This is a genomic window from Halofilum ochraceum, from assembly GCF_001614315.2.
GTDB classification, from domain to species: Bacteria; Pseudomonadota; Gammaproteobacteria; order XJ16; family Halofilaceae; genus Halofilum; species Halofilum ochraceum.
The window spans coordinates 1-57,671 of record NZ_LVEG02000008.1 but is presented as its reverse complement, the minus strand read 5'-3'; the positions used below and the strand labels follow the sequence as shown (position 1 = coordinate 57,671).

The following is a 57,671-nucleotide window of genomic DNA, read 5'->3' as shown; positions in this document are numbered from 1 at the left end:
GTCGACGTGGCATAGAGCGCATCGAACACGGCCGCCTCGGTCGCACACAGTTCCTCGGCTCCACCCGCCACCATTACCGTCTGGGCGCCGCTGCGGATCGCCTCGAACGCGTAACCGATCCCCTGGCTCCCGGAAGTGCAGGCGCTGCTGGTCGTGTAGACACGCCCGCGCAGGCCGAAGAACACACCGATGTTCACCGCCGTGGTGTGGGCCATCATGCGGATGTAGGTGGTGGCGCTGAGGCCCGCGGTGGTCTGATCCAGCAGCATGCCGGCGAATTCGGCGGTCGCGGCGGTACTCCCGGTCGAGGACCCGTAGGACACGCCCGCGCGCCCGCTTTTGAGTATCGGGTCATCGAGCAGGCCGGCCTCGCCCAGCGCGAGTTCGGCCGCACGCGTCGCCATCAACGCCACCCGGCCCATGCTCCGCGTCGCCTTGCGGGGATAATGCGCCGGGAACTCGAAGTCGGGCAGCGGCGCGCCGAGGCCGGTCAGAAGCCCCTCGAAGCGCGACCACTCCGGCATACGCTGGATTCCGGTCCGGCCGGCGCGCAGGTTATCGCGTACCGTATCCCAGTCCTGGCCGATCGACGACAGGCCACTCATGCCGGTGACCACGACCCGCTTCATCAGCAGAGTCCCCCGTTCACGGAGATCACCTGCCGCGTGATGTAACCAGCGTCCTCCGCCATGAGGAAGCTGACCGCCGCGGCCACTTCCTCCGGTTGACCGGCGCGGCGCGCGGGGATCATCGACAGCATCTCCTCCACCGGCAGGTCTTCGGTCATATCGGTCTCGATCAATCCGGGCGCGACACAGTTGACGGTGATCCGCCGGGTGGCCAGCTCCAGCGCCAGGGCCTTGGTGGCCCCGATGATACCGGCCTTGGCCGCGGAATAGTTCACCTGGCCGCGATTCCCCATGAGCCCGGAGACCGATGCCAGGGTGACGATCCGTCCCGGCCGGCGCCGGCGGATCATGGGCATGACCAGCGGATTGAGGACGTTGTAGAAGCCGTCGAGATTGGTATGGACCACGCCATCCCAATCCTCGCCGGTGAGCGCCGGGAAGGCCCCGTCACGCGAGACGCCGGCGTTGCAGACGACGCCGTAATACGCCCCGTGCGCCTCGACATCACCCTCGAGGACCGAGCGCGCGGAATCGCGATCGCTGATATCGAACTGCAGAATCCAGGCCGTGCGACCGAGTGCGCGGATTTCCGCGGCGACCGCCTCCGCCTCTTCCATGCGCGATCGGCAGTGCAATGCGATATCGAACCCGTCGCGCGCGAGCCGCAGTGCCATGGCGCGCCCCAGGCCGCGGCTCGAACCGGTTACCAGCACGCGTTCCGTCATTGATCGTTTCCCTGCGTTGGCTGCCCCGCCCAGTATCGATCCGGGTCCACGGGCAGGTACACCTTGAGCCGGACGGTCTGTTCGACCCCGACTCCCGTAACGCGCCCGTCGAATACGCTGATGCCGTCACCATCCTCCATCAGGCGCTCGGCTTCGAGCGTCAATACGACACCATAAGGGATCGCCCCGACGGAACTGTGGAATGACCGGGCACCGACCAGGAACCCCGGGTGCACGGAGCGGCCCCGGGCGCGTTCATGGAATCCCGACCAGGCCGCGATAGCCTGAGCGAGATATTCCATGCCCACCCACGCCGGCACACCGGCCTCATGGGGCCCCGCGAAGAGACCGTCGCGGCGAACGGTGGCAAGCGCGCGCACGGTCTCGTCTCCGATCGCGAGGACCTCATCGAGCAGGACCATCGGGCCGGCGTGCGCCAGCAACGCGTCCAGCGACCGGTCGGACATCGTCATTCGCCGGTCGCGGGCGCGCCATCCCGCGGGCGCCGATCGTGCGATAGCGTCTTCACTTCCAGGCGGTACCCGTATCGCAGATGCTCGAGCGTGACCGGCTCGCCCCAGGGGCGATCACCATACGCGACGCGAACCCGTGGATCGCCCCGGTACGACAGAATCCGTTGCCGTGCGTGCTCGGTCAGATCCCAGCGGCCATCCCACGCAGTCCGCAGGGCCGACACCGGCCAGTGAATCAACTGGAAGTCCGCGACAACGGCGCGCGGCGTCATCCCCGGCGGCAGATCACGCTCGCGCCGGACGTCCAGCCCGGCGGCGTCCTGGCGCAAGCGCAGCAGCTCCACCCCCTCGGGCGTCAGCAGGGCCAGGACCAGCACGCCATCGCGGACCTGGCCGGCCGCGATCAGCCGTCGCTCGCTCCCATCGGTGCGCACGGTCAATACCTGCTGGAAGGAGCGGTCCCCGACCGCCGCGGGCGGCGCAAGCGCCCGCTCCGGCGGGTGCCCCACACCGGTCAGGGTGCAGGCGGTCAGCAGCAGCAGGGACAGCGCGGTAAGCGGGCGGCGCGCGCTCACACGCGCTGGCATACGCTCGCGAGCACCTTCAGGCGACGACGACTCTCGCGCACATACGGATTATCCGTATCCCAGGCATAGCCGGCCAGAATCGAACAGATCTGCGCCTTGATCTCCGCCGGCTTCTCCTCGTGGAAGATCACGTCCTGGAACGTCCCTTCGTACCAGGCCTCCACGTAGGTCCGGAAGGTATCGACGCCCTGCTGGAGCGGCTCCGCGAAATCCTTCTGCCAGTCCACCGCCTCACCGCTCAATTGGCGACCGAGCGTGTCGGCCGCCAGGCTCGCCGATTTCATGGCAACCGTCACCCCGGAGGAGAAGACCGGATCCAGGAATTCGCCGGCGTTGCCGAGCAGCGCGTAACCCGGGCCCCAGAGCGATTTCACGTTCGCGCTGTAGCCGGTGATATGACTGGCGGGCGTGTCGTACTCCGCCTGTGCGAGGTGGCGGCTGAGATCGGGGCAATCCGCGACCAGCTTCCGCAGTTTATCTTTCGGTTCGCCCGGCACGCCGTCGAGGAATTCCTGGGAAGCCACGACGCCGAGGGAACTGCGGCCATCGCTGAAGGGGATCAGCCAGAACCAGACGTGATAATGGTCCGGATGGACCGTGATCAGGATCTTGTCGCGGTCGAAATCATCGCTGGCGATGCGGTCCTCGACGTGCGTGAAGATGGCCTGGCGGACCGGGAAGTCGGAGGGCCGGTCGAGGTCGAGCAGCCGTGGCAGCACGCGCGCGAAGCCGCTGGCGTCGAGCACGAAACTGCAGGTCCACGAGTGCAGCGAGTCGTCATTCAGATCTCGGGCGGTCACCCGCGGCTGGTCGCCGCCGAAATCGACATCCACGATCTCATGGCGATAGCGGATATCGGCCCCCGCCGCCGCCGCTTCGTCGGCCAGCACCTTGTCGAACTCGGCGCGCCGTACCTGGTACGTGGTGCCGTGGCCCGGGGAGAACTTGTCCTCGAAGTGGAAACTCTCGTGCAGCTCCCCCCAGTCGAAAGCGGCGCCATCCTTGTACTGGAACCCGCACTCCGGCGCCGCGGCCCGGACCGCATCCAGCATGCCGGCCTCCTCGATGAATTCCATGCACTGCGGCAGCAGGCTTTCACCGATGGAGAAACGCGGGAACTGCGCCCGCTCCAGCACCAAAGGGTGGTAGCCGCGCTTGATCAACAGGGCCGCGGCGATCGCCCCCGACGGGCCCGCGCCGATGATGACGACATCGTGATCCGCACTCATGCAGTTACTCCTTCCATGCCTCGGACCCGGTGACGAGAGCCAGTAGCCATGCCGCCGTCAGGCCGGGTAACAGCGTCATACCGAATGCGCTGATGACGGGCGTGTCCGAGAAGACCAGCAACCCGAACGCGAGAATCGTCGTCAGCGCCGCCATGCCGATGCCGAGGGCCGCGGTCGGTCGCCCTTCGGTCGGCGCACAGTGATAAAACAGAGCGTAATCGATGCCGACACCCAACACCAGGAGCAGCGCCATCAGATTGAACACGCTGAAAAGCGCACCGCTGTAGCCGACCGCGGCAAGGCTCACCGCCAGTGCTAGCGCGGGTACGGCCACCACGCGCAGGCCGCGCGCGACCCCGAGCGTCAGCGACAGCACCAGCGCCACGAGTACCAGGGCGAGCGCGAGCAGGCCCAGACTCAGGTGACGGTGTTCCCGCATCCCTTCGTTGACCGCCGCGATCCGGTTTACCCAGCGCACGCCATCCCGGTCCGCCGCCAGGCGTCCGAGCGCCGCGCCCTCGCCGGCCCCGATCACCACTATCGCCGTGGCGCACTCGCCGTCGGCACAGCCGAGCCATTGCACGCGCTGGCGCTCCAGCGCGATATCGACAGCGACGGCTGGCTCCAGATACGGCCCCGGCTCGCGGATGGCCGCCTCCCGGCGGTCGATCCCGGCCTCACCGAAACCGAGCCTGCGCAGATAGCCGCCGAGTCGCCCACTGTCGACCAGTCCACGCAGCAGGCGCTCATTGGCACGTTGACGCTGGAGCGATGGCAGCCAATCGGTGACGGCCCGAAAGCCGTCGAGCGCACCCGCCTGCATGAGTCGCTCGAGTTCGGGCCGGAGTGCCTCCTCGCGCTCCAGCACCGCCTGCTCCGAATCCGCGGTCACCAGCAGAAAGCGATTGGCGTCCGGGCGCGGCAGCAACTCGCCGATCCGTTCATCATCGGCGCTCAGGCGCTCGGGCGTCGCGTACAGCAGCCGGATGTCGTCTTCCGGTTCCAGCAGGAGAATCCCCGGCAGGGACAGGACCAGCACGATGGGGACCAGCACTACGAAACGCGGTGCGAATCGAAGCGGCCAATGCCGCGGTGGGGGCGCGGAGGCCGGCGGCCGCACGAGCATGGGCAACAGGAGAACCACCGTGGTCCAGCTCGCCAGCAGGCCGGAGACGGTGAAGACCGCCACCTCGCGCAGGGCCGGGAACGGCGCCAGCGCCAGCGACAGGAACGCGATTGCACTCGTCGCGAGTGCCAGCCGCAACGCCGGCAGGACATGGCGCAGCCCCGCCTCCGGGGTCCAGTCAGGCCGCAGGCTGTCGCTGAAATAGTGAAACGCGTAATCCACCGATACGCCGATCACCGTCGCGCCGAACACGAGCGTGATCAGGTGCATGCCGCCGAAGGTCAGCACCGTACCGGCGAAGCCACCCCCCACCCCGGCCGCGATCACGATCACCGCGATCGCCAGCGGTCGCGGCGAGCGGAAACGACCGATCAGCAGGAGCGCGATCGCCAGCAGCGAGACCCCGCCGATGAGGCTGATCTCGCCGTGCGCGCTCATCGCCGCCCAAGCACTGTACAGCGGCGCCCCGGTCGCGTGCAGGGTCAGGGATTCGGCATCGGCCCAGGCGAGCGAATCGCGCCAGACGCCGATCAGTGGCGGCTCGGCACGGGCCTCGAAACCCGCCTGCCGTGCATCCGCGGTGACGATCGCATAGTGGCGCCCATGGCCCTCGACGATCGCGACCCCGTCGACCGTGGTTACAGCCTGCGCGGGCCCCGCCAGCGCCTCCTGCAGGAATCCGTTGTAGAGGCCCAGCGGGTCCTTCACGAGCGATCCACCGGCGGCACCCGCGACGCTGTACTGCCGGGCCAGGCGCTCCTGCAGGAAGGCCTTCGGGGCCTGTTCCAGTCGCCGCGCCGTATGCGGCGCGATCAGGCCGTGGCGGTAGGAATAGAGTTCGCGCGCGACCCGCTCGTAGGCGGTACGGTCGACTACCGCATCAACCCCCTCGAACACGCCGGTCGCGCCCAGCCGTGAAGCCAGCGCCCGGCCGGCGTCGGCGGCCCGCTCGCCGCTGTCGGCGCCGACGAGCCAGACGGTACGCTGCTCGAATGGCGCCGCGAGGCTCCGCGCGGCCTCGGCCACCCGGGCACCGCCACCGGGATCCGGCAGCAGTGCACGCACATCGGTCCGCAACCAGCCCGCCCCGGGCCATGCGGCAACCGTGACTGCCACCACGGCAACCACGGCGAACAGCCAGAGAACCGCCCGAAGCCGGCGCGCGGCGGGATTGCCGTCAGCGGGCACGATCGAAGGCCTGGATCAGGGCTTCGTCGAGTCGTTCCGGGTGGGTGACGTCCGCGAACTCCATCTCGGTCCGGCTGCCGTCACTGGCCTCGATCACGAGTCGCCGGGGTGTGTCGGCACCCTCGATGATGATCCGGTCCAGGGCCCCCGCGAGTCGCTCACCGCGTGGATTCAGCAACAACCGCCAGCCCGCTTCCCCGGCTTCCCGGGTGACCCCGAAATCGCGCTCAAGCGGCGCCAGGTCGCCGCTGAACAGGCTTTCGAACAACGGCCGGATCGCGCCGAAGGCACCACTGCCGCGGATCGGCTCTCCGTCCTGATAGACGCCTTCCGAGTCGATCACCAGACGCGACTCGACCGGGTCTTCGATCAGCCACAGGAGCCCGCGCCCGGCGCTGTAGGCGAAGCGGCCGCGCGAGACGATCGGGCGCTCGAGTTCCGGCAGCTGACGCCGCTGAATAAAACGCCCGACCGCGGTCTCGCGCTGCACGAGCTCGGGCAACTCCCCGGGAGCGCTGACCGCCGGCGCGGGGCCGAACAGCACCAGCAGCGCGATCAGGATCACGCCCCGCATCAGTCTGCTACCCCGAGTTTCTCGAGCAGCACCGGCGGCGAGGCGTAACACATCTCGCCGCTCTCCATATCGAGCGCGACCTGGTCGGTATGGGCCCGCGTCAGGCGCCGGCCCGAACCGGCGTCCCGGATTTCGTAGGCGATCCGCAGCCGCGACTCGTATTCGACGATACTCGCCCGGACCACGACGCGCTGCTCAAACCGCATGGGCTGCGCATACCGGATCCGCATCTCGATCACCGGCCAGGCATAGCCCGATGCCTTCATCTGCCGGTAGTCGTAGTCGAGCCCCCCGAGCAGTTTCGATCGTGCGAACTCGAAGTACTTGGCATAGTGGCCATGCCACACGATCCCCATGAGGTCCACGTCGTGGAACGGGATGTCGAAAGTGACTTCCGCGGTCCAGTCACTCATACAGCGTGAATTCCCGGCGCCCGATACGTCCGAGCAGATCGCGGAGGGTCGTCTCCAGGGGGCGGTCCTCGATCAGCATCGGGAACACCGCCGCGACTTCTTCGAGCGTGGTGCGGACGCCGGCCGTCGCGGTCACGTCGATCTCTTCCGAACGTTCACGCAGCCACACGCCCTGACTCGTGCCGATCAGGGTCGCCGCCGCGACCTGCTCGGTGAGCGTCAGCACCCGCAGGCAATCACGGGCCCCGATCGTGCCCATGCTCACCTTGTCCTGGTTGTGACTCTCGGTCGAGCGCGAGAAGACGCTGGCCGGCATGGTCAGCTTCAGCGCCTCCGCCGCCCAAGCGGAGGTCCCGATCTGCACCGCCTTGAAGCCATGGTTCAGCGGCCGCCGCGCGCCCTGCGCGCCGGACAGGTTCGCCGGCAGACCGTGATTGAATTTCGGATCGACGAGCTGCGCCAGCTGGCGATCGAGCAGATCGGCCACGTTCGCTACGGCGGTCTTGAGCGAGTCCATCGCGAACGTGATATGGCCTCCGTAGAAGTGCCCGCCGTGGAGCACCCGTTCCTGCTCGGGATCGATGATCGGGTTATCGTTGGCACTGTTGAGTTCGGTCTCGATGAACTGCGTGAGCCACGGCAGCGAATCCTCGAGTACCCCGACCACGTGCGGTGCACAGCGCAGCGAGTAGCGGTCCTGCAGACGCGAACTCTGGCGGCGGTGATCACCGCCGCCCAGATCGTCATGGATACGCCGTGCGACCTCGCCCTGGCCGGGATGCGGCTTGACCGAGAACAGGCGCGGGTCGAAATGATTGGCGTTGCCCTGCAGGGCCAGCACGGAGAGCGATGTAATCCGACTCGCGAGTCGGCACAGGTAGCGGGCCCGCTCGAGCGCGAGACAGGCCAGCGCCGTCATGACGGCCGTGCCGTTCATGATGGCGAGCGTTTCCTTGGGCCGCAGCACGATCGGCTCGATGCCGAGTTCGCCGAACACCTCCGCGGTCGGACGCCGGCGGCCCGCATGGATCACTTCGCGCTCCCCCGCGAGCACGGCCGCCACGTACGACAATGGCGTGAGATCGCCGCTGGCGCCTACCGAGCCCTCTTTCGGGATCACGGGCAGGACGTCGTGCTCGATCAGGAGGTGGATCTGTGCGAGCAGCGTGTACCGCACGCCCGAGAATCCCTGCGCCAGACTCGCGAGGCGCGCCGCGAGGATGGCCCGCGTTTCGGATTCATCGAAAATATCGCCGAGCCCGCAGCCATGGAAGGTATACAGATGCTGCGGCAGTTCCTCCACGAGCCCAGGCGGGATCGACACGCTGCACGAATCGCCGTAGCCGGTCGTGACCCCGTATACGACCCCCTCCTCCTGCCAGACGCGGTCGATGAACTCGGCCCCGCGGTCGATCCGCTCGACGAAGGCGGGTTCGCCACTGAGTACGGACGGCTGGCGCCGTTCGGCGATCGCGGTGATCGCGGCGGCGCTCAGGGGCGTCCCATCGAACACCACCTGCGGCATTTCCTGCATGCGTATGCTCCGGATAACGTAAACGGGTACTGAAATCGGTATTGCCCGACCCGCGGACCCTGCGGGCAGGTGCGGCGCTCAGGGCCCCGGCGCATCGGCGAACACCAGGCGCCCGGATGCGAACTCCTCGACGCCCCCCGCGGAGCGGAAACGGTAACCGATGCAGTGACGAACGTCATCGTGCACCAGCCGCAGGACCAGTTCGTGCCCGGGCTGGACCGGCCGGCTGAACTTGATGCGCTCGACATCCCGCACTTCGCCCGTAACCGCGAAATGGTGTCGCGCGACGTGTTCGGCCCACCCGATCAGGACGACGCCCGGCACCACGGGGCGGCCGGGGAAATGGCCTTCGAAACAGCCGAGATCGTCCGGCACGCGCAGGCGGGCCTCGCACGAGTGTCCGTCGCCATCGATCGCCAGGGTCTGCGGCAGGCGGCGCGGCGCAGCGGTTTCAAAAAGATCGCGCAGCTCGCGTTCGCTGACCTTGCCCTGCGCATTCACCGGCAGCGCATCCGGGAATCGCCACAGACGCGGCACCGTGACCGGCTCGAAGCGCGCGAGCAGCGCCTCGCGCAGCCGGCGCGTGAACGGGTGTCGACCGACCCGCTCCAGTTCCGCGGCCCCTTCGGCGGTCGGCACGGCGACCGCGGCGATCGACTCGCGGCGCCGGCGCAACAGCAGCGCACGGGCCTCGGCGATCCAGGGGTGTTCCTGCAGCGCGGTCTCGAGCTGCGACAGGGACAGGCGCTTGCCCTCGACCTTGACGATCCGGTCGAGCCGCTCCCCGAGCCGGAAACCGCCATCGGGCGCGCATTCGATCGAATCACTGAGGGTGAGCGGCCCACCATCCGCCAGGTGCGGAGACCGCAGTTCCAGTGCACCGTCCGCCGCGGCGCGGACATCGACGCCCGGCAGGGGCCGCCACCAGGCGTTCCCGTCGGCCTGCGTGCGCCAGGCGATGCCGCCGCTCTCCGAACTGCCATAGATCTCGGTCGGCCAGAGCCCCGAGAATCGGGCGCACTCACCCGCCGCCTCCGCCGGCAGCGGTCCGCCGGAGGAGAAAATCATCCGCAGATGGCCGTCGGCGCGGTCCCACGGGAGATCCTGCTGGAGTCGGCGCAGATGGGCCGGGCTGGCGACCCATGCCGCAGTCGGCGCGTCCGCCGCCGCGGCCAGTACATCGCGTGCCTCGAAGAAGCGCTCACTGCAGGACGTGCGCCCCACCGCGAGGGGCCACCACACCCGGAACAGCAGACCGTAGATATGCTGATGGCTGACCGTGCCCAGAATCCGTGCGTCACCGAGCGTTCCACCCCACAGACGCTCCAGCGCCTCGACCTCGCAATCGAACTGCGCCAGCGTCCTGGAAATGGGCTGCGGTTCGCCGGTCGAGCCCGAAGTGAATACGACGATCCGTCCGCTCAGCGCGGGCAGTGGCGAGGGCCCGGCATCCGTTGCCACCGGGATCGGGCGCCCGGTGGACCAGTCAGGCCCGAGCCAGCCGTCGCAATACGCCCGCAGGCTCTCCTCGGTGCCCGCCGTCGCGTTGGCCGGCAACCAGGCACGGCCACCCGTCGCCAGGATCGCCAGCAGCGCAACCGTGAACGGATACGCATCTTCGTGGTGCAGCGCCCAGTCGCGCGCACCCCGTGTCTGCAGATCGGATGCCAGCGCAGCGACATCGGCCTGGAGCGTGGCGTGATCGATCATCCGGCCGCGATGGATGAACGCCGGGCGCGCAGGGTCGCGATCAGCGGCATGGAGCCGCGCGAGCGGGACCACGGGGATGCTCACGAGGTTGCGCCCAGCAGCCTCTGCCGGACCGCATATTCGCCCACGAACAGCAGCCCCATCAGCATGTAGGAAATGAACCCGTTGTAGAGCGTCCAGACCGCCCAGCTGCCGGCCACGGCGGTCCACAGCGCGATCAGCCCATTGATCAGGAAGAATGCACACCATACGGCCGTCACGCGACGCGCGTAGACGGCCGCCTCGGGGGGGAATTCGCGGTAAATGATCCGGGCGAAGCGCTCGACGATCGACTGCGGCTGTCTCAACGACCAGCCGAACAGGCACAGCATCGCCGCACTCATCAGCACCGGGTAGAAGCGCAGCCCCTCGCTGCTGCTGCTGATGAGCGTGTAGATCCCCGCCGCGGCCATCGCGATCACCCCGGCCGCTACCAGCAGCGGTTCACCCGGGGCTCGCCCCAGCAGCACCAGGCGACCGAGCGCGAGCGCGAGCAGGAGCAGCCCGAGGAATGCGACGGGCAGCGTATCGAGCGAGAACCAGACAATGAACGGGTAGATCGCGGCGATCGCCGCGATCGCCCGCGCGAGCCAGCGATTCATCAGGCGGTTGCCAGTAGTCTGGCGGTCGTGTCGACAACATCCTGGACCGTGCGCACGGACCGGAAATCCTCGGGGTCGACCCGCGTGCCGGTCAGCTCGCGGAGACGGATGACGAGATCGACCGCGTCGATGCTGTCGATATCGAGATCCTCATACAGACGGGCCCCGGGCACGACATCAGCCGCATCGAGCTCGAACATTTCCACGAGGATCGTGCGCAGTTCGTCGAACAGTTCTTCGCGATTGCTGACCATTGTCGCCACCCCGCACGCCAGACCGCCGCTGGCCATCCCGCGCGCACATTCCCCCGATACTCCGGCGAGCCAGGCTCGCCCCGTTCCGTCGACGATCCCGGGCAACCCGGCCCGGCGGCGCGTCACCGGACCGCACCTCACTTTATGGCGCCGTTGCTGTACACACCGACGGCGATTTAATAATCTGTCACACTTTAGCGGATTCCGCCCGGCGTTGAGAACCTTCGTCGCCGTATTCGAGCCCCCATGGCGGCACCAGCCCTTGCGGCCCGGGGCCATTTCGCGGCGAACGTGAACGAGTGGTTACGCGCCCCGCGAACGCAGGCCGGAAAGCGGTCCTTCCCGGGATGGTAATGGTGGCCCTATGCCGGAAGTCGTCATCGGTTCCGATCACCCCGCACTTCCCGGGCATTTCCCCGGGCAGCCGGTCGTGCCGGCGGCGGTTATTCTGTCGCGGGTAATCGACGCCGTACGGGATTCGTGGCCGGATACCCGGGTCACCGGGATCCGCAAGGCCAAGTTCGTGCAGCGGGTGGCGCCTGACGAGCCATTCCGTATCGAACTCGACGCACCCACCGGGGATTCCCTGAAATTCGTCTGCCGCACCGCGGACACCATCGTGGTTCAGGGACGGCTGACGCTCGGGCAGGAATCGGTGGACGGCTGACAGCGCCGCTCGCCGCGCTCCCCCGCCCAGCGCGCGACCGGCACCCGCGGAAACCGGGTTTCGCCGGGAGCCGACTGTGGCACGATGATGGCATGCATTCGAATACGGAAAAGGACACGGCCGGCTACTCGCCGCGCATGGCGTGTGGCAATGGAGACGGGATGACTGAAGTGAAGCGCGTGCTGGCGATCGGGTTTTCCCAGACGGGACAATCACGCTCGGTGCTGGACTCCATTCTCGGTCCGCTGCGGGCATCCAGCGAAATCGAAGTCACGGAACTCGAACTGGAGCCGGTCGAGGCGTTTCCGTTCCCGTGGCCATTCTGGCGGTTCTTCGACACATTCCCCGAATGCGTCTATGAGGAACCCGCGCCAATCCGCGAGCCGAATATCCGGGGCGACGAGGACTTCGACCTGATCATTTTTTCGTGGCAGGTCTGGTTCCTGTCACCGGCGATGCCGGCGATGGCCTTCCTGCAGCACCCGAAGGCCCGACGCGTGCTTGCCGGCAAACCGATCGTTTCGGTCATCGCCTGCCGCAACATGTGGCTCAGCGCCTACGAGACCTTCAAGCGGCACATCGAGTACATCGGCGGGCACCTCGTCGACAACGTGGTCCTCACGGACCGCGCCCACAGCGCGGCGACCTTCGTTTCGACACCGGTCTGGGTGCTCACGGGTCATCGTGGCCCGTTTCTCGGTGGCCTGATCCCCGCCGCCGGCGTGTCCCGAGAGGACATCGATGCGGCCGCCCGCTTCGGCGAGGCGATCGCCCGCCAGCTGCCCGGCCGCGCGCGCGATGATTTGACGCCGATGCTGAAGGGACTGGGCGCGGTCCACGTGAACGAGCGCATGATCGCTTCGGAGCGCATCGCCCATCGCAGTTTCCGGATCTGGGGGGCGCTGCTGCGCGCGCTCGGTCCACCGAACACGCCACTGCGGCGCGCGGTGCTGGCCGTTTATTTCCTGTTCCTGTTCACACTGATCATCACGGTCGTGCCGCTCAGCGCCGTCATCAAGCGCCTGATCGCGCCGCTCACGCGCAAGCGTACCGCCCGCCAACGGCGGTATTATGCGGCCCCATCGGGTGAATCGACCGAACTCCTGGATCACACTGCATGACCACCAATCCCGTATACATCACCAATCTCGCGTCGTTCCTGCCCAATGATCCGGTCGGCAACGACGAGATGGAATCCGTGCTCGGGCAGGTCGGGCCGCGGCCGTCGCGCGTGCGCCGTACGATCCTGCGCAACAACGGCATCAAATCGCGGCATTACGCCATCGATCCGCAGACCGGCGAGTACACCCACACGAATGCCGCAATGACCGCCGAGGCCATCCGTGGCCTGGCCCGCGACGGCCAGCCGATCGACGCCGTCGACTGCCTCGCCGCCGGAACCACGGTCGCGGATCAGGTCGCCCCGAGTCACGGGCTCATGGTGCAGGGCGAACTCGGACTGCCGCCCTGCGAGGTCGTCGGCACCTCCGGGATCTGCCTGTCCGGCATCAGCGCGCTCAAATACGCCTGCATGGGTATCGCCACCGGGGAGCACCGGCGCAGTGTGGCCACCGGTTCCGAACTGGTCTCGCCGCTGTTGCGCTCGGAGAACTTCAGCGCCGAGGCGCAGCATCAGCTCGAAGCACTGGAGGCGCGCCCCGAACTGGCCTTCGAGAAGGACTTCCTGCGCTGGATGCTGTCCGACGGTGCCGGTGCCATGCTGCTCGAACCGCAGCCCGGCCCCGGTCCCGTCAACCTCCGCGTCGACTGGATCGAGGTGATCTCGTTCGCCGGCCAGATGGAAACCTGCATGTACATCGGCGCGGTAAAGAACGAGGACGGATCACTGCGGGGCTGGCCCCTCATGAGTCAGGAGGAACGGGCGAACACATCGGCGATGGCGGTCAAGCAGGACGTCAAACTGCTGAACGAACACGTCATGGACTACACCGTGTACCACGCGATGACACGGATCCGTGAAAAGCATGGCGTCCAGCCGCAGGACTACGACTGGTTCCTGCCGCACTACTCCTCACAGTACTTCCGCGATCAGGTATACGACCGTATGCAGCGGGCCGGCATGGAAATCCCCTCGGAGCGCTGGTTCACGAACCTGTCCACCAAGGGCAATACCGGCTCGGCATCGATCTACATCATGCTGTCGGACCTGTTCAATTCGGGGGATCTCAAGCGCGGCCAGCGGATCCTGTGTTACATCCCCGAGAGTGGCCGGTTCTCGACGGCATTCATTTCCCTTACGGTGGAGTAAATGGATCGCCGGGAAACGCCGCAGGACGAAGACAGCACGCACGCGGGCGTCCGCAAGCTGCTGTACGCCGTTGACGAGCAGGGCCGTTACACGAGCGTCCGCTCGGCGGGCTGGGAGGTCGAGGCGACCGCCACGCGCACCGCGCTCGAAGAGATCGCGCGCCAGCGCGACGACGCCTGGCAGCGGGCACACGCCGGTCAGACCTCGCCGCTGGAGGTTCACATGCACGACTGCCGCATGGATCTGCCGCTGCTCGCCGGTGCCGCGGGTCTCTGGCGCTGGCGCGTGCGGCGCCACTTCGACCCCGGGCGCTTCGCCCGACTGCCGCGGCGCGTCCTGGACCGTTACTGCGAGGCCCTTGGTCTCGACATCGAGCGCCTGCAGCGCGTACCACCCCGCGAGGGACCGGAAGAATGAATACCGTAAACGACTTCCGGCATCTGCAATCGGCCCACTGCGAGAGCGGCGTGGTGTCGAGCATGCTTACGCACCATGGCCTGCCCATCAGCGAACCGATGGCGTTCGGCCTCGCCAACGCACTGACGTTCGCCTATCTCCCGATCATCAAGATCGGCGGCATGCCACTGATCGCCTATCGCATGCCGCCGCGCTGGATCATTTCGAAGGCGAGCCGCCGCATCGGCGCCCGCTTCGTCTTCCGCAAATTCCGCGACGCGGACAAGGGCATGGCGGCGCTCGACGAACTGCTCGACGCCGGCCGGATCGTCGGCGTACAGGCTTCGGTCTACTGGCTGCCCTTCTTCCCCGAGGAAATGCGTTTCCACTTCAATGCGCACAACCTCATTGTCTACGGGCGCGACGGCGACGATTACCTGATCAGTGATCCGGTATTCGAGGAGCCCGTGCGCTGCCCGAGGGCGGACCTGCGCAAGGCCCGCTTCACCCGCGGTGCGATGGCGGCCAACGGCCTGCTGTATTACCCGGAGCGGATCCCCGAAGCGATCGATTACGAACGCGTGATCCCGAAGGCGATCAAGGCGAACGAGCGCATCATGAATCGCTCGCCGCTGCCCATCATCGGCATCCGCGGGATCCGCTATCTCGCCAATAATCTGGTCAAGAGCACGCGCACCCACGACGGCCGCCGGCGGCTGCCGCTATATCTGGCGCACATCGTGCGCATGCAGGAAGAGATCGGCACCGGCGGGGCGGGTTTCCGGTTCGTCTACGCCTCGTTCCTGCAGGAGGCCGCGGACACCCTGGGCGACGACCGCCTCGCCGAGGCCGCACAGTCGCTCACGGCGGCAGGCGACGGCTGGCGCGAGTTCGCCGTGCATGCGACCAAGGTGTCGCGCCGCAAGAGCGAAATGGAGGTCGCCGGCCTCGCCGACGTCCTCCGCGACTGCGCCGAACGCGAGGCCGACGTCTGGAAACTCCTCCGCGACTACGGCACCCACCCCGCCCGGACGGCTACCGCTTCCTGATACCCGGACGGGTTCCTGTCGCCGAAAGTCAAAGGCGGCTCACGCAGAGCCGCAGAGCGCGCGGAGAGAACGTCAAAATCGTTTTCTCGCCAAGACGCCAAGCGCGCCAAGAAAGCAAAAAAATGAAAATGACAGCGCTGATGCGAGTGTAGGTCGGACTTCCAGTCCGACAGTCGAAGCCTTCGACGTGTCGGACTGGAAGTCCGACCTACGCCTGTAGATGCGTTGATGCAGTTCGGTAAAAGCGCGAGCCCGGGGATGCCGACATCGCCGCCTACCGCTTAGCCTCCGTCCGAGCTAATCGGCAATGCGGCCAATCCCTCGTTACACCATTCAATTTCGATGATTCAGGCCCTTTATGAATTTTCCTTGGCGCGCTTGGCGTCTTGGCGAGAAAACGATTTTGACGTTCTCTCCGCGCGCTCTGCGGCTCTGCGTGAGGCGCCTTTGACTTTCAGGGTTCAGGCCGCCCGATCCAGGCGTCGGACGATCGTGGCCGTGCAGCGGGCGCCGTCGATTTCGCCGTTGATGTGGACGAGCCAACGCTGGCGGCCCTGGTGCAGGAAGGCGTTGATGGTGCCGCCGCTCTGGCTGTCGTAGAAGCCCGGGGATTTCGGCGGTTCGAAGCGGCGTTCGATGCCGGTCGCCTCGCGCACGGTGGCGATGTCCTCGCGGGCGGCGAACTGGCCCGCAGCCATGCAGGTATCCGGGATCGGCAACGGCTGCGCGGTCAGCCACTCGATCAGTTCGTCGCGATCGCCGAATTCACGCGCGGCCACCAGTTCGCCGATCGCGTCTTCCGGGCATTCGCCCGCATACAGCCAAATCCAGTGACTGCCCTCGGCGATCGGTTCGTCGCGGCCGATCTGCAGACGGCGCCGATGGTCCGAAACGGGGCTGGTCGCGATATCCACCGACCCCACCAGGGCCGAATCCATGTACCCCGATTCGATATCCAGAAGGGCCAGATCGAGCACGGACTCGAAGGCGAAGCTGCGGCTGCAGACGAAGTTGCTGCGCCCGGCGAGGTCGAAGTGGCGGGCGACGTAATAGCACGGCGCGTTGCTGACCGTGTTGACGAAACTGAGCGGCATCGGCGGCATGCCGTGCCGGAACAGGGTCTCCACCACATCGAGCGTCGTCTCCAGGTCGCCACGCGCCGAACTCATATAAACGGCGGTGTCGGAGCCCGGCGTGCGATCGCCCGCGCAGCGTCCCGCGCCGATCAGCGCGAGCTGGATGAAACGCCCGATCCGACGGACCGGCACGCCCAGCGATTCCTGGACCAGCGTCTTCAGCGGCGCCGGCGTATCCCCTTCGACGGCCTCGCGATAATCGCCGGTGCCCCGTATCCAGACCTGGTGTCGCGGGCTTTCAATCGACATTGGAAACGATCAGCGACGTATTGTTGCCGCCGAACCCGAAGTAATTGAGCATGAAGTGGCCGGGGTCGATCGCGCGGTTGCGCTGATTGAGGGCGAGACCCGAATCGCTGCGCTCCGGCGAGGCGATCCCCGGCGTGCCCGGCAGGACGCCCTGCGCGGCGGCCGCGCGGAACAGGAGCAATTCATTCAGACCACAGGCGCCGAGCGTATGGCCGATATGCGGCTTGAGCGCGAAGATCGGCGGTACCCGATCGAACACGGCCTGCATGCCCGCGGCCTCGGCCTCATCCGAGTGCAGGCTCGCCGTGCCATGCACCTTGATCGCGGCGATCTCCGAGGATGGCACGCAGGCGCGTTCGATCGCGCGTTCGATCACCGTCGCGACGGTCGAGCCGTCGGGGTTGGTGGTCGACATGCTGTAGGTGTCGCAGAGTGTGGCCGCACCGCGGAGATACAGGTCGTCGGGCGAGCGCTGGCGGGCCGACAGGACCAGCGCGGAGCAGCCCTCGCCGGGCGTGAGCCCATCACGGTCGCGGTCGAACGGCCGCATGTTCCCCGGTGCCAGCAGTCCCAGGCTCTGGAAACCGGCGGCGGTCACCACGTTGAACAGCTCCACGCCGACCACCAGCGCGTTATCGAGCCGGCCCCGGGCGATCATGTCCGACGCCGTCACGAGCGCATTGGCGCTCGCCGTGCATGCGGTATTGAAGCTGTAGTCGGGGCCCCGCAGACCGAAACGCCGCCGCAGATGCAGCGCGAGATTGGCGATACTGTTGCTCGCGATCAGCGCGATCGCATCGTCGGTTTCCGCGAGTTCACGCCGGAATCGGGCCTCGGACACGGACACATCGGCCGACGAACTGCCCAGGAAGAGCCCCATGCGCAGCCGCTCATCGGCGCTGATCGCAGCCTCGTCGAGCGCGCGCTCGATCACGCCGGCCAGGACCTCGTACAGGCGCTCCTCGAGCCGCTCCAGCGGGCGATCCGCCAGCAGGCGATAGGGAATCTCGTCGGTGGCATCACCGTACTGCAGCGGCACGCGTACGGGCTCGCTCAACTGATCGAACGCGCCGACCGCGGCGGCCAGGTCCGTGCCCAGGGCCGTATGCGCGCCACCGCCGACGAACCACGCACGCCTCATCGGCAGCCCCCTGCGGCCACCGCGCGATCGATCCCGAGCAAGTGGGTCCGGCGACACGCGCGCATCAGGCGGCCGGCTGGCGCTCGCGGATAGTCCGGGCGAGCGTGTTGACGCTCTCCAGCGCTCGCCGCGCCTCGGGACCCGCCTTGATCCGCACACCGTAGCGATTCTGCACAGCGATACAAATCTGCAATGCGTCGAGCGAATCCAGATCCAGGGCGCCACCGATCAGGACGTCGTCGTCCCCGATGCTCTCCGGCGGCACATCCTTGTCACATTCCTCGACGATCAATGCCTTGAGCGCGGCATTCAGATCTTCCGTCTCCGTCCCGGTCATCGCGTCATCCCGTCGTTCACTCACTGCGGCGCGCCTGGCGCCAGCCGGCCAGTGCGACACCGGCCAATCCGAAGGCGATCAGCGCGCCCGCGTAGCCGAGGACTTCGGCGGGTCCGGCGCGCTCGAGAAAAGCCAGAAGGAATCCGTCGAGGCCCCAGGCCATCGGTGACAGCCGGGTCACGGCCTGGAGGGCCGGCGGCATGACGAATTCCGGCACCATGATGCCACCGATGGCCGCCAGTATAATATTGCCGCCACCGCCGAGCATCGCCGCCTGTTCGGTGGTCGACGACAGCGCCGCCACCAGCAGCGCGTATCCCAGCGCCGCCACGCTCACCGCGACCGCCATCAGCAGCAGCGTCGCCACGGGGACGCCGGCGACCTCGAGCGCCGCGCCGCCGAGCGCCGGCACCAGCAACAGACCGACCAGCAGCATCGCCACCGCCTGCAATTGATTCAACGCGAAATACGGGAGCAGTTTGCCCGCCAGGATCGGTGCCGCACCGGCCGGCGTCGTGCGCAGACGCTGCTCCGTACCCGACTGGCGCTCCCGGATCATCGTATTCGACAGCGGTATCACCACGAAAAAGATGCCGAAGACGAGCCAGGCCGGGACGTTCTGCTGGACGGAGGATGGCGCGGCGCCGTCGCGCTCACCGCCGTACAGGTAGGCGACATCAAGGTCGGCGCCGATACCGCCCGCATCGAACTGGACCAGCGGCGCCAGTCGCTCCGACAGCGCCTCCATGCGGGCCTGGCCGAGCCCCTGGCGCACGGCGGCCACCAGCAGGGCCTCGCGCTGCCGGTCGATCTTGGGGGCCACGAGGACATGAACATGCCTCGCCGGCTCTCCACCGTCCGCGTACACGGCCTGCTCGAAACCGGCGTCGATCCGCAGGCCAAAGCCGGCGTCGCGGGCGTGGATGCGTTCGCGGAACGCGTCGTCGTCGACCGGGCCCTCGAGCTCGACCACCTCGAAACCCTCGTTGCGCCGCAGCGACTCGATGACCGTGCCGGCACTGTCACTGTCGTCCTCGTTGACCACCAGCGCGGTCGCCACCGTGCCACCGCCCTGCTCGAACCGGTCCTGCAGCGCCAGCGACATGACGAGGATAAACACCGCGGGCATCAGGAACAGCAGCAGCAGGGTCTGCGGATCGCGCCACAGCAGGAGCATCTCCTTCCGCGCACAGGCCGCCACCACCAGCCGTTTCATGCCGCCTCCCGGTGGCGGAGCAGGCGCAGATACACGTCCTCCAGCCGTTCCACTCCGTAACGAATGCGCTCGATCGCCACGCCCTGCCCATCCAGCGCGCGCATGATCGCGGTCGCGGCCACGGTATCGGTGGCCTCCAGGCGCACCCGGCGCGCGTCCAGCCATACCGGCGACCACGGCTGCAGCGCCGCATCGAGATCCGCCGTGGGGATCGAGCGCAGCGTCACCACCATCGAGGTACCGCCGAAGCGCTCCAGCAGTTCATCGGTAGCCCCGGCGGCGACCGTTCGTCCCTGATCGATGACGGTCAGATGGTCGCAGAGGGCCTCGACCTCCTCCATATAGTGCGAGGTGTAAACGATCGTCGTACCGTCGCGCCGCAGCGTCGCGATGGCGGCGGTGATGCATCGCCGCGACTCGGCATCGACACCGACCGTGGGCTCGTCGAGGTACAGGATTTGCGGGCGATTGATCAGCCCGACCGCAAGATTCAGCCGCCGCTGGAGCCCGCCGGAGAGCGTACCCGCGCGCTGGTCGAGCACGTCGCCGAGTCCGGCGACCTCCACGCAGTATTCGAGGCCCTCGCGCCACCGGTTCCCCGTCAAGCCATGGACGCCGGCGAAGAACGCGAGGTTTTCGCGCGCGGTCAACGTGGCGTAGAAGGCGCAGGCCTGGGGCACCAGCGAGCTGGCGGATTTCAGCCAGCCACGCTCGGCCGGCGTGCGCCCGGCGATCGTTACGCGCCCCTGCTGCAGGGAAGTGACTCCGTTCAGGATCGCCAGCAAGGTACTCTTGCCGGCGCCGTTCGGCCCCAGCAGGCCGGCCAGGGAGCCGCGCGTGACCTGGAAATCGACTGCATGCAGGGCATCCCGCTCCATGCCTGGATAACGGTGGGTGAGCCCTTCCACCGAGATCAATGGATCCCTCTCATCGATGGCGGTATCGGCGTTAATATGGCTGGTTCCTGATGACGAAAGCGGGCGCGCGAGCGGCCCCGGATTGTACGCAGCGGGACGCAGGCGTACCAGTTTCCGGCTGCGAACCGTCGCTGCCCGGAGCAGGCACCCACCCCCGCGCGGCGCAACGGCGCCGCCGGTCCGGACCAACCCACGAAAACAGTGAAGGGAAACAGTGAATGGCCACTCGTCCCGGCACCGCACCGGCTGATTCAGGCCCCCACGTATTCACGGTCAGCGAACTGAACCGCACCGTACGCGACCTGCTCGAAGGCGGCCTGGGGGCGGTGTGGATCGAGGGCGAACTGTCGAATATCGCCCGGCCGGCTTCGGGGCATCTGTATTTCTCGCTCAAGGATCGCGACGCGCAGGTGCGCTGCGCCATGTTCCGGGGCCGCAATCGCCTGATGGATTTCCGCCCGGACGCCGGCATGCAGGTCCGGGCCCGCGCGCGGGTCAGCCTGTACGAGGCCCGCGGCGATTATCAATTGATCGTGGAGCAGATGGAGCCGGCCGGTGCCGGTGCCCTCGCCCGTGCCTTCGAGGAACTGAAAAAACGCCTCGACGCGGAAGGCCTGTTCGCCCAGGAGCGCAAGCGTGGTTTACCGCGCATGCCGCGCCGGATCGGCATCGTCACCTCCGCGTCCGGAGCGGCGGTGCGCGACGTCCTCAAGGTGCTCGCGCGCCGTTTCCCCGCGATCCCGGTCGTGATCTATCCGGTCCAGGTGCAGGGCGAGCGCGCGGCGCCGGCGATTGCCCGGATGATTGAGACCGCCGGGCGCCGGGCCGACTGCGATGTGCTGCTGCTCGTGCGCGGAGGGGGCTCACTGGAGGACCTGTGGCCGTTCAACGAGGAAGCGGTCGCCCGGGCGGTCGTTGCCAGTCCGATCCCGATCGTCAGCGGGGTCGGCCACGAAGTGGATGTCACGATCGCGGATTTCGCCGCGGACGTCCGCGCGCCGACGCCATCCGCCGCGGCCGAACTGGTGGTACCCGACGCGGGCGAACTCCTGCAGACGCTTGAACGCCTGCGCCGCCGCCTGCAGGCCGCGGCAAGCGCCTCCCTGCGCCGCCGCGAAGAACGCCGCCGGAACGTCGAATCACGCCTGCGCCGCCAGCACCCCGAGCGGCGTCTGCAACAGCTGCAGCAGCGGCGCGACGAACTGGAATTACGCCTGCGGCGCATCGGCACACGCGCGATCACCACACGCCGTGAGCGGCTGGAACGGATCGATGCCCGCCTGCGCCGCGCTTCCCCGCTCGCGCGGATCGAGCGCCTGCGCGAACGCCTGGACAGCAACCGCCGCCGCCTCGACGGCGCGATCCGCGCCGACCTCAAGCACCGCGACGCCCGCGTAGCCGCCCTCTCCCGCGCCCTGGAGGCCGTCAGCCCGCTCGCCACCCTCGGCCGCGGCTACGCCCTCGTCCGCGCCGCCGAAGACGGCCGCGCCATCACCGACGCCCGCCAGGTCGAACCCGGCCAGCACCTCGACATCCACCTTGCCCACGGGCGCCTCGAAGCCGACGTTACCAGGGCGGAACCGGGTGACGGGAACGGCGATAGAACCACGAATGAACACGAATGAACACGAATGGGGTTGGGGCTCCCGGAGGCTTCTGGAGCTTCGCTGTTCAGATCTCGAAAAATGCATAACCAAAAAATGGACTAAAAATGCACGAAAAATGGTCCCGTTCGTAGTTTGGTGTTTTTTACAGCGCTTGAACCGAAGCGGCAGTTGTAGCTGTAGCTGCCTGTTTTTCTTTTGCCTCAATCCGTAAAGCCTATTTTTCGTCCATTTTTAGTTCATCTTTTGGTTATGAATTTGCTCCCTGGCGCTCCCACTCCGTGACAGCGTAGCTCCAGAAGCCTCCGGGAGCCCCAACCCCATTCGTGTTCATTCGTGTTCATTCGTGGTTCCAGATTTACAGTCCCGGCACCTCGCCCGATCACTCGCGAGCGAGTTCAGCGGCGACCGAGACAAGGTCGGCTTCGGTGGCCAGGAGGAAGCGGCCGGCAGGGTTGGGGTTGCCGAAGGTGACGTCGCGGTAGGTCGACCACACGCGTTGGCCATAGGCGCGGGAACGGGACTCGCTGGCCCAGTGGTGGTACCGGCCCACGCCGATGACGGTGTCGCGCGTGGAATCGATCGCATCGGCCAGGATACCGGCCGCGATCTCGAGGTTGTATTCCATACCCAGCAGCTTCATCGGATCGTCGAAACGGTCCGCATGCCAGCCGACGTTCACCTGGGCGATACCGACATCGACCCGCTTCGCCGGCCATTTGGCCAGCACCGCCTCGAGCCCCTGCTCGGCGCGCTCGCGTGAATTGAACCAGTACCCCCCGGTCGGGGTGCGGATCACCCACGGCCATGGGCCGATCATCTCCGGCGCGATCGTGCGCCGGCTCTCGACCAGCGTGAGCGCGTACAGCAGCGCCGGGTCCAGACCGTGAGGGCCGGCCGCGCGTGCCCAGGCACTGCCGTCGAAATCGAGATCGTTCGCGTGTGCCGGTGACGACGGCGCGGCCAGCGCGGCGAAAACGAGCGCCGCACACACCGACTGTCCGATTGCCGTCAGCACCCTGCGCACCCGCATCGCCTGCTCCCGAATCATCGTGCCGTCACCGTATCCCTCGCCGCGCCTCCTTGTTACGGGCAACCGCGGTTGCCCCCACGACCGCGCACTGTCGCCCGCCACTGGCAGAGCGCGGATCATGCGCAAGCCGTGAGCCGGCGTCCAGTGAGCTTGCAGCATTCATGCCCAGCGTGTCCCGGGGCCCGTTGCCGGCAACGGTCTCCGGCGCCCTCGTGCGGCCCGGCAACCGCGAGCGGAAGGCCGGCCCTGAATCCGGACGAGGTTTTTTCACGAGCCCGGTCGGTATACGCTTGCATCGGCCCAATCCGGCCGATCCCGCAGTCCACCGTCCCTTCCCGGTTGCGACCGGGCCGCATGGAGCATACGGATGCGCCCAGTTCGATACTGCCTGCTTGCACTGACACTGTTCGCGGGTGCTCCGCTGCCGGCCGCGGACGAGGACGACGGCAGACCGATCACCGTGGCGCGCCTGGCCGATGTCGCCATCCCGCTGGAGCGCTCCGCGCCGGCCGAGGTCGAGGCCCTGACGCGCACCACGATCGCCGCCCGGCTCGCGGCCGAGATCGATTCCATCCCCGTGGAGACCGGCGAGCGCGTCGCGGCGGGGGATGTCCTCGCGCGCCTCGACTGCACGGACTTCGAAGACGCGCTGGCACAGGCCGAGGCGACCCTGGATGAACTCGAGGCCCGCCTGCGCCTGGCCGGTATCCGGCTGGACCGGACCGAGCGGCTGCGGCGCGAAAACGCCGCTTCGGCCGATCAGCTCGACGAGGCCGAAGCGGAACGCAACGCCCTCCGGGCGAACCTGCGGGCGCAGCGCACGCGTGTCGCGATGGCCCGGCGCGATGTCGAGCGCTGCTCGGTCAACGCCCCGTTCGACGGGCTGATTACCGCCCGCACCGGCGAACGGGGTGCGTATGTTCAGCCGGGCACTGCACTGATGGAACTAGTGTCAACCGACCGGCTCGAGTTGCGCGCACTACTCACCGACGGCGATGCCAAGTCCCTGGAGGCCACCGGTAACGCCACGTTCCGGGCGGGCGGAGAGCGCTGGTCGGTGAGCCTGGTGACCATCGTCGCGAGCGCCGACAGCGCCAGCCGGACGCGCGAGGCGCGGCTCGCATTCGAAGGGGCGTCGCCTATCCCCGGCACGGCCGGGCGCGTGCACTGGACGGCTCACCCGCGGTCGATTCCGGCGGATCTGCTGATCCGCCGCGATGGCGCCCTTGGGGTCTTCATCATCGCTGACGGCCGCGCCCGTTTCCGGAGCCTGCCGAAGGCCATCGAGGGCCGCCCGGCTCCGACCAGCCTACCCGCCGACACCCGTCTCGCCGTGGAGGGCCGTTACGGACTCCACGACGGCGACCGCGTGCGGATCATCGAGTAAACCGCGTTGTTCTACCGGCGCCTGCTCAACAACCATGTGCTCGCGAACGTGACGTTCGCGCTGGTACTGGCGCTGGGCATCGCGAGCTACCTGATGATGCCGCGGCAGCAGGACCCGACCATCAACTTCAACTGGATCGACATCACCACGATCCTGCCCGGTGCGACGGCACGCGACATCGAGAAGCGCGTGACGGACCCCCTCGAGCGGGCCCTGGAGAGCGTATCGGACGTCAAGTTCGTCTCCAGTACCAGCCGCGAGAGCATCTCCTCGATCCTCGTGCGGTTCGAGGACATCAGTGACGCCAGGTTCGCCGAGCGCGTGGCCGATCTGCGGCGCGAGATCCGATCGGCCGAGGATGAACTGCCCGACGACGCCGAAGAGCCGGACATCACCGAGATCACGACCGCCAACGCGTTTCCCACCGCGACGGTCATCGTCACGACCCCCGGCGACGGCGAGCAGCTGCGACGACAGGCGCAGTCGACACTCGAGGACCTGCAACGGATGCGCGGGGTCGATCAGGTGCTCGCCACCGGCCTCAACGAACCCGAACTCCACGTTCGCTTCGATCCGGCCGCGGTCGAAGCACACGGCATCGCCCCGGGCGATCTCGTCGACACCGTGCGCAGTTACGCGCGCGACCTCGCGGCCGGCGGTATCGAGGTCGGCGACCAGGGCTGGCTGGTGAGTATCACCGGGACTTCGGGCGACCCTGAGAATCTCGGTTCGATACCGGTGGAGACGCTCCGCGGCGAGGTCCCGCTCGATCGCCTCGCAACGGTCGCACGCGGACGCAGCGAGAACGCGGAACTGGTGCGCTACGGTGGCCAGCCGGCCGTGATGCTGGGCGTCAGCAAAGAGGGACAGGCGAACACACTCACACTGGTCGAGCGGATCAACGCGTACGTCGACGAGCGCAACGCCCTCAGCGACAGCACCGGTGCCCGGCTCATCGTCGCCGATGACCGCACCGAGATCACGCGCGAGGCCCTGTCGATCATGCAGACCAACCTGCTGATCGGCCTCGGCCTGGTGCTGTTGGTGGCCTGGCTGTTCCTCGGGACCGGGATCTCGCTCCTGACCGCGATCGCGATCCCGTTCATCCTGGCGGGCACCTTCTGGGCGCTCTGGGGGCTGGATCAGACGCTCAACGTCACGGTCCTGCTGGGCGTCGTGATCGCGCTCGGCATGCTGGTCGACGATGCGGTCGTCGTCGTCGAATCGATCTATTACCGCATGGAGCGCGGCGCGGCGGCGCTGGATGCGGCCATCGATGGCATCCGCGAGGTGGGCACCCCGGTCGTTACCGCGGTGGCGACGACGATCGCCGCGTTCCTGCCGCTGATGCTGCTGCCGGGCATCCTCGGCAAGTTCATGTACATCGTCCCGCTGGTGGTGACCACCGCGCTGCTGATCAGCCTGATCGAGGCCTTCTGGATGCTGCCGGCGCATATCGCTGCGGCCCGCATCGATCTCAACCGCCCCTCCCGCGTCCAGCGGCTGCGCCGCCGCACGCTGCGACGGATCCGCAGCCTCTATACCGGCCTGCTGGCGCGGATCATGCGGGCACCCGGGCGCATGCTGGTGATCGGCGTCGTATTGGTCGGACTGGCGGCCGCGGCGGTCGCGACCGAGACCGGCATCCGCCGCGACTTCTTCGCCAGCGATCCGATCCGGCTGTTCTACGTGAACATCGAGATGCCGGTCGGCACGCCACTCGCGAACACGCTGGAGCAGACCCGGGAGGTCGAGGAGCGCATCCGCGCCGGCGTGCGCGAGGGCGAGGTCCGCGCCATCGTCAGCTACGCCGGCCGTCAGTACACGGACACCTCCCCACGGCGCGGGGAGCATTACGGTCAGGTGCTGGTCGCGCTCAATCCCGACAATGGGGAACTGCGCGATGTCGAGACGATGATCGGTGATCTGCGGCCGCGGGTCGCGTCGCTGCCCGGCCCGGAATCCGTCACGTTCCTCGAGATCGCGGGTGGGCCGCCGGCGACCAACCCGATCAGCGTCAAGGTCCGCGGCGATGACTTCGACGATCTGCGCGCCGCCGTCGCGGATCTCAAGGCCCTGATGGAGCGCAACGACGCCATTCGCGACATATCCGATGACGACACGAGCGGGCAGATGACGCTCGACGTCGATGTCGATGCGCAGGCGGCGCGCCGGGCTGGCGTGTCGACCGCGCGCGTCGCGCGCACGGTCAAGCTCATGGTGGACGGCGAGATCGCCACCGCCTTCCAGGACGCCGGCGAGGAACGCGAGATCCGCGTCTTCGCCGGGCGCGACAGCACCCTGCAGTCGATCGATGAGGTCCTGGAGATCGCCCTGCCGACACCGGACGGCGGCCGAGTGCCGCTGCGCGAGCTGGTCGATGTCGAACGCAGCCCCGGGCTGGCCTCCATCAACCATTACGACTTCCGGCGCACGATTACGGTCGAGGCCAATCTCGACAAGACGCAGATGGATACCATCGAGGCGAACGACTGGATCCGTGAGGAATGGGAGGACATCCGCTCGCGCCACCCCGATGTATCGCTGGATTTCTCCGGCCTGCTGGACGATATTCAGGAGAGCCTCAACTCGATGGGGATCCTCTTCCTGTTCGGTCTGGGCCTGATGTATCTGATCCTCGGCACCCAGTTCCGGAGCTATTTCCAGCCCCTGATGATCCTGACCACGGTCCCCATGGCCTTCACCGGCGTTACCGCCGGGCTGATCGCGACCGGCAACCCGCTGTCGCTGTTCACCATGTACGGGATCATCGCGCTGGCCGGTATCGCGGTGAACGCCGCCATCGTGCTGGTTTCCGCCGCCAACGAACGGCTGGACCGCGGTATGTCGCTCACGCATGCGACGCTGTTCGCGGCCCGGCGCCGGGTCATCCCGATCCTGATCACCTCGACCACGACGGTCGCCGGCCTGTTCTCCCTCGCGGCCGGCCTCGGCGGTGAGTCGCTGCTCTGGGGACCGGTCGCGACGGCGATCGTCTGGGGCCTTGTCGTGTCGACGCTGCTGACGCTGTTCGTCATCCCTACCCTGTACGGCATGAGCATGAAACGCTCCTGGCGGGTACGGCGATCATGAACGGGCGGATCATCGGCCGCTTCGCGCCCTCGCCGACCGGGCCACTGCATTTCGGATCGCTGATCGCCGCGCTCGGCAGCTGGCTGAGCGCCCGTGCCACCGGCGGCCGCTGGCATCTGCGCATCGACGACCTGGATCCCGACCGCAGCATCGCGGCCATGACCAACACCATCCAGGTGCAGCTCGAGGCCTTTGGGCTGACCTGGGATGGCCCCGTGCTGTACCAGAGCGAGCGTGGCGATGCCTACGCCGCCGCGCTGGACCGGCTCAAAGCGAGCGGCGCGGTGTACCGCTGCACCTGTACCCGACGCGAGATTGGCGCCGGAGCGCGGTACGGGCCGCTCGGCGCGATCTACGCAGGGACCTGCCGCGGGGGCCCCACCCATCCGGAGCGCGCCGCCGCTCTGCGACTGCGGCTGCCCGCAGGCCGACACGAGATCGCGGACCGCATCCAGGGCACCTGGTCCACCGATGCCGACCGGATCGGTGACGTGATCGTGCGCCGGCGCAACGGGGTGACCGGCTATCACCTCGCCACCACCGTCGACGACGCGTTCCTCGGGGTCACCGACATCGTGCGCGGCAGCGACCTCCTGCCGGCCGCGGTGATCCAGAACGAACTCCAGCGCCAGCTCGACCTGCCCGCGCCCGCCTGGGCCCACCTGCCGGTGATGATGACCCCGGACGGCACTGACAAGCTGAGCAAACAGACCGGCGCCCAGGCCGTGGATCCGGCGCACGATCCAGTCACCCCGCTCGTCGATGCCTGGTGTTTCCTGGGGCAGACGGCACCGCCCGAGACACCCGACACCCCAGCGGAATTCCTCGCCTGGGCGCTCCCGCGCTGGGAGGAGACCCGCATCCCGCCGGGCGAGCGTCTCGTGGCCGGCGGGCCGGGTGGCGGTCTGCGCCGGGAAGGGGCCTGAAACCGCCGGTTGCCGGCGACGCCCGGGGGACGTTACCTTAGGTAACGCTTAAGACCGGTCAGGCGCGTATGAGCGATCCGGATTCCAGCAGAGGCCGCCCGGATCTCGTGATCCTGCTGCTACTGCTTGCGCTGTTCCTGTTCTTTTCGCCACTGACGGCCTGGTGGGCGCGGGCCGGCCTGCACTGGTTGGTCCCGTTCCTGCTCTGGGCCCTGCTGATCGGTCTTGTCGCCACCTACGATCGGTTCGAGGGCGACGATGACGCTTGAGCCGTGGCAACTCCTCGCGGTCGGCGTCGCGTATCTGGCGCTGCTGTTCCTGATCGCATGGCTGGCCGAGCATGGCTGGTTGCCGGGCGGTCTGATCCGACACCCGATCACCGTCACCCTCTCGCTCGGCGTCTACGCCAGCTCCTGGACCTTCTACGGCAGCGTCGGCTTCGCCCACGAGTCGGGCTTCAACTTCCTGACCATCTATCTCGGCGTCACCATCGCCTTCCTGCTGACGCCGGTCCTGCTGATGCCGATCCTGCGGCTGGTGCGCGAATACCAGCTCACCTCGATCGCGGATCTGTTCGCGTTCCGGTTTCCCGGCGCGGGCACCGGTTTCCTGGTCACGGGGTTCATGCTGATCGGCATCCTGCCGTACCTGTCGCTGCAGATTCACGCCGTCATCCAGTCGGTGCAGGTCCTCACACAGCGCCCGGCACCCCATGAGGCCGGACTGGCCTTCTGCGGCACGCTGATCGTATTCGCCATCCTGTTCGGCGCGCGCCACCTCACCCCGCGCGAGAAACACAGCGGTCTGGTCGCCGCGATCGCTTTCGAGTCGGCCGTCAAGCTGGTCGCGCTACTCGCGGTGGGCGCATTCGCCGTCTGGGGCGTATTCGGGGGTCCGGCGGCATTCAGTGACTGGACCGCGCGCCACCCCGAGGCGACGGCGGAACTCTACCGGCCGGTCGCCGAGGGCCCGTGGCTGACGCTGATCGTGCTCGCCTTCGGCGCCGCCTTCCTGTTGCCGCGTCAGTTCCACATGGCCTTCACGGAGAATACCGGCCCCGGTGGCCTGCGCCGTGCAAGCTGGCTGTTTCCGCTGTATCTGCTGCTGCTGAACCTGCCCATCATTCCGATTCTCTGGGCCGGGCGCCAGCTCACCCCGAACGCGCCTCCCGACTACTACGGTCTGGCGATCACACTGGAATCCGGCTTCGAACTGCTGCCGGTGGCCACCTTCATCGGCGGCCTGTCCGCCGCCAGCGCGATGGTGATCGTCAGCACGCTCGCACTGGCATCGATGTGCATGAATCACCTGGTGCTGCCCCTGCGGTTCCGCGGGTTCCGCCAACAGACGCATCTCTACCGCCAGGTCCTCTGGGGCAAACGCATCCTGATCGCCCTGATCGTCCTGGCGGCCTATGGGTTCTACCTCGTCATGGTGCACAACCAGGGCCTGGTCCAGCTGGGCCTGATCTCGTTCGTGGCCGCTGCCCAGCTGCTGCCCGGGATCGTCGGTGTCCTGTTCTGGCGCCGCGCCACGGCGGTCGGGTTCACCGTGGGGCTGATCGGCGGCGCGACCATCTGGTTCGCGATGCTGATCCTGCCCCTCATCGGTCAAGCCGGTTCGCTCGGCGGCGAGGCCGATCTGGCCGCGCTGCTGGCGCCCGAGGGGACCAGCCTGTGGACGGCTTCGACCTTCTGGTCGCTGGCGGTCAACACCCTCGGCTTCGTGATCGGCTCACTACTGACTCGCCCCGGCGAGGCCGAGGCAAAGGCGGCCCGCGCCTGCGCCGAGCAGCGCCTGATGCCGCTGGCCGGCCGGGTCGCCGCCGCCTCTCCGGAGGACTTCGTGCGGCGGCTCGCCCGCCTCATCGGTGAGGAGACCGCCCACACCGAGGTCCGCAAGGCACTCGCCGAACTCGACATGGAAGAGCAGGACCTGCGGGCGACCGACCTGCGCCTGCTGCGTGAGCAGATCCACCGCAACCTGTCCGGCCTGGTCGGCCCCGGTCTCGCCCAGCTGATCGTCGACGATCGTCTGCAGCTCAGGCAGCGCTCGCATATCGCGCTCGCCGAGGGCATGCGCTACATGGAAGAACGGCTGGCGGACTCGCGCGATCGCCTGCGCGGACTGACCGCCCAGCTCCACTCGCTGCAGCGCTACCATCGCGACGTCCTGCACGAACTGCCCCTGGGCGTCTGCTCCCTCGCCCCCGACGGCGAAGTCGTGATCTGGAACCAGGCGATGGTGCAGCTGTCCGGCATCCCCGGCCACAGAGCCATCGGCAAACACCTGCGCCAGTTGGATACACCCTGGGCGCACGGCCTGGCGGACTTCGCCGAGGCCGATGACGACCACCGCTTCAAACTGCGCCTCGATCGCGACGACTCGGAACGCTGGTGCAACCTGCACAAGGCCAGCATCGGTCATCCGGACACCGCTCGCGCGCACGGCCACGGCGGCACCGTACTGCTGGTCGAAGACCGCACCGAACTGGAACACCTGGAGACAGAGCTGCGCCACAGCGAGCGCCTGGCATCAATCGGCCGCCTCGCCTCCGGACTGGCCCACGAGATCGGCAATCCGTTGACCGGGATCGCCAGCCTCACCCAGAACCTGGATTATGACGACACGCCCGAGCACCGCCGTGAGACCGCGCGCGCCATCCTCGAACAGACGCGCCGCATATCGGCCATTGTCGACTCGCTGCTGGCGTTCTCGCACGGCGGGCGTCCACGCCCGCTGGACCGGCGCGATGTCGAGCTCTCCCGGGCGATCGATGAGGCGATCCACCTGGTTCAGCTCGCCCGCGCCGCGCGCGATATCGAGTTCGTCAACGAATGCCCCGCGTCACTCGTCGTACCGGGCGATCCACAACTGCTTCAGCAGGTGTTCGTGAACCTGCTGACCAACGCCGCGGACGCATCCCCCGGTGGCGCGACCGTCACCGTCCGGGCAGCGACCGACGATCCCGAACGGGTGCGCATCGAGGTGATCGACGAGGGCATCGGTATTGATCCGGAACATACCGACCGCGTATTCGATCCGTTTTTCACCACCAAAGACGTCGGCGAGGGGACCGGACTCGGGCTCTCGCTGATCCATTCGATCATCAGCGAGCACGGCGGCAGCATCAGCATCGCGCCGCGCAGCGAATGCGGTACGCGCGTGGTCGTGTACCTGCCGATCGCGACGCCCGTTGCATCAGCCGACGAAGGGGCCCATGCATGAGTCGAATCCTGGTCATCGACGACGAACAGGTCATCCGTGACGCGCTTCAGCGCCTGCTGGAGCATCACGGCCACGAGGTCCAGACCGCGGGCGATCTGCCGACTGCCCGCGCGTGCGCGCCGGAGCACTTCGATTTCATCATCGCGGATCTCAAGCTGCCCGGTGCCGACGGCACGGACATCATCGAACACGCACCGGACGTTCCAGTGCTGGTCATGACGAGTTACGCCAGCGTGCAGTCCGCCGTGGATTCGATGAAACGCGGTGCCGTGGATTACATCGCCAAGCCCTTCGACCACGACGAACTGCTGATGATCGTCGATCGCGCGCTTCGCCAAGAGCGCATGTCGCGCCAGAACGCCGCCCTGAAACAGGACATCCAGCGCGACTACCCCATCACCGGAATGGTCGGCTCCGGCCCGGCCATGCGCGAGGTCCATGAACGGATCGCCCGCGTCGCACCGACCGACATGACCGTCCTGATCCTGGGCGAATCCGGTACCGGCAAGGAACTGGTTGCGCGCGCCATCCATGAACAGAGCTGGCGCCATGAAGCGCCGCTGATCGCCGTCAACTGTGCCGCCATTCCCGAGAGCCTGATCGAATCGGAGCTCTTCGGCCACGAGAAAGGCGCCTTCACCGGCGCCACCGGCAAACGCATCGGCCTGGTGGAAGCGGCCAGCGGCGGCACACTCTTCCTCGACGAAATCGGCGAACTGCCCCTGGCCGCCCAGGCTCAGCTGCTGCGGGTAATCGAAGACGGCGAGATCCGTCCGGTGGGCGGCTCACAGACCCGAAAGATCGACATCCGCCTCATCGCCGCGACACACCGCGACCTCGATGCCATGGCCACCAAGGGCCTGTTCCGGCCCGACCTTTTCTACCGCCTGCAGAAGATGGAGGTCCGCCTGAACCCCTTGCGCGACCGCCAGGACGACCTGCGGGAACTCACGGAATTCATGCTGGACAAGGCCGCGCGTGCGACTAACCGGACACCCCCGCGGCTGTCGAAAGAGGCACTGGACGCGATCGCCCGCTACGACTGGCCCGGCAACGTCCGCGAGCTCGAAAACGCGGTCGAGCGGGCGGTCATCCTCTGCGACGACGAAGAGATCCGACCCGAACAGCTCGGCATCCCGGTGGAACACGACCGCGCCCCCGAACGGGCTGCCCCCGCCTTCAACCTGAGTCTGGACGAATACTTCCGTCAGTTCGTGCTCACGCATCAGGACACGCTGACCGAGACGGAACTGGCCAAGCGCCTCGGTATCAGCCGCAAAGCGCTCTGGGAACGCCGCCAGCGCATGGACCTGCCGCGCCCCGGCAGGCAGTACGCATGACGCCCGGCACGTCATAAACGTAAGCGTTACGGACCTACCCGTACACGCGAGACCTCTGTTACGAGTTGTAACATGCACATAATTCCACCCCCCGGGAAAAAGTCCCAACTATCTGTTCATGCTGAGGTTATTGGTCTGGCACGATAATCGCTATCAGAATTATTGGCATACGTCCCAGGCGTGCAGCCACGCCGCACTTGCAAACGATCCACACGGAACGGGCGAATCCACGTCCGTCCCATCCGGCCCGGTTACCGGGTCGACCCCGTTACACGGGAACAAAGGAGGGGCAGCATGAGCGACCGTCCAGACGATCCGAAGAACAATCGCGGCAAGGGCTTCAGCCGTCGCGATTTCCTCAAGACCAGTGCCGTCACCGGGGCCATCGCCGGCGCCGGGCCGACCGTGTTCACGCGCAATGCATGGGCGGAGCGCGAGGCGATCGGCAACTACCCCGTCAAGGGCAAGGCCGTCACCTTCGGGTTCAACGTGCCGCAGACCGGCGCCTATGCCGATGAGGGTGCGGACGAACTCCGCGCCTACAAACTCGCCGTGAAGCACCTGAACAACGGCGGCGGCATGCTCGAGACGATGGCGCCCAACGAATTGACCGGCCAGGGCGTGCTCGGCAAGAAGGTCGAGTACGTGAGCGGCGATACGCAGACCGATCCGGACGCCGCGCGCACCAGTGCACGCCGCATGATCGAGCGTGACAAGGTGATCATGTGGGGTGGCGGGTCATCCAGCGCCACCGCGATCGCCCAGCAGTACCTGGCGCAGGAGATGGGCGTCGTGTACATGTGCGGGCTGACCCACTCCAACGACACGACCGGCAAGGACCGGCGCCGCTACGGCTTCCGGCACTTCTTCAACGCCTACATGTCCGGCAAGGCGCTCGGCCCCGTGCTGGCGGATGCCTACGGCACCGACCGGCGCGCCTATCACCTGACGGCGGACTACACCTGGGGCCACACCCAGTACGACTCCATCAAGCAGTTCACCGAGGCCGAAGGCTGGACCACGGTGAACAACATCATGACGCCGCTCGGGAGCTCGGATTATTCACAGTTCCTCACGCAGGTACTGAACTCCGATGCCGACGTGCTGGTCCTGAACCACTACGGCCAGGACATGGTCAACTCGCTGACCCAGGCGGTGCAGTTCGGCATGCGCGACATGCAGAAGAACGGCAAGGACATGCAGATCGTCGTGCCGCTCTACAGCCGCCTGATGGCACAGGGCGCCGGCGCCGAGAACATCGATGGCGTGTTCGGTTCCACCGCATGGAACTGGGCGCTCGAGGATGAAGGCTCGCAGGCCTTCACCAAGACCTTCGAGGCGGAATACGGCTTCCCGCCGTCACAGGCCGCGCAGACCTGCTACGTGCAGACGCTGCTCTACGCCGACGCCTGCGAGCGGGCCGGCACGTTCTATCCGCCGGAGGTCATCAAGGCCCTCGAGGATCACCGGATCACCGGTATCGGCCCCGGCGAGGCCCACTACCGCAAGGGCGACCATCAGTGCTTCAAGGACATGCTGGTCGTGCAGGGCAAAGGCCCGGCGGAGAAGGAAGGCGAGTACGATCTGCTCAAGATCTACCAGCAGGTGCCGCGCGAGGATGTCACCTATCCCGTCGACACCTTCCCCGGCAAGCTGGGGCCGTATCGCCCGGCGTGACCCCGGGCGTACCGGGGCCGTCGGGGGCCCCGCCACGACAAGGACGCCGGCCCGGCCCGCCGGGCCGGCGTTTCCCCGGAGCCGCCGGTTCTACGGCGGTATACAGCCGAACCGGATCGCCCGCGACCGAAGCAGCGCGATCTGCGGGCCTGACACGATCATCAAACCGCGCTCATAGCGCCTGAACCGGGAGTCAACGGATGTCGAATGCCGTGTTCCTGCAACTCCTGACCGGCCTCCAGCTGGGCGCGATCTACATGCTGATCGCACTCGGGCTGACGCTGATCTTCGGCACCCTCGGGGTCGTCAACTTCGCGCACGGCGCGCTGTTCATGCTGGGGGCCTATCTCGGGGTGATCATCGCCGGCGAAACGGGCTTTCTGCTCGCGATCCTGCTGGTGCCGCCGCTGCTGTTCCTGATCGGGCTGCTGCTCGAGCGCGGCATCATCCAGCATTTTTACGACCGACCGCATACCGACCAGATCCTGGTGACGTTCGGTATCGCGATCGTTGTCCAGGAGGCGCTCAAGTGGATCTTCGGCGCCAACAATATCCCCTTCCCCACGCCCTCCTGGGGCAGCGGCGTCGTGATGCTCCACGAGTACCTGCCTTTCCTGGATGGCATCGTGGTGTACCCGCAGTGGCGCCTGATCCTGGTCGTCGTATCGCTCGTCACCGTGCTCGCGCTGTTCGGCCTGCTGCAGTTCACCCGCTTCGGGCTGGTCGTGCGGGCAGGGATGCGTGATTCGGAAATCCTGCGCTTTCTCGGCATCAACATCGAACGGCGTTTCGCGATCGTCTTCGGTCTGGGCGCCGGGATCGCCGGTATCGCCGGGCTGTTCGGCGGCCCAGTGACACAGGTCTATCCGGGCATCGGCATGGCCTATCTCGTGCCGTCGTTCCTCGTCGTCGTGATCGGCGGCATGGGCTCGGTACCGGGTGCGGTACTCGCCGCGCTGCTGCTCGGCATGGCGCTTTCGTTCTCGGCCGAGTACTCGAACATCCAGCAGATCATCATCTATCTCATCGCCGTCATCGTGCTGCTGGTCCGCCCACGCGGCCTGCTTGGCAAAAAGGGAGTACTGGAATGAGCGACCCGGGAGATACGAACGCCCTCCGCGGCGAGGTCTTGCCGGTCGCCATCTTCGCGGCGATCGCGCTCACGATGCCGCTGTGGTTCCCGTGGATCGGCGGTTACTCGGGGCTCGACACGAAAATCCTGATCTTCGTGATCTTCGTGCTCGGCTTCGACCTGCTGCTCGGGTTTACCGGCTACCTGTCGTTCGGCCACGCCGCGTTCTTCGGCACCTCGGCGTACACGACCGGCCTGACGCTGCTTCACTTCTCGGCCGAGATCATCCCGGCGATGCTGATGAGCGTGCTCGTGACCTTCGTGCTCGCGCTGCTGATCGGTCTGCTTCTGACCAAACGCACGGGCATCTACTTCGCGATCCTCACGCTCGCGTTCGCCTCGATGCTCTACCGAGCCGCGCTGTCGATCTTCTCCGACTGGACCGGCGGCGACAACGGGCTCACCGGACTGCCGACGCCGGTGCTGTTCGGTCAACCACTGCACGACACCCCGATGTTCCTGCTGGTCGCCGCCTTCGCGATCCTGGGCTTCTGGATCGCGCTGCGCATCGCCCGCTCGCCGTTCGGCCTGATGCTACGCGCCATCAAGTCGAACCAGGAGCGACTCGCCTACACCGGCGTGGACGTCAGCCTCTACAAGCTGTGGGGCTTCATCGTCAGCGGGCTCTACGGCGGCGTCGCCGGATCATTGATGGTGATCTACGAGCCCTACGTGGCCACGCACTTCCTGCACTGGACCATGTCCGGTGAGGTCGTGATCATGGCCGTGATCGGCGGCGTCGGCACCCTGATCGGGCCGATGATCGGCGCGGGCTTCATGATGTACTTCGAGAACGTGGCCTCGGCCTGGATCGGCGAACAGTGGCTGCTCGTGCTGGGCCTGCTGTTCGTGCTCATCATGATGTACATGCCGGGCGGTTTCATGGAGGGCGGACGCCGCCTGCGCGCCTGGTTCCGTCACCGCCGCGGCATCGCAGATGCCCCAACCCCCGAGGAGAACGATACCCATGGCTGAGGCCAACGCAGCGGCACACCTCCTCGAGGTCGATTCGGTATCGGTGCATTTCGGTGGCGTGGCGGCCCTGCAGAATGTCGATCTGCGGGTCAAAGAGGGCTCAACGCATTGCATCATCGGTCCGAACGGGGCCGGCAAATCGACCCTCGTCAACGTGCTGACGGGCCAGCTCCGGCCCAACGAGGGCCATGTCCGCTTCGCCGGTCAATCGCTTGATGCCGTGCGCCCGCACGATATCAACCAGCGCGGGATCACCCGGGTGTTTCAGTCGCCGTCGATCTTCGACGAGATGTCCCTGCGCGACAACGTGGCGATTGCGGCGCTGGCCAAGCGCGACGGCAAGTTCCGTTTCAATCTCTTCCAGCCCCGCAGCCGCATGGGCCCCGCCTGGAAACATGCCGAAGAAAAACTGGAGGCCGTCGGCCTGGCCGATCAGCGCCATACCGAGGCACAGCACCTGTCCCGCGGCGACAAACGGCGCCTGGAGCTGGCGATCTGCCTCGCGGCCGATCCGCGGCTGCTGCTTCTGGATGAGCCGACGGCCGGTATGTCGCGCCACGAGACCGAGGCCACCATCGATCTGCTGAAGCAGATCGCCTCGACGGGCGTGACCAAGGTCGTGATCGAGCACGACATGCACCTCGTATTCTCGCTGGCCGAACGCCTCACGGTATTGCACCAGGGCGGTGTCATCGCCGAGGGCACACCGGAGGAAGTCCGGAACAATCAACAGGTGATCGAGGCCTATCTGGGAGGAGCAAGAGAATGAGCCGTTCCGAAGCCACCGCAGATGCCGCAACGGTTCCCTCGCCGGATGCCTTTCTCTCGTGCCGCGATATGCACGCCTATTACGGCGAGAGCTACATCGTTCAGGGGGCTTCGTTCGAGGTCGCCGAGAAAGAAGTCGTCGCCCTGCTCGGGCGCAATGGCGCCGGCAAGACTTCGATCCTGCGCACGATCGCCCGTGCACCCCAGCCGCAGCTCCGCCGCGGCTCGATCGAGCTTGGCGGTGAAGCCCTGCACACGATGAAGGATTATCAGGCGGCGCGGGCCGGGGTCGCACTGGTACCAGAGGACCGGCGCATCATTCCGGGCATCACGGTCGAGGAAAATCTGGTCCTTGCCCAGATCGCGCCATCGGTCGGCTGGACCACGGAGCGGATCTATGAGCATTTCCCGCGTCTGGCCGAACGCCGGCGCCAGGAGGCGACCACGCTCTCCGGCGGTGAGCAACAGATGCTGGCGGTCGCGCGCGCGCTAGCCCGCGACGTCCGTCTGTTCCTGCTGGACGAACCGTACGAGGGCCTCGCACCGCAGATCGTCCAGGAGATCGAACGCATCGTCGAGGAGGTGAAACGCCTCGGGATCACTACGATCATCGTCGAACAGAATGCCCTGGCCGCACTGGAACTCGCGGATCGGGCGATCATCATCGACATGGGCGAGGTCGTGTTTACCGGCACCGCGAAAGAGGTGCTCGACAACCGCGAGCTCCGGGACCAGTACCTCGCCATCTGACGGCGCCCGCGACCGGCGCGTGGCGCCGGCAAATGCCGCTCACCGGGCCTGTCTCGCGTGCCACGCGGCAGCCTCCGCGGTGCACCGAAAATCCGCCTCCGCGCCCGGGGCATGGGAACAAAACGCACCGGCAACGGCGGGTAATCGCGCGGATTTTCCCGCCACGGCCCGAATCTCTCGTCGTCGGACGCGAATTCGGGCAGCATGGTCGTGTCGAGTACAGGAAATCGGGTGCGCCCGCGAGGGTCATGCACCCGCGAACAACGGGAGAGTGCCATGAGTGAAAACATCGAATCGGTTCTCACCGAGAAACGCGTATTCGAGCCGAGCGAGGAAACGGCCCGCGCCGCCCGCATCAAGCAGGCCGACCTCGACGCGATGTACGGCAAAGCCGAGTCCGACCACGCCGGCTTCTGGGCCGATCTGGCCCGCAGCGAACTCCACTGGCAGAAGGCGTTCAGCGAGGTCCTCGATGACAGCGAGGCGCCCTTCTTCCGCTGGTTCGCCGACGGCGAGCTCAACGTCTCGGAAAACTGCATCGATCGCCATCTCGAGGACCGCGGCGACAAGCCCGCCATCGTCTTCGAGGGCGAGGAAGGCGATACGGCCACGTACACCTTCCGGGACGTCCACCGCGAGGTCTGCCTGTTCGCCAATGCGCTGAAGGCGAAAGGCGTCGAGATGGGCGACCGCGTCGTCATCTACATGCCCATGATCCCGCAGGCCGTATTCGCGATGCAGGCCTGTGCGCGTATTGGCGCGATCCACTCGGTCGTGTTCGGTGGTTTCTCCGCCGACGCCCTGCGCGATCGGATCAACGACTGCGAGGCGAAGGCGGTCATCACCGCGGACGGCGGCACCCGCGGCGGCAAAGTACAGCCGACCAAGAAGGGCGTGGACGACGCCATCGCCGGCGGCTGCAAGACCGTCAGCACCGTGTTCGTGTATCAGCGTGCCGGCAACGAAGTGAACATGACCGACGGGCGCGACGTATGGTGGCACGAGGCGGTCGCCGATCAGCCGGCCGAGTGCGAGCCGGCCCGGATTCCGGCCGAGCATCCGCTGTACCTGCTCTACACCTCTGGTTCGACCGGCAAACCGAAGGGTATCCAGCATTCGACCGCCGGGTACCTGCTGAACGCCGTGGTCACCTGCAAATGGGTCTTCGACCTGCGCGACGATGACGTCTTCTGGTGCACGGCGGATGTCGGCTGGGTGACCGGCCACACCTATGTCGCCTTCGGCCCGATGGCCTGCGGCGTGACGCAGGTGATGTACGAAGGCGCACCGACCATCCCGGACGGTGGCCGTATCTGGCGCCTGACGCAGAACCACGGTGTGACCGTGTTTTACACCGCACCCACCGCCATCCGAGCGCTGATGAAGCTCGGTGACGACTTTCCGAACAGCTGTGACCTGTCGAAACTGCGCATCCTCGGGACCGTCGGCGAGCCGATCAATCCGGAGGCCTGGATGTGGTACTACCAGGTCATTGGCGGCGAGCGCTGCCCGATCGTCGACACCTGGTGGCAGACCGAGACCGGCGCGCACATGATCTCGCCGCTGCCCGGCGTCACGCCGCTCAAGCCGGGGTCCTGCACGCGGCCCCTGCCCGGCATCGCCGCCGACGTCGTCGATGAGGAGGGTCACTCCATCACCGAGCCCGACCAGGGCGGTTACCTGGTCATCAAGAAGCCGTGGCCGTCCATGCTGCGCACCATCTGGGGCGATCCGCAGCGCTACAAGGACACGTACTGGCCGAAGTTCGACGGCAAGTACTACCTCGCCGGCGACAGCGCCCGCAAGGACGCCGACGGCTACTTCTGGATCATGGGCCGCATCGATGACGTCGTGAACGTCTCCGGCCATCGTCTCGGGACGATGGAGGTCGAATCCGCCCTCGTCGCCCACGAGCAAGTCGCCGAGGCGGCAGTCGTCGGTATTCCGCACGAGGTGAAAGGCGAAGGCATCTTCGCGTTCGTGGTCCTCAAGGGCGAGCGCCCGGAGGGCGGCTACGACGAGAAACTGGTCAAGGAACTGATCCAGTGGGTGGGCAAGCAGATCGGCCCGATCGCCAAGCCGGAGGACATTCGCTTCGCCGACAACCTGCCCAAGACCCGCTCCGGCAAGATCATGCGCCGGCTGCTGCGCAACGTGGCCCAAGGCAAGGAAGTCGAAGGCGATACCTCGACGCTGGAAAACCCGGCGATCATCGAACAGCTGCAGGGCCGCAGCTGACGCCAACCAGGCCGGGCGGCGACGCCGCCCGGCCTGTAGCGCCCGACGCACCGCGTTCGGTCCCCCACGATTTCCTCCGGACCCACCACTTACCGTCTCTGTCTGCCAACAGGCTCCGCCAACCAGGGCTCGGCTGGACCGGCACCCAATAGGCCGGCCTCCCGGATCCGGGCCCTCAAAATCGTAGCTCGACTCCGATCGAGAACAGGCCCACCTATTCGTCATCCAGGTCATGCTGTTCCCACTCGGCGTGCAGACCGAACGTGTGGGTGATGAACAGCCATTCACCTATTCCGTAAACCGGGCCACAGCTTCGGCGCCGCCACGCGTACAACCGCCCGATGTCCCGGCCGTGCAGTTCAGATCGGCTATAAACGGGACGTCTGGGCGTACGGATTCGGCGAGGTACTCGCGCACGGACGACTTGGACAAATTCCGTTTATTGCCTTCCGCGATCGTCGAATACGACCTATAACGGATCGGAGTTCAACATAAAACCTACATCAGCCAACGGAATCCGGGAACAATGAGTGCGGTTCATACACCCGAAATCGGCTTCAACACGGAAACCCGCGAGCGCCCAGCGCGGCGGATTCATATCACCTCGCCGTTCGCGAAGAGCGGATGGATCAATCACGGGTTCGTCGGTGCATGGTGCCCCGGGCAGGCGCTACAGGTCACCGCAGGCGGTCCCGGGCATACGGTAGCCAATGAGCACGGATTTCTGCTCGGTGCATCGGAGCCCGGCGCCGGACAACGGGTTCATGCGCGGACTGCGGGCGATCGGCTGGTGGCATTCGACGGTTACGTCGTTGACCCGCCGCTGCACCATCGCTCCGCGCCCGCGAAGATCACCGCATTCTGGGAGGATCGGCTCGAAAAGCGGGTCAACGGCAATTTCGCCGCTGCGATCATCGATTCGCGGGGCGCGGCACTGACGCTGCGCACGGATGCCTTCGGTCTCACGCCGCTGTACTACCGCGTCATCGACGAACTCGTGCTGTTTGGTACGAGTCCCGATTATCTGCTGCTCGGCGATGAAACAATCGACCGGGCATCGCTCCTGAGCGTGCTGAACAACGGCTTCATTGTCGCCGATCAGACGTTATATGACGGCATCCATCGCACCCCGCTGGGCGGCTGTCTGACCTTCACCGGGACCACGCTCGAGTCACGCAGAGTGCGCTTCGACCTCAAGGTGGCAGGCAGTGGTGAGGGCACGTTCACGCACCGGGATATGGACCGCATCCAGGGGCTTTTTCACCAGGCCGTCGAGCGTTGCCTTGCGTTGGATTACAGCGAACCGGTCATGACCCTGACGGCCGGCCTCGACAGCCGGCGTGTACTGGGCGCCCTGCTCGACAGCGGCCATCGCCCGGCGACCATGACGGTGCGGATACGGACCGACGGCGAAGATCTGGACGCCACGGTCGCCTCCCGCATCGCTACCCGATTCGGACTGAGGCACACGACGTCGGAGCTGCCAGGACCGGCACAGTATGCGCGCGACGATGAGCTGCGCTGCCGGCTGGTCGGCAGTGAGACGACCATGCACGACTGGTCGCCCACACTTCAGCGCCTCTACCCGGATGCCCCGGCGATGATCTTCGAGGGTTTTATCGGAGATACTCTTCAGGAGCCCCTGCCGCACTGGAAGGACACGTACGCATCACCGGCCGCCGACCTCGAACGCTTCGCCATGAAACTGGCGGAAGAACCGGGACCCTGGCTGGCCCGCGACATGCTGCAGTACAGCAGCGAGCTTGCCGAGCGCGTGCGCACACAGTTAGCCCCATATTCTGACCGTCGCCATATCACCGATCTGGCCGAACTGGTGACGGATATGCGCCGGGGAATCGGGCTGGGATCACGTTTCGTGCCGCCGCGGCATCTGCAGGTCCGCCCATTTTTCGATCTGGATTTCATCCAGGCGATATTCGATGTCGATCCGCGGATCAGGGTACAGCAACCGGTCCGCCGGCTGTTCATCGAGCGCTATCATCCGCGCCTTGCCGAATTCGATAACTCACCGGATTACGTCGATCGGAAACCGGCACCCCCGACCCGACTCCAGCGCGCGCGCGAGCGTGCCTGCGTGGCGCGGGCCGCACGCGACCTGCCGGTGCGCCGCCAGTACGACTGCCTCGAGTCGATCGTCTCACCGCGTACCCTGACGCTGTGCGCATTGACGCGCGTGGCGCCCGCAATAACGCAGCGCTGGTACTGGGCCCTGCGACCAATCCTGGACACGACACTGCAGCCGGCGCGCAGCGTCCCGGTGTGGCGCATTCCGGCGGTCTGAGCGCTTCAGGCCCGGCGCGGCAGCAACATGCCGATGCGGCGTGACAGGGCCGATGGCAGCAGTTCGACCAAGTCTTCCACCGCCCTGAGGCGCAGGCCGATCACCAGCGCTCCGTAGACTATGGCGCCAACGGGGATCGCCGTCGCGACAATCCATGGATCGCTCCATCCCCGGGCGACGAGCAGACCGTCAAGGGCGAGCACCACAGCCGCCATCACGCTCGTCGCAATGAGCGGCGCAAGCGCTCCTGCAAGCAGCGCAGTAAAACGCATGCGCACCATGCGCGCGCAGATCGCGAGTTCGATCCCAGCGATCAGCGACTCGACCACAAGCAACGCGATCACGACCCCGACCAGCCCCACCTGTACGCCGGCCAGATAAGCCGTAACCAGTAACAGACCACCGCCCAGCCGCAGCCCGAACAGCAGGCCGGTACGATCCCGCGCGAGGAACAGCGAGATGACCGTCGAAAGCAGAGTCCGCGCCATACCGATCGGCACCATGATCAGAATCAATACGATCGCCGGCGACCAGTCCGGGCCAAGAACGCCCTCCACGAACGGTCGTGAAATCGCCGCCATCCCGCCCAGGATGGGGAACATGACGACACTGGCTCCGGCGAGGGCTCGCTGCATGGTCTTCGCCGTCAACGCATCGTCCTGCTGCATGCGCGAATAGGCCGGGAAAAGGACCGGCTCCAGCACGGCGCTGACGAACATCTCCACCGGCTGGCGGGTAAAACGTGTAGCCATACCGAAAAGACCGAGCGCGCCCGGCCCCAGCCAGCGGCCGATGATCAGGCTGTCGGCATTGCGCAGGGACAGATGCAGCAGGTTGACGCCGGTCATATTGGCGGAGTACCGCGCGATGCCGCGAAGTTCAGGCCAGGAAAAGCGCGCACGCGGGCGGAACCGCGCAGCCCACAGCAGACAGATCGCCTCCAGCGTGGCAGCGCAGAGCATGGCGATGACCAGTGACCACACGCCATGTCCGGACCATGCCAGGGCGACGGCGACGACGGCGTAGACGATCGCTCCGAGGGTATCGGTCAGCGCGACGAAACCGAACTGCATCCGACGGTACAGCAGAGCTCCGGGCACGCCGCTGAATGAGTAGAGCACGAGCGACAGCGCGATCACCTGGATCAACGGCTCCACCTCGGGCGTGCGATACAGATCAGCGAGCAGCGGTGCCGTCAGTATCAGGCCGCCCATCAACAAGATCCCAAGCACCAGATTGAGCAGAAACACCGTATCGATGAGCGCCGGCGTGATCTCCTCGCGCTGGATCAGCGGTCCGTGCGTACCCAGGGTCTGGAGCGCGGTCACGATCGAGATGATGGCTGTCGCCATGGCCAGCAGACCGAAATCGGCGGGTACGAGCATCCGCGCAAGGACAATGACGACACCGAAATTGAGAATCGCGGTCAGCGCCTGTGCGGCGGCGGTCCACCGCACACCGTGTGTCAGCGCATGACGCTGGCTATCCGCATCGCGGACGACTATCGGCTCCGGGGAACCGGCGGGATCCGCGGACACACCGGAGGGCTCATGCACGCGCACGCCCCTGCATGGGCTGCATCAAGGCATATCGGCATGCCCGTGCCGTCACTGAAACCTCTGTCGGGCTCATGGCACTTCCCCGTAAGCGTGTGAGCGGTGACCGGAAAGTCGTGTGCGGCCGCGGCGATTGGTCTATAGAGTGCGAACGATCCGCGACGCGTCCTGGCGACCGGCACACTTCTTGGACGCCGGCCGTAAAAATCCGGCCCGAACGAAAGATAGTCGCGGCTTGCGTGCGCGACAAGGCAACAAGACGGAAATGTCTCGCGCTGATACCCAGCGTAGGCGACGACCCGCTTCAAAAGGCGAAAGTGCGTGGATTATTGCAGCATTACTGATCTCAACGAGTGCCTGATCGAGTGGTCGGCCCGACTGTCCCAGGACTTTGATCTGATCGTCGCGGCTCCTCCGGGCGGACTGTTGGTCGCGAATCTGATCGGCTTACACCGAAATCGGCCCGTGACCGATCTTTCAAGCCTACTGGATGGTCGCGCGCCTTGCTCGGGGGAAGGCCGCGGTGTCCAAAGCGCTGTTACGAAGAGTCCGGGACGCGTTGCGCGGATACTGGTCGTCAACGACAGTGCATGGTCGACGCCTGGTCTGGAGGAGGCCAGAACGAAGATCGAAGCCGCACGACCTGAGCTCGAGGTCGAATATAGTGTCGTCTTCGGGCCCCCCACGGCTGCGGACGATGAGTGGCGGCTCCGTCCGGCTCGGACTGTCGCGAATCCACCACTATTCGAATGGAACATCATGCGGGGCCCGCATGTGGGAGCCTTCTGTATCGACATCGACGGGGTGCTCTGCGTCGATCCCGCCCCCGCGGAAAACGATGACGGACGCAGGTATCGCCGCTTCCTCCGCGGCGCACGGCCGTTGACTTTGCCAACGCATGAGGTCGGCTGGCTGGTGACTTCGCGGCTGGAACGTTATCGGGCCGAGACCGAAGACTGGCTGAGTCGCCACGGCGTGCGCTACCGCGACCTCCTGATGATGGACTATCCGAATCAGGCGGCCCGACAGCAGGCCCGTGCCTACGACCGATTCAAGGCGGACGCCTATCTCGCCACGGGCGCCGAACTGTTCGTCGAAAGCGCACCACACACGGCGGAGGGCATCGCACGGCTCTCAGGCCGACCGGTATTCTGTTTCGAGACCCGGCAGTTGATCCAGCCACACGCGCACCCACGCCCGACATGGACGAATCCCCGCCATCGTATCGGCGCCGCCCGCCTGCTGCGCGGGATCGCCCGCTTGCCCCGCCGCATCCTGAGTGCATGACCTCGTCTGGTCATCGACCACGAACTGAGACGCGCAGTCGTATTCGACTTTCCGGGTTCGGATCGCGCGGGTGGAACGGGAGTACGGAATGTAAATCTGTCGGTGCGTGGAGTCGAGTGTCGGCCGTGAGTTACGGGCGGTTGGCGCGGGCGCGTTCGGGGTTCGGATCGGGGTCGGCCTGTTGTTCGGCGATGGCGGTGACCCAGGTGTCCGGCAGGCGGTGGTTGCGGGCGCCGACGACCACGAGATCACGGTACCAGTCGTGGGGACGGCCCTCACCCAGCCATGCGTCGCGGGCGCGGTAGGTGAATACGTCATACTGCGTTTCGCCATCGGCGCGCATGACGGTATGGGTGACCCGGGCGTAGCCCTCGCCTTCGGCGGCATCGAGATTCGGCAGATCGGCGACATTCAGCCGGTAGACGACGCCCCAGACGGTGCCCTCTTCCGCCGGCTCGACGTCGCATTTCATGGAGCCGTCCGCGGCGCGCTTGCGGAACGCGAGGCGAAAGCCCGGCAGGCGCGCGGCGGCGACGGTACGCGCGGAGGGAACACGCGCCGTCATGCGCGGGACGTGCAGGTTGGAGCCGTACGCGAAATACAGCAGTTCGCCCTGCCCGCTCATGCGGCGCCGTCCCCGGGCTCGAATTCGAGCGCTGCCGAGTTGAGGCAGTACCGCAGCCCGGTCGGCTCCGGCCCGTCCGGGAACACATGGCCCAGATGCGCCTGGCAGGCGCTGCAGTGGACCTCGGTGCGCGTCATGCCGAGGGATTTGTCGGTGTGCTCGCCAACGGCCTCCGCCGAAAGCGGCTGCCAGAAGCTGGGCCAGCCGGTGCCGGATTCGAATTTCGTCCCGGCGTCGAACAGCGGCTGACCGCAGCAGATACAGCAATACGTGCCGGGCCGTTTTTCGTCCACAAGGGCACCGGAGAAAGGCCGCTCCGTCGCACCCTTCCGGGTCACGTCGTACTGCTCGCGGGTCAGCCGCTCGCGCAGCTCCGCGTCGCTGACCGGTTGGTCGCCGGTCTCTTTCGGTTCGCTCATGCTCCGTCCTCCGTTAGACTGCCGGCTCGCCTGGAAACGCCCAGGCTCGGCGACGACTTGATCCATGCTACCGCTACACCCGCACGGCGCCAATCCGCGCCGCTGCACTGGAGCTGAATGTGAACCGCCAGGCGCAGGCCTATCTGTTCGCGGGCACCGCGATCTTCCTCTGGTCCACGGTCGCCTCTGCGTTCAAGTTGTCCCTGCGCTGGCTGGATCCGCTGCAGCTGCTGCTGTTGGCGAATATCGTCTCCATCATCGTGCTGTTCACGGTGCTGGCCTGCCAGCGGCGTCTGCACCAACTGCGCCACTATGCGCCGCGCGACCTCGGCCGGCTCGCCCTGCTTGGCCTGCTGAATCCGTTCCTCTACTACATCACGGTGTTCAAAGCGTATGACCTGCTCCCGGCGCAGCAGGCGCAGCCCCTGAACTATACCTGGGCGATTACGCTCGCCCTGCTCTCGGTGCCACTATTGGGCCAGCGCATCGGCGCGAAGGCGTTCCTCGCATTGTTTGTCAGCTACGCGGGGGTTGTCGTGATCGCGACCGAAGGCCGTGTCCTCGCGCTGGAGTTCACCAGCCTGACCGGCGCCCTGCTGGCACTCGGTAGCACGGTATTCTGGGCGCTGTACTGGATCTACAACACGCGCGATTCGGGCGATCCGGTTGCTGGCCTGTTCACGGGGTTCTGCTTCAGTCTGCCACTGATCCTCATCGCGACGGCGCTGTTCTCGGAGCTGGAAATCCCGCCCTGGCAGGGCGCACTGGGCGCCGCCTATGTCGGCATGTTCGAGATGGGCCTCGCGTTCGTATGCTGGCTGCAGGCATTGAAACGTTCGAGCACGACCGCGAAGGTGGGCAATCTGATCTTCCTCTCGCCTTTCCTGTCGCTGGTCTTCATCCACTTCCTGGTCGGTGAGGCGATTCACCCGGCGACCTTCATCGGGCTGATCTTCATTGTCGTCGGCAACGTGATCCAGCAATGGCCAGCGCGCCGCAGCCAAGCGATCGCGGCCCACGAATGAGTGCCCCGGTATTCGAACCGGCCGTGGGCCTGCGCGGCCCCCACCGCCAGACCCTGGGGGCATGGTTGATGGGCGCCGGCGCCCGCCCGGAATGGCGCCCGGAGCGCATGGAGCTCGCCGATGGCGACTTCGTCGATCTGGCGCATCTGCCCGGTACAGGGGCCACCCGGGTCTGCCTGTTCCACGGCCTCGAGGGCTGTATCGACTCGCAATACATCGGGGCGCTGGCGAGCGAACTGAATGCGCGCGGACACGCCGTCACGTTCATGCACTTCCGCGGCTGCAGCGGCGAGCCGAATCGGCTGCCCCGGGCCTACCACTCCGGTGATACGGGCGATATCGAGGCCCTGCTGGCGATGCTTCGCGAGCGTGAAGCGACCGTGTCCATGGCGGCCATCGGCTTCTCGCTGGGCGGCAATGCGCTGCTGAAATATCTCGGCGAGCGCGCCGCCGCGCAGCCTCTCGACGCCGCGGTCGCGGTGTCCGTGCCGTTCGACCTGGCGGCCTGCGCGGAGCGCATCAACCAGGGATTTTCCAGGGTCTATCAGCGCTGGCTGATCGACCGTATGAAGCGATCGACGCACGCCCGAGCGCGGCGGATCGGGGCCCTGCCGATCGACCTCGCGGCAATGGACCGGGTGCGGACGTTCCGCGAGTTCGACGACTGCGTTACGGCACCGCTGCACGGGTTCGACGGCGTCGACGACTATTACGCCCGAGCGAGTTCCGCCCCCTGGCTGCAGCGGGTCGTAACGCCAACGCTGCTGATCCAGGCGCTGGACGATCCCTTCGTCGGCCCCGAGCCGGTGCCTGGAGCGGCGGATGTGGGCGCAAGCACCGAGCGGGCGGTGAGCCCGCACGGTGGCCATGTCGGGTTTCTCTCGGGACGGGCCGGTCGCCCCGCCCGCTGGCTGCCCCGGGCGATAACCGACTGGCTCGACGCCCGATTGCCAGCCATGGAGACGTCCCGGTGAACCGCGAGTCCATCACCCTTGCCGACGGACGCGCCCTCGCCTGGGTGGCGTTCGGGCCAGTCGATGGTCGCCCGGTACTCTACTGTCACGGGTTCCCGTCGACCGGTCTGGAAGCCGCGTTTGTGGAAGAGGCCGCCCATGCCACCGGTGCGCGCGTACTGGCGCCCGACCGCCCGGGTTACGGTCGCTCGGATCACGCCCCCGGACGCACACTGACGGACTGGGTCGATGATGCCGTGGCACTCCTGGATCACCACGGAATCGAAACCGCGCCGGTGATCGGTTTCTCCGGCGGCGGCCCGTACGCGCTCGCCTGCGCCTGGCGGCGGCCGGAGCGCTTTGCCCGCGTAGCGACCTTCGGGTCCCTGGATTGGCTGGCCGAGCCGGGCAGCGAGGCCGACATGGCGGCCCTGAGTCAGGTCTCGATCCGACTGGCGCGTCGTTTCCCACCGGGACAGGCGGCGATATTCCGGCTCCTCGCCATCCTGATCCGGATCGCACCACAGACCCTGTTCTCGCTCCTCTCGGCCGGCCACTGCCCGGCGGACCGGGCCGTGTTCCATGATCCGCACACGCGGTCCCGCTGGACACGGGCCCTGCACGACAGCGTCATGCAGGGCGCCGTCGGGGCGATCACGGAATTGCGGCTCTACGTGTCGAAGCGGCCGTTCGCGCTGCACGATGTCGCGGTGCCAGTTGAGCTATGGCACGGGCTGGATGACACGGTCGTGCCCAGCCGCCACGGCGAGCGCCTTGTCGCCGCCCTCCCAGAGTGTGAGGCACGATTCCTTCCGGAGGAGGGCCATTTCTCGACGCCGGTCAAAGCCATTGGCGGCGCGCTGGAGCGGATGGTCGCTGACTGAAGGGAGCGCAACACGGCCTGACGACTGAAACCGCGGTCGCGGATGATGGCCGGATTAAGGCGAAGCCGGAATCCGGGGCACCGGCCAGGCCTCGAAGCCTTCAGGGGTCACAGACACCGACGGCGTCCGGTGCGCAGGAATGCCCATCGATCCAGAGGGCATTACCCAGCATCGCGCCGTCGAATACGGCCCCGTCGATCCGGGCATCCCGCAGATCCGCGTTGCGCAGATCCGTGTCACTCAGATCGGCCCCCCGGAGGTCCGCCCGGGTCAGGGTTGCGCCACGGAGCACCGCCCCGCCGAGATCGGCGTCCGCCAGACTGGCGCGGGTCAGGTCGGCGTAATCAAGGCGGGCCCCGGAGAGATCCACACCCGACAGTCTGGCATCACGCAGGGATGCATTGAGCGCCCGCAACCCCTCCAGCGTGGATCCGTTGGCGAGAATGGCGCCGTCCTTGACGCAACCACTCCAGACGATGTCCGGGCCCGGCGCGGCACTGCAATCGGCCGTCTGCATGAGCCCGTCGTCAAAATCACGGTACCAGCCGATGCCGATCAGCATGATCACCACCACGGCCAGACCGGCCAGTGCCATGATCGTCCCCCGCCGTCTGCGCCCGTGCCCTGTCCACGAGGGTTCGGGTACGGATTCCTCGCGATCGGCACCGCGTTCATCGACCGCACGCCGAGCCGCCTCGAACCGCGCACGACCCTCGTCGGTACCGAGGTCGCCCATCTCGTCGGGTATCAGCTCGGCACGATGCGTCAGGGGCTCCCAGCAACGACCGTCCACACTGACCCGGTCACTGAGGCGGAGACGCCCCAGCAGCAGGTAGCGCTGGATCACATCGGCCGAGTAGGGACCCTGGACAGTCGTGCTGCGACGCACGTACCAGACGGGTTTTTGTTCTTCCGCACTCACGCCTGCCTAGATAGCAAACCACCCGCGAGCATGCAACGCCGCAGGATATGTTGCACACGGCTCGGCACGATGCGGCCAAGATAATTCGGGGAATACGAGGGGGAGAAATATGGTGGAGCCAGGCGGGATCGAACCGCCGACCTCCTGCATGCCATGCAGGCGCTCTCCCGGCTGAGCTATGGCCCCACGAAGAGAGTGCGAAGGGTACTGGCCGTCCCTGGCCTCGTCAAGCGGTTCAGGCCGCTTCCCGGGTAAGACCGATCGCGCGGTCGATGCGGTACAGCGTCCGCTCGCGGCCGAGCATCTCCAGCGTGACGTCGATCGGCGGTGAGACGGCCGTGCCGGACACGGCCACCCGGATTGGCTGGGCCACCTTGCCCATTTTCAGTTCCTGGGCCTCGGCTACCCGGGTGATCACCCCGTGGATCGACTCGGCGTTCCAGCCGTCCGCTTCGGGCAGGTCCGCGAGCGCGGCCCGGACCGCCTCGAGCGGCGCCGTGGCGGCGCTGTTGAGATTCTTGCGGACCGCTTTCTGATCCCACTCCACGAAGTCCTGGAACAGGAAACGGCTGCTCTCGACGAGATCCACCAGGGTCGTGCTGCGTTCGCGCTGCGCTTTCACCAGATCCGCGAGATGAGGCCCCGTGGCCGGATCGATGTCGGCCTGCTCGAAGTAATACCGCAACCGCCATGCGATATCGTCCGGCTCCAGCGACTTCAGGTACTGCTGGTTGAGCCAGCGCAGTTTTTCCGGGTTGAAGGTCGACGCCGAATGGTTCACGTCGCTGAGATCGAAGTACTCGATCATTTCCTCGCGCGAGAAGATCTCCTGGTCGCCATGCGCCCAGCCGAGGCGCACCAGGTAGTTCATCAGCGCCTCCGGCAGGTACCCCTCTTCCGCGTACTGCATCACGCTGACCGCACCGTGGCGCTTCGACAGGCGTTTGCCGTCCGGGCCCAGGATCATGGGCACGTGCGCGTAGCTCGGCGGCTCGACACCCAGCGCGCGCAGCATGTTGATCTGGCGCGGCGTATTGCTCACGTGGTCGTCGCCGCGAACGACGTCGGTGACACCCATGTCGTAATCGTCGACCACCACGCAGAAGTTGTAGGTCGGCGACCCATCGGAGCGACAGATGACCAGGTCATCCAGTTCGGCATTGGCGACACTCACGCGACCGCGGATCCGATCATCGAAGACGACCTCGCCATCGAGCGGGTTCTTGAATCGGATACAGGGGGTGACGCCCTCGGGCGGCGTCTCGTCGTTGTCGCGCCAGTAGCCGTCATAGCGCGGCTTTTCGCCGCGCGCGCGCTGCGCCTCGCGCAGTTCGTCGAGTTCTTCCTTCGTGCGGTAGCAGTAATACGCCTTGCCGGTCTCGAGCCAGTCGTCCAGCACCTCGCGATAGCGCTCGCCGCGCTCGCTCTGGAAATACGGGCCTTCATCATGGTCGAGGCCCAGCCACTGCATGCCGTCGAGGATGGCGCGCGTCGACTCTTCCGTGGAGCGGTCGCGATCCGTGTCCTCGACGCGCAGGATGAACCGCCCGCCGTGACGGCGCGCGTGCAGCCAGGAGAACAGCGCGGTCCGGGCACCGCCGATATGCAGGAAACCGGTCGGACTCGGGGCGAAGCGGGTGACGACACTCATGGGCAGGGGGCTCTTGAAAACGGTCGCGCATTCTAGCAAAAGGCCCCGCCGCACTGAACGCCGCTGACGCCTAGTCGCGCCGGACGTCGCCCGCGATTCCGTCTGCCACAGCCCCGATTCGGCCGGATTTTCTGCAATCAGGCGCGGAGCGACCGGCTGCGCCCCCGGATCGCGGTATTTTTTTCTGGCAGCCCGGCGAAATCGGGAACTCCTTCTCGCCCCCGCCGAAGGTTCCAAGACCAAATCTTCGGCCCGTTTGCTACCTTGTGCGCATTCGGCGGGCCCACCGAGGCCCGCCCGTGCGGATTCATCAATCAATGGGGAGAATCGCGATGCTTCTGGGTGTGCCGAAAGAGATCAAGACGAACGAAAACCGGGTCGGGCTGACGCCGACCTCGGTGCGTGAAGTGGTCGAGCATGGCCACCAGGTCATCGTCGAGACCCAGGCCGGCGCCAACATCGATTTCTACGACGACGATTACCGCACCGCCGGTGCCGAGATCGTCGACGACGCCGCAACCGTATTCGCCCGCGCGGACATGATCGTCAAGGTCAAGGAGCCGCAGCCGAGCGAAACGCGCCAGCTGCGCCCGGATCAGGTCCTGTTCACCTTCCTGCATCTGGCCCCGGACCCGGAACAGACCACCGGCCTGCAGGAATCCGGCTGCACGGCGATCGCCTACGAAACCGTCACCAGCGACCGCGGCGGTCTGCCGCTGCTCGCTCCGATGTCCGAGGTCGCCGGTCGGATGGCGGTCCAGGCGGGAGCGCGTTGCCTCGAAAAGATCATGGGTGGTCGCGGCCTTCTGCTCGGCGGCGTGCCGGGCGTGGGTCCAGCGAAAGTGACGGTGCTCGGCGGCGGCGTAGCGGGCAACAACGCCACGCGCATGGCCACCGGCATGGGCGCGGACGTGACCGTGCTCGACAAGTCCCTGCCCCGCCTCGCGCAGCTCGACGACCAGTACATGGGCCGGATCCGCACGCTCTACTCCACGGTCGAGTCCGTCGAACAGTGTGTGCTGGAGGCCGACCTCGTCATCGGCACGGTCCTGCTCCCGGGCGCCGCGGCGCCGAAGCTGGTCAAGCGGGAAATGATCAAGCACATGAAACCGGGCGCCGTGATCGTCGACGTGTCGGTCGACCAGGGCGGCTGCTGCGAGACCACCAAGGCCACCACGCACAGCGACCCGACCTACATCGTCGATGACGTCGTGCACTATTGCGTGGCCAACATGCCTGGCGCGGTCGCCCGCACGTCGACCATCGCGCTGAACAACGCGACGCTGCCGTTCGTGGTGAAGCTCGCGAACAAGGGCGTGTGGCCGGCGCTGGGCGAGGACCGGCATCTGGCGAACGGCCTCAATGTCTGCCGCGGTCAGGTCACCTATGAAGCCGCTGCGCGCGACCTCGGGCGCGAGTACACGGACCCGCAGCGTTTCATCAATAACGGCAAGGGTCCCGACGCGGAGGCAGCGTGATGGATTCGCGCAACGCAGTACAACTGGACGACATGCGCCTGTTCCGCGAGCAGGCCTATATCAATGGCAAGTGGTACGCCGCCGATGACGGCAGCGTGATTACCGTCACCAACCCGGCCGATGAGAGCGTGCTCGGCAGCATCCCGCACATGGGGCCGGCCGAGACCGCGCGCGCGATCGACACGGCGCATACCGCACTCGGCACGTGGCGCCGCGAGCTGGCCCATGAGCGCGCCGATCACCTGCTGGCGTGGCATGCGGAGATGCTCGCCCACAAGGAGGACCTGGCGCGCCTGATGACCCTCGAGCAGGGCAAGCCGATCGGCGAATCGCGGGGCGAGATCGATTACGCGGCATCCTTTATCCGCTGGTACGCCGAGGAAGCCCGGCGCCTGTACGGCTGCACCATCCCGACGCATCTGCATGGCCGCACGCTGTTCAGCCAACACGATCCGGTCGGCGTAGTGGCCTGCATCACGCCCTGGAACTTCCCCTCGGCGATGATCACGCGCAAGGCGGCGGCGGCGATCGCCGCGGGCTGCCCGGTTATCGTACGGCCCGCCTCCGAGACGCCCTACTCGGCACTGGCGCTGGCCGAACTGGCCGACCGGGCCGGGCTGCCGGAAGGCGTATTCTCGGTCGTCACCGGTGACGCGCGCCCGGTGTGTGGTGAGTTCTTCCGCGACACGCGGGTACGGGCGATGTCGTTCACCGGCTCCACCGAAGTCGGCCGCCTGCTCATCGAGCAGGGCGCGCAGACAGTGAAGAAGATGTCGATGGAGCTCGGCGGGCACGCGCCCTTTCTGGCCTTCGACGACATGGATCCGAAGGAGGCCGCGGAAATGGCCGTGGCGGCGAAATTCCAGACCACGGGCCAGGACTGCCTGGCGGCGAACCGCATCTACGTGCACCGCGGCATCTACGAAGAGTTCCTGCAGCACTTCCAGGCGGCGACCGCGAACCTCAAGGTCGGCTCCGGCTTCGAGGAAGGCGTCGAGCTCGGCCCGCTGATGAATCAGGGTGCCGTGGAGAAATGCCAGAGCCATGTCGACGACGCGGTCTCGAAGGGCGCGCGGCTGCTGGCCGGTGGCGGCCTGCACGAACGTGGCGGCCTGTTCTACCAGCCGACCGTGCTGGCCGATGTCACGCCCGAGATGCAGATCTCGTGCGAAGAGACGTTCGGCCCGGTCGCCTCGATCGCCGCATTCGACGACGAGGACGAGGTGCTCGAACTCGCCAATGACACCGAGTACGGCCTTGTGGCGTATCTGTTCACCCACGACAATTCGCGCATCCTGCGCCTGTCCGAGTACCTCGAGTACGGCATGGTGGCGGTCAACTGCGTGAAGATCACGGGCGCACCGATTCCGTTCGGTGGTTTCAAACAGTCCGGTCTGGGCCGCGAGGGTGGTCACGAGGGCATTACCGAATTCACCGAAGTCAAGTACGTGTGCATGGCGTTTTGACGCCGCACCTGAGGGAGAACTGCATGACCAACGAACTACCGAAGAACATGACGCCGGAAGAGATCGATCAGCGCACGGTCTTCCACCCGTCGACGCATCTGAAGAACCATGCCCACGGCAAGGCCGGCACGCCGCGCATCATCGATCGCGGTGACGGCATTACCATCACCGACCGCCAGGGCAAACAGCTCATCGACGCGTTCGCGGGCCTGTACTGCACCAACGTCGGTTACAACCGCCAGGAGATCACCGAGGCGATCTCTAAGCAGGCGGAGAAGCTGGCGTTCTATCATTCGTATGTCGGGCATTCGCACGATCCGCTGATCACCCTCTCCGAGCGCCTGATCCGCATGGCGCCGAAGGGCATGAGCAAGGTCTACTACGGCCAGTCGGGTTCGGACGCGAACGAGACCCAGGCCAAGCTGGTCTGGTACTACAGCAATATCCTTGGTCGCCCCGAGAAGAAGAAGATCATCTCGCGCCAGCGTGCCTATCATGGTTCTTCGGTGACCTCGGGTTCGATGACCGGTCTGCCGGTCTTCCATAACGCGTTTGATCTGCCGTTGCCGCAGATCAAGCACACGACGACGCCGCACTGGTACTGGAACCACGAGGAAGGCGAGACCGAGGAGCAGTTCTCGAAGCGCTGCGCCGACGATCTCGAGAAGATGATCCTCGACGAGGGGCCGGAGACGGTGGCCGCCTTCATCGCCGAGCCCGTGCTCGGCACCGGCGGCATCATCCCGCCGCCGAAGGGCTACTGGGCCGAGATCCAGAAGGTCCTGAAGAAATACGACGTGTTGCTGATCGCCGACGAGGTCGTGACCGGCTTCGGTCGCATCGGCGCCGACTTCGGCTCGGACTACTACGGCATGGAGCCGGACCTGATGACGGTCGCCAAGGGCATCACCAGCGGCTACCTGCCGCTGTCCGGTGTGATCGTCGGCGAAAAGGTCTGGGAGGTGCTCGAAAAGGGCGCCGACGAGATGGGCCCGATCGGTCACGGCTACACCTACTCGGCGCACCCGCTGTGCGTCGCCGCGGCCAACGCCAACCTCGACATCATCGAGCGCGAGGGCCTGACCGCCAACGCCCGCGATACGGGCGCCTACATGCAGGAGCAGATGCAGGCGGCGTTCGGCGACCATCCGCTGGTCGCCGAAGTCCGCGGTGTGGGTCTGTTGAGCGCACTCGAGTTCGCCGCCGACGGCGCGAAGCGCAAGGCCTTCGATCCGTCACTGAAGGTCGGTGCGCGGGTGTCGACGGCGTGCAACGAGCGCGGCCTGATCGCCCGGGCGATGCCGCACGGCGACATCCTCGGCTACGCACCGCCGCTGATCGTGAACCGCGAGCAGGTGGATCAGATCATCGCCATCTCGCGCGAGGCGGTTGACGCGGTCACCGACGAGCTTGTGCGCGAAGGCAGCATGAAGGCGGCCTGAGCCATGGCGGGAGACGCACACCCGCTCGGCGCCGCCCATGGCGTCACGCTCCAGGACGTCTTCCGTGCGCGCTCGCGCCTCCCGCACGGCATCGGGCACTCCCCGATCGCCCGTGCGGACTGGCTCGATGAGGCGGCCGGTGCAGCGGTCTGGTTCAAGGACGAGACGGTCAGCCCGACCGGCGCGTTCAAGATCCGCGGCGCGACCAACGCGATCGCGGCGCTGGATGCGGATGCGCGTTCGAAGGGCGTGGTCACCGTCTCCACCGGCAACCACGGCCGCGCCGTGGCCTACGCGGCCGCGGCGGCCGGCGTGCGCGCGATCGTCTGTCTGTCCGAACTGGTCCCGGAATACCGCCGCGAGGCCATTCGCCGCCTCGGCGGCGATGTCCGCGTGGTCGGGCGCAACCAGGACGAGGCCGAGGAAGAGGCGCAGCGGTTGGCGGACAACGAGGGCCTCACGCTCGTCCCGCCCTTCGACGATCCGTTGATCGTTGCCGGGCAGGCGACGATCGGGCTGGAACTGGCCGAGGCGCTGCCGGACATCGGCACCGTCCTCGTCGGCCTGTCCGGCGGGGGCCTCGCCGGCGGCACCGCGCTGGCCCTCAAATCGATCACCCCGGATGTCCGCATCATCGGCCTGTCGACCGATAACGGCGGCGCGGCGATGTACGAAAGCATCCGGGCCGGTCAGCCCGTCCCGGTACCGGAGCCCCCCAGCCTCGCGGACAGTCTGGGCGGCGGCATCGGTCTGGAGAACCGCTGCACGTTCGGCCTCTGCCGCGAGCTGATCGACGACGTGATCCTGCTGTCCGAGGCCGAGATCGCCGGGGGTATGCGCGCGGTCTATCGCAACCAGCGCATGATCGCGGAGGGCTCCGCGGCCATCGGCCCCGCCGCCCTCGTCGCTGGCCGCACGGGCACCCTCCCCGGCCCAGTCGCCTGCATCATCAGCGGCAACGTGGTCGACATGGACGTATTTACGGCCATCATCAATGGTGCGAATGCTTTGCCTTGAGGGGCAGCGGATATGTGGTTTTTGGATTCTCGC

General features: G+C 66.7%; 50 protein-coding genes and 1 tRNA gene (1 of these 51 running past the window's edge). 27 read left to right on the top strand and 24 right to left on the bottom strand.

Annotated features, from left to right (window positions below; genetic code table 11):
• The 12 genes from A0W70_RS09760 to A0W70_RS09705 form a co-directional block, all read right to left on the bottom strand.
• Positions 1-629 carry the 5' portion of a beta-ketoacyl-ACP synthase gene (locus tag A0W70_RS09760; protein WP_067561970.1) on the bottom strand. 601 nt of this gene lie to the left of the window's left edge, so the window shows 629 of its 1,230 coding nt (coding positions 1-629); its start codon is at positions 627-629; its stop codon lies off the left edge, out of view.
• Positions 629-1,354, bottom strand: coding sequence for a 3-oxoacyl-ACP reductase FabG (gene fabG, locus A0W70_RS09755; protein ID WP_067561965.1), 726 nt, complete (start codon positions 1,352-1,354; stop codon positions 629-631). The genes A0W70_RS09760 and fabG overlap by 1 nt, the downstream gene beginning before the upstream one ends.
• Positions 1,351-1,821 carry a hotdog family protein gene (locus tag A0W70_RS09750; RefSeq protein WP_067561961.1) on the bottom strand — a complete coding sequence of 157 codons (471 nt, stop codon included), beginning with the start codon at positions 1,819-1,821 and terminating at the stop codon, positions 1,351-1,353. The genes fabG and A0W70_RS09750 overlap by 4 nt, the downstream gene beginning before the upstream one ends.
• Positions 1,822-1,823: 2 nt before the next feature.
• A complete protein-coding gene (locus A0W70_RS09745) occupies positions 1,824-2,414 on the bottom strand; it encodes a DUF3261 domain-containing protein (RefSeq protein ID WP_083330923.1) in 591 nt (196 codons plus the stop codon).
• Positions 2,399-3,643, bottom strand: a complete 1,245-nt coding sequence (locus A0W70_RS09740; protein WP_067561954.1) for an NAD(P)/FAD-dependent oxidoreductase — start codon at positions 3,641-3,643, stop codon at positions 2,399-2,401. Before A0W70_RS09740 ends, A0W70_RS09745 begins: the two co-directional genes overlap by 16 nt.
• A 4-nt stretch (positions 3,644-3,647) precedes the next feature.
• The gene (locus tag A0W70_RS09735; RefSeq protein ID WP_067561951.1) at positions 3,648-5,957 is read right to left on the bottom strand and encodes an MMPL family transporter; all 2,310 of its coding nucleotides are present in this window, start codon (positions 5,955-5,957) and stop codon (positions 3,648-3,650) included.
• Positions 5,947-6,531: a LolA family protein gene (locus A0W70_RS09730; protein WP_067561947.1), complete on the bottom strand. Its 585-nt coding sequence runs from the start codon at positions 6,529-6,531 to the stop codon at positions 5,947-5,949. Before A0W70_RS09730 ends, A0W70_RS09735 begins: the two co-directional genes overlap by 11 nt.
• Entirely contained in the window at positions 6,531-6,944 is a 414-nt protein-coding gene (locus A0W70_RS09725) for an acyl-CoA thioesterase (RefSeq protein ID WP_067561942.1), read from the bottom strand. The genes A0W70_RS09730 and A0W70_RS09725 overlap by 1 nt, the downstream gene beginning before the upstream one ends.
• Complete coding sequence (locus A0W70_RS09720) at positions 6,937-8,478, bottom strand: HAL/PAL/TAL family ammonia-lyase (protein WP_067561938.1); 1,542 nt, start codon at positions 8,476-8,478, stop codon at positions 6,937-6,939. Before A0W70_RS09720 ends, A0W70_RS09725 begins: the two co-directional genes overlap by 8 nt.
• Positions 8,479-8,556: 78 nt before the next feature.
• Positions 8,557-10,272: an ApeI family dehydratase gene (locus A0W70_RS09715; protein WP_067561934.1), complete on the bottom strand. Its 1,716-nt coding sequence runs from the start codon at positions 10,270-10,272 to the stop codon at positions 8,557-8,559.
• Positions 10,269-10,829, bottom strand: a complete 561-nt coding sequence (locus A0W70_RS09710; protein ID WP_067561930.1) for a COG4648 family protein — start codon at positions 10,827-10,829, stop codon at positions 10,269-10,271. The genes A0W70_RS09715 and A0W70_RS09710 overlap by 4 nt, the downstream gene beginning before the upstream one ends.
• Positions 10,829-11,083, bottom strand: coding sequence for an acyl carrier protein (locus tag A0W70_RS09705; RefSeq protein ID WP_067562578.1), 255 nt, complete (start codon positions 11,081-11,083; stop codon positions 10,829-10,831). Before A0W70_RS09705 ends, A0W70_RS09710 begins: the two co-directional genes overlap by 1 nt.
• Before the next feature lie 364 nt (positions 11,084-11,447).
• Here A0W70_RS09705 and A0W70_RS09700 point away from each other — a divergent pair, with 364 nt between their 5' ends.
• From A0W70_RS09700 to darH, 5 genes are all read left to right on the top strand, one after another.
• A complete protein-coding gene (locus tag A0W70_RS09700) occupies positions 11,448-11,750 on the top strand; it encodes an ApeI family dehydratase (protein WP_067561927.1) in 303 nt (100 codons plus the stop codon).
• 161 nt (positions 11,751-11,911) lie between these two features.
• Positions 11,912-12,871: a dialkylrecorsinol condensing enzyme gene (locus A0W70_RS09695; RefSeq protein ID WP_217495425.1), complete on the top strand. Its 960-nt coding sequence runs from the start codon at positions 11,912-11,914 to the stop codon at positions 12,869-12,871.
• Positions 12,868-14,019 (top strand): beta-ketoacyl-ACP synthase III, encoded by a 1,152-nt coding sequence (locus A0W70_RS09690; RefSeq protein ID WP_067561923.1) that lies wholly within the window; start codon positions 12,868-12,870, stop codon positions 14,017-14,019. Before A0W70_RS09695 ends, A0W70_RS09690 begins: the two co-directional genes overlap by 4 nt.
• The gene (locus A0W70_RS09685) at positions 14,020-14,436 is read left to right on the top strand and encodes a DarG family dialkylresorcinol biosynthesis protein (RefSeq protein ID WP_067561919.1); all 417 of its coding nucleotides are present in this window, start codon (positions 14,020-14,022) and stop codon (positions 14,434-14,436) included.
• Complete coding sequence (gene darH, locus A0W70_RS09680; RefSeq protein ID WP_067561916.1) at positions 14,433-15,464, top strand: BtrH-related acyltransferase DarH; 1,032 nt, start codon at positions 14,433-14,435, stop codon at positions 15,462-15,464. The genes A0W70_RS09685 and darH overlap by 4 nt, the downstream gene beginning before the upstream one ends.
• A 461-nt stretch (positions 15,465-15,925) precedes the next feature.
• Here the strand turns inward: darH and A0W70_RS09675 are convergent, their stop codons facing one another.
• The 5 genes from A0W70_RS09675 to A0W70_RS09655 all read right to left on the bottom strand — a co-directional run bounded on the left by A0W70_RS09675 (position 15,926) and on the right by A0W70_RS09655 (position 20,451).
• Positions 15,926-16,849, bottom strand: a complete 924-nt coding sequence (locus tag A0W70_RS09675) for a beta-ketoacyl-[acyl-carrier-protein] synthase family protein (protein ID WP_067561911.1) — start codon at positions 16,847-16,849, stop codon at positions 15,926-15,928.
• Positions 16,839-17,990: a beta-ketoacyl synthase N-terminal-like domain-containing protein gene (locus A0W70_RS09670; protein ID WP_067561908.1), complete on the bottom strand. Its 1,152-nt coding sequence runs from the start codon at positions 17,988-17,990 to the stop codon at positions 16,839-16,841. The genes A0W70_RS09675 and A0W70_RS09670 overlap by 11 nt, the downstream gene beginning before the upstream one ends.
• Before the next feature lie 64 nt (positions 17,991-18,054).
• Positions 18,055-18,351 carry a phosphopantetheine-binding protein gene (locus A0W70_RS09665; RefSeq protein ID WP_217495424.1) on the bottom strand — a complete coding sequence of 99 codons (297 nt, stop codon included), beginning with the start codon at positions 18,349-18,351 and terminating at the stop codon, positions 18,055-18,057.
• Positions 18,344-19,543 carry an ABC transporter permease gene (locus A0W70_RS09660; RefSeq protein ID WP_067561900.1) on the bottom strand — a complete coding sequence of 400 codons (1,200 nt, stop codon included), beginning with the start codon at positions 19,541-19,543 and terminating at the stop codon, positions 18,344-18,346. Before A0W70_RS09660 ends, A0W70_RS09665 begins: the two co-directional genes overlap by 8 nt.
• Positions 19,540-20,451 (bottom strand): ABC transporter ATP-binding protein, encoded by a 912-nt coding sequence (locus A0W70_RS09655; protein WP_139150821.1) that lies wholly within the window; start codon positions 20,449-20,451, stop codon positions 19,540-19,542. Before A0W70_RS09655 ends, A0W70_RS09660 begins: the two co-directional genes overlap by 4 nt.
• Before the next feature lie 227 nt (positions 20,452-20,678).
• Between A0W70_RS09655 and xseA the strand changes: the two genes are divergently transcribed.
• The gene (gene xseA / locus A0W70_RS09650) at positions 20,679-22,085 is read left to right on the top strand and encodes an exodeoxyribonuclease VII large subunit (RefSeq protein ID WP_067561893.1); all 1,407 of its coding nucleotides are present in this window, start codon (positions 20,679-20,681) and stop codon (positions 22,083-22,085) included.
• 361 nt (positions 22,086-22,446) lie between these two features.
• On the opposite strand, the gene A0W70_RS09645 is transcribed toward xseA, so the two are convergent.
• Complete coding sequence (locus A0W70_RS09645) at positions 22,447-23,097, bottom strand: lysozyme family protein (protein WP_070989121.1); 651 nt, start codon at positions 23,095-23,097, stop codon at positions 22,447-22,449.
• A gap of 367 nt (positions 23,098-23,464) precedes the next feature.
• Between A0W70_RS09645 and A0W70_RS09640 the strand changes: the two genes are divergently transcribed.
• The 13 genes from A0W70_RS09640 to A0W70_RS09580 all read left to right on the top strand — a co-directional run bounded on the left by A0W70_RS09640 (position 23,465) and on the right by A0W70_RS09580 (position 42,913).
• Complete coding sequence (locus A0W70_RS09640; RefSeq protein ID WP_067561885.1) at positions 23,465-24,484, top strand: efflux RND transporter periplasmic adaptor subunit; 1,020 nt, start codon at positions 23,465-23,467, stop codon at positions 24,482-24,484.
• Positions 24,485-24,490: 6 nt separating this feature from the next.
• Positions 24,491-27,577 (top strand): efflux RND transporter permease subunit, encoded by a 3,087-nt coding sequence (locus A0W70_RS09635; protein WP_067561882.1) that lies wholly within the window; start codon positions 24,491-24,493, stop codon positions 27,575-27,577.
• Positions 27,574-28,503 (top strand): tRNA glutamyl-Q(34) synthetase GluQRS, encoded by a 930-nt coding sequence (gluQRS, locus tag A0W70_RS09630; RefSeq protein ID WP_067561878.1) that lies wholly within the window; start codon positions 27,574-27,576, stop codon positions 28,501-28,503. Before A0W70_RS09635 ends, gluQRS begins: the two co-directional genes overlap by 4 nt.
• A 68-nt stretch (positions 28,504-28,571) precedes the next feature.
• Positions 28,572-28,772, top strand: a complete 201-nt coding sequence (locus A0W70_RS09625; protein ID WP_067561874.1) for a hypothetical protein — start codon at positions 28,572-28,574, stop codon at positions 28,770-28,772.
• Positions 28,762-31,731, top strand: a complete 2,970-nt coding sequence (locus A0W70_RS09620; RefSeq protein WP_067561869.1) for an ATP-binding protein — start codon at positions 28,762-28,764, stop codon at positions 31,729-31,731. The genes A0W70_RS09625 and A0W70_RS09620 overlap by 11 nt, the downstream gene beginning before the upstream one ends.
• Positions 31,728-33,071, top strand: a complete 1,344-nt coding sequence (locus A0W70_RS09615) for a sigma-54-dependent transcriptional regulator (protein ID WP_067561866.1) — start codon at positions 31,728-31,730, stop codon at positions 33,069-33,071. Before A0W70_RS09620 ends, A0W70_RS09615 begins: the two co-directional genes overlap by 4 nt.
• A gap of 294 nt (positions 33,072-33,365) precedes the next feature.
• Positions 33,366-34,748: an ABC transporter substrate-binding protein gene (locus A0W70_RS09610; protein ID WP_075109861.1), complete on the top strand. Its 1,383-nt coding sequence runs from the start codon at positions 33,366-33,368 to the stop codon at positions 34,746-34,748.
• A 200-nt stretch (positions 34,749-34,948) separates the two neighbouring features.
• A complete protein-coding gene (locus A0W70_RS09605; protein ID WP_067561863.1) occupies positions 34,949-35,839 on the top strand; it encodes a branched-chain amino acid ABC transporter permease in 891 nt (296 codons plus the stop codon).
• Complete coding sequence (locus A0W70_RS09600) at positions 35,836-36,855, top strand: branched-chain amino acid ABC transporter permease (RefSeq protein ID WP_067561858.1); 1,020 nt, start codon at positions 35,836-35,838, stop codon at positions 36,853-36,855. The genes A0W70_RS09605 and A0W70_RS09600 overlap by 4 nt, the downstream gene beginning before the upstream one ends.
• Positions 36,848-37,624 (top strand): ABC transporter ATP-binding protein, encoded by a 777-nt coding sequence (locus A0W70_RS09595; RefSeq protein ID WP_067561854.1) that lies wholly within the window; start codon positions 36,848-36,850, stop codon positions 37,622-37,624. Before A0W70_RS09600 ends, A0W70_RS09595 begins: the two co-directional genes overlap by 8 nt.
• On the top strand, positions 37,621-38,373 hold the full coding sequence (locus A0W70_RS09590; protein ID WP_067561851.1) for an ABC transporter ATP-binding protein: 753 nt from the start codon (positions 37,621-37,623) through the stop codon (positions 38,371-38,373). The genes A0W70_RS09595 and A0W70_RS09590 overlap by 4 nt, the downstream gene beginning before the upstream one ends.
• 276 nt (positions 38,374-38,649) lie before the next feature.
• Entirely contained in the window at positions 38,650-40,611 is a 1,962-nt protein-coding gene (gene acs / locus A0W70_RS09585; protein WP_067561848.1) for an acetate--CoA ligase, read from the top strand.
• Between the two features lie 526 nt (positions 40,612-41,137).
• Entirely contained in the window at positions 41,138-42,913 is a 1,776-nt protein-coding gene (locus A0W70_RS09580; RefSeq protein ID WP_067561844.1) for a class II glutamine amidotransferase domain-containing protein, read from the top strand.
• Positions 42,914-42,918: 5 nt separating this feature from the next.
• On the opposite strand, the gene A0W70_RS09575 is transcribed toward A0W70_RS09580, so the two are convergent.
• Positions 42,919-44,451 carry a lipopolysaccharide biosynthesis protein gene (locus A0W70_RS09575; RefSeq protein ID WP_175443098.1) on the bottom strand — a complete coding sequence of 511 codons (1,533 nt, stop codon included), beginning with the start codon at positions 44,449-44,451 and terminating at the stop codon, positions 42,919-42,921.
• Positions 44,452-45,228: 777 nt separating this feature from the next.
• Between A0W70_RS09575 and A0W70_RS09570 the strand changes: the two genes are divergently transcribed.
• Positions 45,229-45,756 carry a hypothetical protein gene (locus tag A0W70_RS09570; RefSeq protein WP_067561836.1) on the top strand — a complete coding sequence of 176 codons (528 nt, stop codon included), beginning with the start codon at positions 45,229-45,231 and terminating at the stop codon, positions 45,754-45,756.
• A gap of 130 nt (positions 45,757-45,886) precedes the next feature.
• On the opposite strand, the gene A0W70_RS09565 is transcribed toward A0W70_RS09570, so the two are convergent.
• Together A0W70_RS09565 and msrB are read right to left on the bottom strand one after the other, a co-directional pair.
• Entirely contained in the window at positions 45,887-46,381 is a 495-nt protein-coding gene (locus A0W70_RS09565; RefSeq protein ID WP_067561831.1) for a gamma-glutamylcyclotransferase family protein, read from the bottom strand.
• Positions 46,378-46,800: a peptide-methionine (R)-S-oxide reductase MsrB gene (msrB, locus tag A0W70_RS09560; protein WP_067561827.1), complete on the bottom strand. Its 423-nt coding sequence runs from the start codon at positions 46,798-46,800 to the stop codon at positions 46,378-46,380. Before msrB ends, A0W70_RS09565 begins: the two co-directional genes overlap by 4 nt.
• Positions 46,801-46,919: 119 nt before the next feature.
• Here msrB and A0W70_RS09555 point away from each other — a divergent pair, with 119 nt between their 5' ends.
• The 3 genes from A0W70_RS09555 to A0W70_RS09545 are packed head-to-tail and all read left to right on the top strand — an operon-like array spanning position 46,920 to position 49,662.
• Positions 46,920-47,825 (top strand): DMT family transporter, encoded by a 906-nt coding sequence (locus tag A0W70_RS09555; protein ID WP_067561824.1) that lies wholly within the window; start codon positions 46,920-46,922, stop codon positions 47,823-47,825.
• Complete coding sequence (locus A0W70_RS09550) at positions 47,822-48,799, top strand: hydrolase (RefSeq protein ID WP_067561819.1); 978 nt, start codon at positions 47,822-47,824, stop codon at positions 48,797-48,799. The genes A0W70_RS09555 and A0W70_RS09550 overlap by 4 nt, the downstream gene beginning before the upstream one ends.
• The gene (locus A0W70_RS09545; protein WP_067561814.1) at positions 48,796-49,662 is read left to right on the top strand and encodes an alpha/beta fold hydrolase; all 867 of its coding nucleotides are present in this window, start codon (positions 48,796-48,798) and stop codon (positions 49,660-49,662) included. Before A0W70_RS09550 ends, A0W70_RS09545 begins: the two co-directional genes overlap by 4 nt.
• Positions 49,663-49,762: 100 nt before the next feature.
• Here the strand turns inward: A0W70_RS09545 and A0W70_RS09540 are convergent, their stop codons facing one another.
• From A0W70_RS09540 to gltX, 3 genes are all read right to left on the bottom strand, one after another.
• Entirely contained in the window at positions 49,763-50,584 is an 822-nt protein-coding gene (locus A0W70_RS09540; RefSeq protein WP_070989119.1) for a pentapeptide repeat-containing protein, read from the bottom strand.
• A 110-nt stretch (positions 50,585-50,694) separates the two neighbouring features.
• Positions 50,695-50,770: transfer RNA gene (locus A0W70_RS09535), tRNA-Ala, on the bottom strand.
• Between the two features lie 49 nt (positions 50,771-50,819).
• Positions 50,820-52,235, bottom strand: a complete 1,416-nt coding sequence (gltX, locus tag A0W70_RS09530; protein WP_067561808.1) for a glutamate--tRNA ligase — start codon at positions 52,233-52,235, stop codon at positions 50,820-50,822.
• Between the two features lie 332 nt (positions 52,236-52,567).
• Here gltX and ald point away from each other — a divergent pair, with 332 nt between their 5' ends.
• From ald to eutB, 4 genes are read left to right on the top strand one after another with little or no spacing between them, the layout of a single operon-like run.
• Complete coding sequence (gene ald / locus A0W70_RS09525) at positions 52,568-53,713, top strand: alanine dehydrogenase (RefSeq protein WP_067561805.1); 1,146 nt, start codon at positions 52,568-52,570, stop codon at positions 53,711-53,713.
• Entirely contained in the window at positions 53,713-55,179 is a 1,467-nt protein-coding gene (locus A0W70_RS09520; protein WP_067561802.1) for an NAD-dependent succinate-semialdehyde dehydrogenase, read from the top strand. The genes ald and A0W70_RS09520 overlap by 1 nt, the downstream gene beginning before the upstream one ends.
• A 23-nt stretch (positions 55,180-55,202) precedes the next feature.
• The gene (locus A0W70_RS09515) at positions 55,203-56,621 is read left to right on the top strand and encodes an aminotransferase (RefSeq protein WP_067561799.1); all 1,419 of its coding nucleotides are present in this window, start codon (positions 55,203-55,205) and stop codon (positions 56,619-56,621) included.
• Between the two features lie 3 nt (positions 56,622-56,624).
• Positions 56,625-57,638, top strand: a complete 1,014-nt coding sequence (gene eutB / locus A0W70_RS09510; protein WP_067561796.1) for a hydroxyectoine utilization dehydratase EutB — start codon at positions 56,625-56,627, stop codon at positions 57,636-57,638.
• Positions 57,639-57,671: the final 33 nt, after the last annotated feature.

Coding starts and splice junctions, on each gene's coding strand:
- A0W70_RS09570 (WP_067561836.1), top strand. CDS start 45,229: ATGCGGGGCCCGCATGTGGGAGCCTTCTGTATCGACATCGACGGGGTG.
- A0W70_RS09645 (WP_070989121.1), bottom strand. CDS start 23,097: ATGCGGGTGCGCAGGGTGCTGACGGCAATCGGACAGTCGGTGTGTGCG.
- A0W70_RS09745 (WP_083330923.1), bottom strand. CDS start 2,414: ATGCCAGCGCGTGTGAGCGCGCGCCGCCCGCTTACCGCGCTGTCCCTG.
- gluQRS (WP_067561878.1), top strand. CDS start 27,574: ATGAACGGGCGGATCATCGGCCGCTTCGCGCCCTCGCCGACCGGGCCA.
- msrB (WP_067561827.1), bottom strand. CDS start 46,800: ATGAGCGAACCGAAAGAGACCGGCGACCAACCGGTCAGCGACGCGGAG.
- A0W70_RS09600 (WP_067561858.1), top strand. CDS start 35,836: ATGAGCGACCCGGGAGATACGAACGCCCTCCGCGGCGAGGTCTTGCCG.
- A0W70_RS09720 (WP_067561938.1), bottom strand. CDS start 8,478: ATGCAGGAAATGCCGCAGGTGGTGTTCGATGGGACGCCCCTGAGCGCC.
- A0W70_RS09700 (WP_067561927.1), top strand. CDS start 11,448: ATGCCGGAAGTCGTCATCGGTTCCGATCACCCCGCACTTCCCGGGCAT.
- A0W70_RS09710 (WP_067561930.1), bottom strand. CDS start 10,829: ATGAATCGCTGGCTCGCGCGGGCGATCGCGGCGATCGCCGCGATCTAC.
- A0W70_RS09605 (WP_067561863.1), top strand. CDS start 34,949: ATGTCGAATGCCGTGTTCCTGCAACTCCTGACCGGCCTCCAGCTGGGC.
- A0W70_RS09595 (WP_067561854.1), top strand. CDS start 36,848: ATGGCTGAGGCCAACGCAGCGGCACACCTCCTCGAGGTCGATTCGGTA.
- gltX (WP_067561808.1), bottom strand. CDS start 52,235: ATGAGTGTCGTCACCCGCTTCGCCCCGAGTCCGACCGGTTTCCTGCAT.
- xseA (WP_067561893.1), top strand. CDS start 20,679: ATGGCCACTCGTCCCGGCACCGCACCGGCTGATTCAGGCCCCCACGTA.
- A0W70_RS09590 (WP_067561851.1), top strand. CDS start 37,621: ATGAGCCGTTCCGAAGCCACCGCAGATGCCGCAACGGTTCCCTCGCCG.
- A0W70_RS09620 (WP_067561869.1), top strand. CDS start 28,762: ATGACGCTTGAGCCGTGGCAACTCCTCGCGGTCGGCGTCGCGTATCTG.
- A0W70_RS09615 (WP_067561866.1), top strand. CDS start 31,728: ATGAGTCGAATCCTGGTCATCGACGACGAACAGGTCATCCGTGACGCG.
- A0W70_RS09750 (WP_067561961.1), bottom strand. CDS start 1,821: ATGTCCGACCGGTCGCTGGACGCGTTGCTGGCGCACGCCGGCCCGATG.
- A0W70_RS09625 (WP_067561874.1), top strand. CDS start 28,572: ATGAGCGATCCGGATTCCAGCAGAGGCCGCCCGGATCTCGTGATCCTG.
- A0W70_RS09740 (WP_067561954.1), bottom strand. CDS start 3,643: ATGAGTGCGGATCACGATGTCGTCATCATCGGCGCGGGCCCGTCGGGG.
- A0W70_RS09690 (WP_067561923.1), top strand. CDS start 12,868: ATGACCACCAATCCCGTATACATCACCAATCTCGCGTCGTTCCTGCCC.
- eutB (WP_067561796.1), top strand. CDS start 56,625: ATGGCGGGAGACGCACACCCGCTCGGCGCCGCCCATGGCGTCACGCTC.
- A0W70_RS09675 (WP_067561911.1), bottom strand. CDS start 16,849: ATGTCGATTGAAAGCCCGCGACACCAGGTCTGGATACGGGGCACCGGC.
- A0W70_RS09580 (WP_067561844.1), top strand. CDS start 41,138: ATGAGTGCGGTTCATACACCCGAAATCGGCTTCAACACGGAAACCCGC.
- A0W70_RS09520 (WP_067561802.1), top strand. CDS start 53,713: ATGGATTCGCGCAACGCAGTACAACTGGACGACATGCGCCTGTTCCGC.
- A0W70_RS09550 (WP_067561819.1), top strand. CDS start 47,822: ATGAGTGCCCCGGTATTCGAACCGGCCGTGGGCCTGCGCGGCCCCCAC.
- A0W70_RS09565 (WP_067561831.1), bottom strand. CDS start 46,381: ATGAGCGGGCAGGGCGAACTGCTGTATTTCGCGTACGGCTCCAACCTG.
- A0W70_RS09730 (WP_067561947.1), bottom strand. CDS start 6,531: ATGCGGGGCGTGATCCTGATCGCGCTGCTGGTGCTGTTCGGCCCCGCG.
- A0W70_RS09670 (WP_067561908.1), bottom strand. CDS start 17,990: ATGAGGCGTGCGTGGTTCGTCGGCGGTGGCGCGCATACGGCCCTGGGC.
- A0W70_RS09515 (WP_067561799.1), top strand. CDS start 55,203: ATGACCAACGAACTACCGAAGAACATGACGCCGGAAGAGATCGATCAG.
- A0W70_RS09640 (WP_067561885.1), top strand. CDS start 23,465: ATGCGCCCAGTTCGATACTGCCTGCTTGCACTGACACTGTTCGCGGGT.
- A0W70_RS09705 (WP_067562578.1), bottom strand. CDS start 11,083: ATGGTCAGCAATCGCGAAGAACTGTTCGACGAACTGCGCACGATCCTC.
- A0W70_RS09610 (WP_075109861.1), top strand. CDS start 33,366: ATGAGCGACCGTCCAGACGATCCGAAGAACAATCGCGGCAAGGGCTTC.
- darH (WP_067561916.1), top strand. CDS start 14,433: ATGAATACCGTAAACGACTTCCGGCATCTGCAATCGGCCCACTGCGAG.
- A0W70_RS09685 (WP_067561919.1), top strand. CDS start 14,020: ATGGATCGCCGGGAAACGCCGCAGGACGAAGACAGCACGCACGCGGGC.
- A0W70_RS09725 (WP_067561942.1), bottom strand. CDS start 6,944: ATGAGTGACTGGACCGCGGAAGTCACTTTCGACATCCCGTTCCACGAC.
- acs (WP_067561848.1), top strand. CDS start 38,650: ATGAGTGAAAACATCGAATCGGTTCTCACCGAGAAACGCGTATTCGAG.
- fabG (WP_067561965.1), bottom strand. CDS start 1,354: ATGACGGAACGCGTGCTGGTAACCGGTTCGAGCCGCGGCCTGGGGCGC.
- A0W70_RS09695 (WP_217495425.1), top strand. CDS start 11,912: ATGACTGAAGTGAAGCGCGTGCTGGCGATCGGGTTTTCCCAGACGGGA.
- ald (WP_067561805.1), top strand. CDS start 52,568: ATGCTTCTGGGTGTGCCGAAAGAGATCAAGACGAACGAAAACCGGGTC.
- A0W70_RS09660 (WP_067561900.1), bottom strand. CDS start 19,543: ATGAAACGGCTGGTGGTGGCGGCCTGTGCGCGGAAGGAGATGCTCCTG.